Below are 42226 nucleotides of genomic sequence, written 5' to 3'. Positions count from 1 at the left end.
ATTTTTTCACCTCCCATCTAACTATATTATACTATATTTTACTGAATCTATCCTATTTTCAGCAAAATATAGTTAAGGCGATTCATCTCCCACTTACTCCGCTTCGCTTCGTTGAAGTGGGAGTCTTCTCGCCTAATTAAGATAAAATAAGAATATATTCCTATTTTTCTTCCTATGTTGTAGAATAATAGGGAAAACAGGCTAAAAATGAAAGAAAGGGAGAGTGAACCATGTTCAAACGGGTGTTGAAAAACGAGCGCGGCTTGACGCTCATCGAACTGCTCGCCGTCATCGTCATTTTAGGGATTATCGCGGCGATTGCCATTCCGGCGATCGGGGGGTTGATTGACAATTCGAAAAAAGATGCACACGTTTCCAATGCACAACAAATGATCAACGCAGCGAAAATCGCCGTGACGGTGGATAAGGATTTGATACCGGCGAATGGGAAGGCGAAGGCGATTTCACTTAAGTATTTAGAAGATAATGGGTATTTAGAGACTGTAAAAGATCCTGACAAAACTCAAAATGGCTATACAGAGGCCATTCCTGGGACGGATCAAATTACTGCTGATCTTGATGTAAGCGGAAGTCCAATTAAAGATGGCTCTGTGAATGAGCCGGATTCCGGGTCTTATGTCATTATCATAAATGATAATAATAAACTTTATTATCGCGTAAAACTAGTAAATGCGCAACGCGGGGTGCAAGGTCAAGACAAGAAAGCTGTTGAGGAAGATAATTTGAAACGTTCTGAAGTCCGTTCATAAAAGGTGTTTTACGTAGGTTAGTTTAGAAATGGTAGAGTTAAGTATTTTCCTCTACTCCCTCCTCCTCGCCTCGTTCTTTAACGTTGTCGGGCTGCGGGTGCCGGTCGGGGAGTCAATCATCAGGCCGCGGTCGCATTGTCCGGCGTGCGGACGGACGCTATCGGCGGGGGAGCTCATTCCGGTTGTGTCGTATGTCGTGCAGCGCGGGCGGTGCAAAGGATGCGGGGGGCGCATCTCCCCCCTTTACCCGGCGATGGAATTGGCCACCGCTGCCTTGTTTACGGCCGCGCCGATGTGGGTCGGCTGGGGCGGGCGGCTCGTTGTGGCGTGGACGTTGATCAGCTTGTTTGCCATCATTGTCGTCTCCGACCTTCGCTACATGCTCATCCCCGACCGGGTGCTTTTGGTGTTTGCCGGTTTGTTTTTGGTTGAACGGCTTGTGATCCCGTTTTTGCCGTGGGCCGATATGCTCCTTGGGGCGGCGGTCGGATTTTCGCTTTTATGGCTGATCGCCGTTTTGTCCAAAGGCGGGATGGGGGGCGGCGATGTGAAGCTGTTTGCCGTGCTTGGGTTTGTGCTCGGTTGGAAAATGGTGTTGCTCGCGTTTTTCTTGGCGACGTTGTACGGAACGGTGATCGGGCTTGTCGGCATGGCGTTGGGCCGCGTGCGGCGCGGCAAGCCGATGCCGTTTGCGCCGGCGATCGCACTCGGGGCGTTGACCGCGTTTTTCTTCGGAGAAGCGATCGTGCGCGCGTATATTTCACTCATTATGTAAAGACGGCAGAAAGGAAGCGGAATGAAGATGGCGTTATGGCGGCGAAAGGCGAAACAGGCGAATATCATCATCAAAGATCATGTCCTCCGCTATGTGGAAGCAAAGCCGGGACAGCCGCCCGAGGCGAGGCGATGGGGCGAGCGAGCCTTGCCGCCCGGCATCATTCGCGATGGAAAAATCGCCGATCGGGAAACGTTGGCGATGATTTTGGACGAATGTGTTGACGAATGGAAACTTGACGGGCGGCGTGTCCGCTTTGTCGTTCCCGATCCGTTTGTGATGATCCGCCATTTGCCGCTTCCCGCTCATTTGTCGGACGAGGACATCCGCGGCTATTTGTTTATGGAGCTTGGTGAATCGATTCCGCTTCCGTTCGCCGATCCGGTGTTTGACTACGTCGTGGCCGAGAGAACAAACGAGGTGCTGAACGTGCTGTTGTTTGCCGCGCCGGAAGAGGCGGTGGCCGAATATGCGGCGCTCTTGGAAGACGCAGGCCTGCGCCCGGTGGCGGCCGATGTGTCCCCGCTTTGCGCCTATCGCCCGTTTTTTGTTGCCGGACAAGCCGCGGCGGACGACCACATTTTGCTTGTCCAGTTTGACGAATCGGCTGTCAATTTGAGCGTCTTCCACCGCCATTTGCCGCAGTTTATGCGCCATGTGCCGCTTGAGGCGCCCGGGGAGCGAACGATGCCGATCGTTGACCCGTTTGCGGAGGTGTATAAGGAAATCGAGCGGATGATGAGCTTTTATTCGTTTTCCATCCAGCAAGGAAAACAGCAAATTACGCGCCTCTTCCTCACCGGCGACCATCCGCGGCTTGACGATGTGTTTGCCGTTATGTCAGAGCGGCTTGATGTGCCGCCGGAGCGGCTTTCTCGCTCGATTGATCCGTTGCCGGATCGTTATCATCTCGCCTGGGGATTGGCGTTGAAAGAAGGAATGGCTGACCATGATCGTTGACATCAACTTGCTGCCGCGCAAAGAGCCGCGCCGTGCGGCGGGCGCCGTGCTGGCGGCCTTCGCCGTTTTGCTTCTGCTGCTTGGCGCTGGGGGAGGCTACTGGCTGATGGAGCGTGCGAATCAACGGCTCGCGGTGCTTGAAGGGGAGCTTCGGCAAGTGCGCGCTGAGCAGGCGGCGATGGAGGCGAAGGGAAAAACGACGGAGCAGCAGCAAGCTGAGCAAGAGCTTGCTAAAGCGGTCGAATGGGCGAACCGTTATCCGCTCAAAACGGTGCCGCTGTTGCGTGCGTTGGCCAAACAACTGCCGGAGCGCGGCTTTATCATGAACTTTTCGTATGCTGGTCAAAAGACGGTGACGATGACAGTGCAGTTTGATGCGGCGGAAGAAGCGGCCTATTATTTAGATCGGCTTGAGGAAGTTCATTTGGTCAAAGCCGTCAAATTGACCGGCATCTCGGCCAGCGGCGAAAGCGGCGGGGCAGAGGGGGAAACGATCGTGCCGCGGTATATCGCGCAATATGAGCTGGAACTTCAGCCGACAGGAAAAGAGGGGGACAACGAATGATGGGCCGTTTTGGAAAATGGCCGCTCGTGTTTACCGGGGTGTTTCTTCTTGCCGCTCTTTTGTTTGCCGCTTTCTATGTTTTTGTGCTCATGCCGCGCTACGAACAAATGGATCGGCTCGAGGCGGTCGTACAAAGCGAGAAAAACGTGTTGGCTGCAATGAAAAAGCAGGCGGCGGGGAATCGAGAAGAAACGGCAGAGAGCCTGGCGGCTTTGCAGAGGAAAGTGCCGGTGCGCCCGTTCGCCGACCAACTGTTGCTGACGTTTCAAAAAGCGGAATATATTTCTGACAGCCGGCTATTGAGCGTCAGCTTCGCTGAAGGGCAAGGAACCGGAGAATCTCCTTCGCAAGGGAACGCGAATGGAGCGGAAAGCAAGGCGTCCGGAGACAAGGCGTTGATTCCTCCAAGCGGCATCCAGTCTATTACCGCCCAATTGACGGTGGAATCTCCCTCCTATTATCAGCTTGAACGGTTTTTAGAGGTGCTTGAGCACTCCGAGCGCATTTTGGCGGTGGAAGGATTGACGTTTACCGGCCCGCCGGAGTTGACGTCCACCGCTGTCGACGTGCAACCGCTCGCCTATTCCATCAATGTCCGCGCCTTTTACGCGCCGCAGCTTGAGAAATGGAAGCAGCTCATTCCCATCCGCGATGTCCCTCCGCCAAGCGGCAAAGACAATCCGCTCGTGGAAATGGCGCCGTCTTCGGGCCGGTAGCGGGGATGGTGGAAGTCCGATATGCTCATTCGCATGAAGCGGGGGATGACCCTCATTGAGCTTTTGGCTGTGTTGGTGATCATCGGCATTGTGGCGATGATCGTCGGTCTTGCCATGTGGACGGTGATTGATCGGGCGCGCGAGCGGGCGTTTGTTTCGGATGCTTATGGCTTGTATGAAGCGGCGCGGCTGTATGTCGGCGCCGAGAAAGTGGAATTTTTGCCAGCCCGTTCTTCTGCCATATTGTCGTATGGAGAATTGGTGGGCAACGGTTTGCTGGATCCAATCGAAGATCCGTTTACCGGAAATGTATTGCCGCCGGAAACGAATCCATCGTACGTGCTTGCCACGAAGCGGGAAGACGGCGGGATCGATTACGCCGTTTGCTTGAAAGGCGAGACAAAGCAGCTTTGCACCTATGAGGGGCGCGAGCAGCCGATTCCTGTCGAAGCGCTGGGGACCGAGGCGATTCGCAACCGTTGATGTCGGAAAATGAAGAACAGAAGCGGGGACAAGACGACAAATGTCTTGTTCTTTTTTTTTCCGTTTGTGGTAAGATAGGCGAAAGAAATCGAAGCAGGAAGAAGGACGGTGGCCAAATGGACAAGCAGCGCATGCGCATTATGGTGAATATCAACGGCAAGCCCCGCCCATTTACCGTGGAGCGTTCGTCGGAAGGACGGCCGTCCGAGGAGTCGGATGGATATCCGGTGGACAGCCATCTAGGGAAAGGACAGCGAGCAGAAAACGAGGCGGATGACAGCCGCCAAGTGAGCGCGTTTCAAGAAGGCGGGCCATCCGCAGGCAAGCCATCAACAGGCCTGTGGTTTACGGAGGATGGGCAAGTTCGAGAAGATGTTGAAACGACGGGTTGGGAAGAGGCGGCCGCCCTTGAGGCGGATGAACGGGTCATTTCCGTTTCCGAGGCGATGCAACAAAAGAAAAGCGCCAGACGTCGGACATGGCGGCTGCCGGCTCAAGCCAAGTCGCTGCTCGCCGCCGCGTTGGTCGCTGCGTTGGTCGGCATGGCGTTTGGCATGACGGTGCTGCGCATCATTCCGAAGGAAAAATCTGCTTCGTCGCCGGCATCTGAAGCGATGACGGAATTGACAAAGCCTGAAACAGCGGCGGGCGAAGAAGGAAGAGAAAGCGTCGTACGAGCGCCGTTTTCCATTGCGGTCATTCAAGCGGGCGTCTATTCGAATGCGGCGGCGGCCAAGCAGGCGTCCGAATCGATCAAAACAGCAGGCGTGCCGGTCGTCGTCGCGGGGCAAAAACCGGCAGCGCTCTATATCGCCGTCGGCGCGGATAAGGAAACGTTGCGGGCGGTCAACGACCAATACCGCCAAAGGGTGCCAAGCACGTATGTCAAAGAGCTGTCGTTTGCCGCCGAAGCGGCGGCGCGCCGGTCGGAGGCCATCCAAAAAGGGGAGGTTTTGTATGAAAACATGGCAGCGGTCTCCGCGGCTTTGCTTGGCGGTAGGAAAGCAGGAGAAGATGACTGGCAGGCGCTCCAAAAGGCGTATGACGCGTTAGAAAAAAGCAACGCTTCAAGCGACAAAACAGTCGGTCGGTATGTTGAAGCGCTGAAGCAGGCGTATGTCGCCCTTGCCGCATACAAAGAGCGACGGGATGAAGCGCTGTTGGCCAAAGCCCAGCAACAGCTGCTCGAGGCGCTCGCCGCTTATATCGAATTGGTGCCGCTAGGGAGCTAGAAGCCCCGTTTTTTTTTGCCTATTGCATATATAAAGAATTTCCGATTTTTCGTTTCTATATTTATCTCCATACAAGTCGACTATGATATAACGTGGCGAGTGATCGGCTGGATGTAAAACAAAATTTCAACTTATATAGAATAGATGGCAACGAAAACGTTTCACATATCCTTGACGGAAAAGCCGTTTGTCCATTTTTCGACTGTCGAAGGCAAGCCTGTGGCTTGGAAGACCGAACAACCACCCGCTTCACAGACCCATACATGGGTCTGAAAGCGGCGTTGTTCGGTCGCCCGACAGTCGATCAAATGCCTAGTAAAATTTGCAAATGTTCATGCTTCAAATTGCATCTATACAGAAAATTGCCTTTCACCGCAAAATTTGCTACGATACAAGTGAATCTTCCGAACCGAAACGAGCGAAAGGAGAATGAGCGATGCCTCCACGGTTCGTGCTTGCATCCCGCTCCCCTCGACGAAGGCAGATCCTCGAGCTGGCCGGCTGGCCGTTTGATGTGCAGGAAAGCCATGCCGATGAGACGATTCCCCCCGGAACGCCCCCTGATGAAGCGGTTCAACTTCTTGCCCGCCGGAAAGTGGAGGCGGTGATGTCCTCTTTTCCCGACGCGTATGTTCTTGGCGCTGATACGATCGTTGTGTGCGATGGCCGCTTGTTAGGGAAGCCGCGCACGGAAGAAGAAGCATTCGCCATGCTGCGTCAGTTGTCCGGGCGGACGCATGACGTATGGACCGGTGTCGCCATCGCACTCCCTCAAGGGTCCATCACCTCGTTTGCGGAAAAAACAGCGGTGACGTTTTGGGAGCTCGATGACGAGGAAATCGCCGCCTATATTGCGACCGGGGAGCCGATGGACAAGGCGGGGGCGTATGGCATCCAAGGCCGCGCTGCCCTGTTTGTCAAACGGATCGAAGGCGACTATTTGACGGTCGTCGGCCTGCCGCTGTCGCGGACGGTGAGGGAATTGCGCCGGCTCGGGTGGCCGCCGGCATAGATCAAAGCAAAAGCGGCCGCCGTCTGGCGCTTTTTGGCAAAAGAACGCCCCCGCAAACGGATTCTGCTGTCGTACCGAGGGGCGGTTCAAGCCTCTCCATCTTTCGATGAAGCAAAACAAAAAAGGGGGAGTATGATGGCGTGGATGATCCGCGATGTTCCGAAAGACAGTCGGCCGCGTGAACGGCTGCTGTCATCAGGGCCGGAAAGTTTATCCGACCATGAACTGATCGCCATTTTGTTGCGCACGGGCACGAAGGAGGAGTCGGTCGTGCAGCTCGCCCAGCGTCTCCTTCGCCATTTTGAGGGGCTGAGACCGCTCAAAGACGCAACGGTCGAAGAAATGACGAACATCAAAGGGATCGGGCCGACGAAAGCCGTGCAAATTTTGGCGGCGTTGGAGCTCGGCCGACGCATCCACCAGTCCGGCTGCGCCGACCGCTATGTGATTCGCTGCCCGGAAGACGGAGCGAAATACGTCATGGAAGATATGCGCTTTTTATCGCAAGAACATTTTGTCGCCATTTATTTAAATACGAAAAATCAAGTCATCTACCGCAAAACGGTGTTCATCGGCAGTTTAAACGCCTCGATTGTCCATCCGCGCGAAGTGTTTAAAGAGGCGATCAAACGTTCCGCCGCCTCCGTCATTTGTGTGCATAACCACCCTTCTGGCGATCCGACTCCAAGCCGCGAAGACATCGATGTGACGAAACGGCTCGCGGAATGCGGCCGCATCATCGGCATCGAGCTCTTGGATCACCTCATCATCGGCGATCAAAAATTCGTCAGTTTGAAAGAAAAAGGCTACGTCTAGCGGTTCTCATTTTTTGTCGAATCAGTTATAATATCAACTATGGGTTTTTCCGAATCCGTTCGGGCGGTGTTGTACAATTTATAAATGACTTGACATCCGATCCATGTTGTCAATAGAAAATCATATGCATTTCGTTTCGGAAAGGAAGATCGATCATATGTTTGGAATTGGGACGAAAGATCTCGGGATTGATTTAGGAACAGCGAATACGCTCGTTTATGTGAAGGGAAAAGGGATCGTTTTGCGCGAGCCGTCGGTTGTCGCCATTCAGCGCGACACGAAGCAAATCGTCGCCGTCGGCAATGAAGCGAAAAACATGATCGGGCGCACGCCGGGCAACATCGTGGCGCTTCGTCCGATGAAAGACGGCGTCATCGCTGATTATGAAACGACGGCGACGATGATGAAATATTTCATTCGCAAGGCCGTCAAAACGAAAGGGTTGTTTGCCAGCAAGCCGTATGTGATGGTATGCGTGCCGTACGGCATCACGGCCGTAGAGGAGCGCGCGGTCATCGATGCGACGCGCCAGGCTGGAGCACGCGATGCCTATACGATTGAAGAACCATTTGCGGCCGCGATCGGCGCCAATTTGCCGGTGTGGGAGCCGACCGGGAGCATGGTCGTCGACATCGGCGGCGGTACGACTGAAGTGGCCGTGATTTCGCTCGGCGGCATCGTGACGAGCCAGTCGATCCGCATCGCCGGCGATGAAATGGATGAGGCGATCATTCAATACATCCGAAAAACGTACAATTTGATGATCGGAGAACGGACGGCGGAGGCGATTAAAGTCGAGATCGGCTCAGCCGGAAATCCGGAAGGAATCGGAAACATGGAAATTCGCGGCCGCGACTTGCTCACTGGGCTGCCAAAAACGATCGAAATCAGCGCCGAAGAAGTGGCTGAGGCGCTGCACGATACGGTCTATGCGATCGTCGAGTCGGTGAAAAACACGCTCGAAAAAACACCGCCGGAGCTGGCGGCTGACATTATGGACCGCGGCATCGTGCTGACAGGCGGCGGCGCTTTGTTGCGCAACTTGGACAAGGTCATCAGCAAAGAGACGGACATGCCGGTCATCGTCGCGGAAAATCCGCTTGATTGCGTGGCCATTGGCACCGGGAAAGCGCTCGACCACATCGACTTGTTTAAAAACAAGGCGAGAGACCATCGCTGACGGTAAGAAGGTGTGACGCATGCCACAGCTTTTTGGGAATAAGCGTCTCATTTTTTTGCTCGTCAGCATCGTCATCCTTGTCATGTTGATCGGCTTTTCCTTGCGCAGCCGCGAAGAGTTGACGTGGCCGGAGCAGTTTGTAAAAGATACGGTCGGTTTTGTTCAGCTTCTGTTTGGGAAGCCCGCCGAGGAGATCGCGGGCTTCTTTGAAAATGTGAGCGATCTTCGCCGTACATATAAGGAAAACGAACTGCTGAAGGCAAGACTTGAGGAATATGCGGCGCTTGAGACCGAGGTCGAGGCGCTGCGGCAAGAAAACGAACGGCTGCGCGCGTTGCTCGATAAAAAAGAGAGCTTGCGTGATTTTGTTTCGATTCAGGCGACGGTGATCGGGCGGAACCCGGATCGTTGGCGGGAAACGATCATCATCAACAAAGGCGAGCAACACGGCGTGAAAAAAGATATGGCCGTCATCACCCCAGCGGGGCTTGTCGGCAAGGTGCAGCACGCTTCCCAATTTACGTCCACTGTGCAGCTGTTAAGCGCGCTTGACCAAAACAACCGCATTTCCGCTTATATCCAAGGAAAGGAAAACGTGTTTGGGTTGATCGAAGGCTACGATGAGAAGCGGCGCGAGTTGCTGCTCGGAGAAATTCCGATTGACGCCAAAGTGGAAAAAAGGCAAAAAGTGTTGACTTCCGGCCTTGGCGGCGTGTTTCCGAAAGGGCTGCCGATCGGTGAGGTGACTGAAGTCAAGCCGGACCAATACGGATTGACGAAAGTCGTCTATGTCAAGCCGTTTGCCAACTTGTATGATATTGACGACGTCATGATTGTGAAACGAACCATCGATGCAGCACTGCAGGAAAAGGAGGAGGCAAAGTGAACAAGTGGCGTCTCCCTTTCCTTGCGGTGTTATGTTTTGTGAGTGAGAGCCTTTTTGTTGATATATGGCCAAAAGGCGACTTGTATGTCCACTATTTTTTTGTTCCCCGGTTTTTTCTTGTTTTTCTCGTGTTCACAGCGATGCATTTCGGCGGGACGCGGGCGATGGGGTACGGGTTCATCTTCGGGTTTCTGTATGACTGCGTCTACACAGAGCTGCTCGGTGTTTATGCGTTTGCTTATACGCTTATTGCCTACTTGGCGGGCAAAGCGATGAAATGGTTCCACCAAAACTGGTTCGTTGCATCGCTCTTGTCGCTGCTTTCCATTATGCTGCTTGACAGTTATGTCTACGGCATCCAGCTGTTGATCGGGCGGACCGATTGGTCGTTTTCTGTTTTTTGGGACCGCCGTCTATGGCCGACGCTGCTTCTGAACGTCGCGTTTTTGCTCGTCTTTTCGTACCCGCTCGAACGGCGATTGGCAAAAATTCGCCGGTTTGAGCAGGAAGAATAAAAGAGGAAAAACGGCCCGTTTTGTAGAATTATTCGTTGGGGTGAACGTTGTGGCGAAACAAAAGCAGCAGTACGTGACGATTAAAGGGACGAAAGATGGGCTGACGCTGCATCTCGATGACCGCTGCTCGTATGACGATTTATTGAAAGAAATCGAGGAGCGGCTTGTCAAACAAGCTGGCGTCGCGCCAGACAGCCCCCTTGTCTCTGTTCATCTGAAAATTGGGAACCGCTATTTGACGCCTGCCCAAGAGGAAGAGGTGCGTGCGCTCATCCGCCGTTCAAAAAATTTGGTCGTCGATTCGATCGAAAGCAATGTCATGTCGAAAGCAGAAGCGATAGAATGGATGAGAAAAACGGAAATTGTGCCCGTTTCGCGCATTGTCCGTTCGGGACAAGTGCTTCATGTCGAAGGGGATTTGCTGCTGATCGGCGACGTGAACCCTGGCGGAACGGTCATTGCCGGAGGCAACATTTTCATTCTCGGCGCCCTGCGCGGCATCGCCCATGCCGGGTATGCCGGCAATAAACAGGCGATCATCGCTGCATCGGTCATGAAACCGATGCAGCTGCGCATCGGCGACATCATGAGCCGAGCGCCCGATTCGAAAACGGATGAAGGAAATGAAATGGAATGCGCCTATATTGATGAGCATAACCAAATTGTTGTCGACCGCCTTCAGCTGCTTATGCATTTGCGGCCGAATTTGACGCGCTTAGAAAGGAGAATGTGACCGTGGGAGAAGCGATCGTCATCACTTCCGGAAAAGGCGGCGTCGGCAAAACGACGACGACCGCGAACCTTGGGACGGCCCTCGCCATTCTAGGGAAGCGGGTGTGCCTTGTCGACACCGACATCGGGCTGCGCAACCTCGATGTCGTGCTTGGGCTTGAGAACCGAATTATTTATGATTTGGTCGATGTCGTGGAGGGGCGTTGCACGGTGCAGAAGGCGCTTGTGAAAGACAAGCGGTTCGATAACCATTTGTATTTGTTGCCGGCCGCGCAAACGAGCGATAAGTCGGCGGTCAACCCCGCGCAAATGAAACAGCTCATTGAGGAGCTGAAACAGGAATACGATTATGTGCTCATCGACTGTCCGGCTGGAATCGAACAAGGCTATCGCAACGCTGTCGCCGGCGCGGACGAAGCGATCGTCGTCACGACGCCGGAAGTGTCGGCGGTCCGCGACGCCGACCGCATCATCGGCTTGCTTGAAGCGGAGGAGCACGTCAAACCGCCGCGCCTCATCATCAACCGCATTCGCAGCCATATGGTGAAAAACGGCGATATGTTGGATGTCGACGAAATCATCTCGCATTTATCGATCGAGTTGCTCGGCATTATCGCCGACGATGAAAACGTGATCAAAGCGTCGAACCGCGGCGAGCCGATTGTGCTGGACCCAAACAGCAAAGCGTCGATCGCCTTCCGCAACATTGCCCGCCGCATCCTCGGCGAGTCGGTGCCGCTGCCGCCGCTTGAGGAAGAGGAGAAGGGGCTGTTTTCAAAGATTCGGAAAATATTTAGTTTGAAATAATGGAGTTGGCGCAAGAAGGCCGTTGAATGGGCCTTCTTTTTTTATTCATAATTGTTGTGCTGTTTGGAATTCCTGATCTGTAACAACGGAAGCAGATGGTATCGATCGGTTGCGGCGCTCAGCCGAAACGTTGGTGTGAAACCGTTTGAGGGATTTGTTCGCGGACGTGTTCGGCGAGGCGCGGCGAAAAACGCTCGTTCATATTCCATGAGGTTGTCTCATAAATTAGTACAAACGTTGTTGGAAAGGTGGAGGGGGGACGTATGGATCGACGCGTCCGTGAGATGAAAAAACGCATTGAAAAACGAAGAAGGGAACGTCAATATAAGGGGCAGGATCCAAAAGAATCTAGATGGAGCGCCGCTGATGAGGAGCGGTACGGGCTGCCGGTCGTCACGTATGACCGCTATTCGTTTGAATCCGCTCCCCATCCGTTGTTCCGCAAAGAATGGTTTTTATTCAAAACACTCATCGCTGCCTGTCTCGTGCTCGTGACGGCCATTTTGTTCCGGCATCCGTCCGCTTCCCTCGAGCCGGCGCGGCAGTTTATTGCCCGGACGATGGAAACCGAGTTTCAGTTTGCGGCCGTCTCAGCCTGGTATGAAAAAACGTTCGGTGAGCCGCTCGCTTTTTTTGCCCCGAAAAAGGAAGAAAAGGTGAAAACGGCTTCATCCTATGCAGTGCCGGCTTCTGGACGGATTCTCGAAAGTTTTGAAAAAAACGGGGAGGGTGTGACGATCGAAACTGAGAATGGAGCCAAAGTGGAAGCGATGAAAGAAGGGATTGTCACCTTTGCCGGTACGAAAGACCGTCTCGGCAAAACGGTCATCATCCAACATGCGGACGGCACGGAGACGTGGTATGGACGTTTGGGGGCCATTTCGGTGAAATTGTATGATTTTGTAGAAATGGGGCAGGAAGTTGGCACGGCCGGGGCGAGCGAGGCAAATAAACAGAAAGGGCTGTTTTATTTTGCTATTAAACAAGGAGATGAATTTATCGATCCGATTCAGGTGATTTCCTTTGAATAAGTATATGGCGCTGCTCGGGAAGCTGCACGTCCACCCACTGTTATGGTTGATCGGCGGCATCGCGGTGCTTACCGCCCATTTCAAGCAGCTTTGCCTGTTGTTTTTCATCGTCCTCGTTCATGAGCTTGGCCATGCGGCGGCAGCCGCGTTTTTCTCTTGGCGGGTGAAGCGGATTTTGTTGCTGCCGTTCGGCGGAGTGGCGGAAGTCGAAGAGCACGGCAACCGGCCGTTCCGCGAGGAGTGGATCGTGACGCTCGCCGGGCCGGCCCAGCATCTGTGGCTCGTAGCGGCGGCGTTTTTTTTGTGGAAGGCCGGCATGATGGATGGCGGGAGCTGGGAGCTCTTTTTTCGCTACAATGCGGCCATTTTCGCTTTGAACTTGCTGCCGATCTGGCCGCTGGATGGAGGCAAGTTATTGTTTTTGCTGCTGTCCTACCGCCGCCCGTTCAGCGAAGCGCACCGGAACACGGTCGCCATATCGGCCGCCGTGCTTGCTGTCGGCGTCGTTCTTTTGTTTGTGTTGGCGCCGCGCCAGCTTGATTTATGGGCGATCGCCGCCTTTTTGGCGCATGCTCTTTGGCAGGAGCAAAAGCAGCATCCGTATGTCGTCATGCGCTTTTTGCTTGAGCGGTATTATGGAAACAAAGGCGGCTATACAAAGCTGCGGACGATTACGGCGCCGGCGGACGAACGCATCTCGGCCGTGCTGCAGCGATTTTACCGCGGACAAAAGCATGCGATCATCGTCGTTCGCGACGGGCGCGAACGGGCGACGCTCGATGAAAACGAGCTGCTGCATGCGTTTTTTGCCGAAAAACAAGCCGATGCGCCGCTTGGCGCTCTCATCTATTGATCGTGGCTATATATAAAAGTTTCACATATCCTTGATGGAAAAGTCGCTTATCTATTTTTCGACTGACGAAGGCAAGCCACAGGCTTGCCCTCGTCACACCTTGGCGTGACGGGAGGCCGAACAGCCGCTCGCTTCACAGACTCATACATGGGTCTGAAAGCGGCGTTGTTCGGTCGATCAACAGTCGATCAAATACTCGGTAAAGTTGCAAATGGCAAAGCTTCAAATGGCCTCTCTATATAGTCGTTTGCACCGTTTCATCATCGCCCGCCGGGGGACGAAGATGACGGTTGACGGCCGGCCGTTTCTATGTTACGATAGATGACGTTGTAGACTTTTTGTCCTGCCAACAAGGGCAAAAGAGGGCGGCTGTCGCAAAAAGACGCACCCGCACTACAACCGCTCAGCGCGGGCGATGAAGCGCTCCGTCTTGGGCCGCCTTGGCGCTGGCGAGTCTGAGTCCATGAAGGAGGTGCGATGCATGTACGCAATTATCGAAACTGGCGGCAAACAATTGAAAGTCGAAGAAGGCCAAGAAATTTACATCGAAAAATTGGATGCGAATGAAGGCGATACGGTCACGTTTGACAAAGTGCTGTTCGTCGGCGGGGAAACGGTGAAAATCGGCAACCCGACAGTCGAAGGCGCAACCGTGACGGCGAGAGTGCAAAAACACGGCCGACAAAAGAAAATCATCGTCTTCAAATATAAAGCGAAAAAGAACTATCGCCGCAAACAAGGCCACCGTCAGCCGTACACGAAAGTCGTCATCGAAAAAATCAACGCGTAAAGATGATCCGCGTCACGATTGAACGGGAAGCGGACGGCCGCATCCGCGCGTTTACGATGGAAGGGCACGCCCATTTTGCGAAACGCGGGCAGGACATTGTATGCGCCGGCGCTTCGGCGGTCTCGTTCGGCACGATCAACGCCATCGAGACACTTATTGGCGTAAGCCCGCATGTTTCGCTCGGCAAAGACGGCGGCTACCTCCGCTGCGAGCTTCCGGAGCTGGAAGAAGCGGCGGCAGAGAAAGTACAGTTGTTGTTGGAAGCGATGGTCGTTTCGCTAAAGACGATCGAACGCGATTACGGAACATTTATCCGCGTGACATCCATCTAGCGGGAGGTGACTGCCATGCTGAGACTTGACCTGCAATTTTTTGCTTCGAAAAAAGGGGTCGGTTCGACGAAAAACGGCCGCGACTCGATCGCGAAACGTCTTGGCGCAAAACGGGCTGACGGTCAATTCGTCACCAGCGGTTCGATTTTGTACCGTCAACGCGGAACGAAAGTCCATCCGGGCTTGAACGTCGGCCGCGGCGGCGACGATACGCTGTATGCGAAAATCGACGGCATCGTACGCTTCGAGCGGCTCGGCCGCGACCGCAAACGCGTCAGCGTCTACCCGGTCAGCCAAGAAGCGTAATCGATGTGGAAAAAACTCTAACCGTTCGGTTAGAGTTTTTTCTTTTTGGCGTAGAAAAATCGTTCCTGTTCAATGTCAAAAAATGTTATAGTAAAAGTACATGCCTCCCCCATGGAGGCGGAAGTCCAAGCGAGGCAGGGAGCCTACGCTTAGTGGATAGGGGAGCGTCGGATGGAGAAGCGATGGACTGTCGTTGAGGTGATGCGCCATGCCCGCCATGACTGGCTGAACAAAATTCAGCTCATCAAAGGGCATTTGGCGCTTAATAAAATCGAACGGGTGCAGGAAATCATTGAAGACATGATCGGCGAGATGCATCAGGAAACACGGTTGACGAATTTGAAGGCCGAGCGGTTCGCCGAGCTTATCATGACCTATAACTGGGAGCCGCGTCCGCTCGTTCTTGAGTATGAAATCATGGACGGCAAAGCGGATTGGTCGCAGTACGATGAACAGCTGGCTGAATGGTGCCGCAAATTTTTTCGCCTGCTCGAAGCGCAATCCGATGAGCGGACAGAAAACCATTTATGTTTGTCCATTGAGCTGTCCGACCGACGGGCGGCGCTGTTTTTGGATTACCGCGGCACGTTTAGGGACGGCGAAACCATTCGCGCTTGGCTTGAGCGCTGCGAACCATCACCGCCGCTTCGGCTCGCGTCGTTTGCCGTTGGCGAGGGCGAATTGACGGTGGAGCTTGAGCTTTTGTCGGCGGAATCTTGATCGTTGATTGGATGAAGGAGCACGGAAGAGTTCATGGAGTGCGGACGGATCGATCCAATCGGACCGGAAAGCGGCGGATGGGCTTGAACCGCCCGCCAGCCCGCAGACGGCCGATGCTTGCGTACATATTGACATCATGGAATCGACTCTGTATACAATAATAAGTATTAGTCATACTCATTTCGCCATGATACCATGATGGAAGCGAATCGGAGGAACAGCCATGTTTGTTGATCAGGTGAAAATTTATGTGAAAGGCGGGGACGGCGGCAACGGCATGGTCGCGTTCCGCCGGGAAAAATACGTCCCAAAAGGCGGGCCGGCCGGCGGAGACGGCGGCAAAGGCGGCGATGTCGTCTTTGTCGTTGATGAAGGGCTGCGGACGTTGATGGATTTCCGCTACCAGCGCCATTTTAAAGCGCCGCGCGGCGAAAACGGCATGTCGAAAAACCAGCATGGCAAAAATGCGGAAGACTTGATTGTCAAAGTGCCGCCAGGCACCGTTGTCATCGATGCGGATACGAACGAAGTGCTCGCCGATTTGACCGAGGCGGGGCAGCGGTTTGTCGTCGCCAAAGGCGGGCGCGGCGGGCGCGGCAACACCCGATTTGCGACGGCGTCCAACCCAGCGCCGGAAATTGCGGAAAACGGCGAACCGGGCGAAGAGCGCAACATCATTTTAGAGCTGAAGCTTCTCGCTGACGTCGGGCTGGTCGGGTTTCCAAGCGTCGGCAAATCGACGCTGCTGTCGGTTGTCTCCGCAGCCCGTCCGAAAATCGCCGAGTACCATTTTACGACGCTCGTTCCGAACTTGGGCGTTGTCGAAACGGAAGACGGGCGCAGTTTTGTGATGGCCGACTTGCCGGGATTGATTGAAGGGGCCCATCAAGGGGTCGGGCTCGGGCATCAGTTTTTGCGCCATATTGAACGGACGCGTGTCATCGTCCATGTCATCGACATGGCGGCGGTCGAAGGGCGCGATCCGTACAACGATTATCTCGTCATCAACGAAGAGCTGAAACAGTACAATTTGCGCTTGACCGAGCGGCCGCAAATTGTTGCCGCCAATAAAATGGACATGCCGAACGCCGAAGAAAATTTGCGCCGCTTCAAAGAGAAAGTCGGCGATGCGGTGCCGGTCTTTCCGATTTCTGCAGCGACAAGACAAGGAGTGCGCGAGCTGTTGTTTGCCATCGCCGACCTGTTGGAAACGACGCCGGAATTCCCGCTTCATGAACGGGAAGATCCGGCCGTGCAGCGCGTCGTGTACAAATATGAAAAAGAGGAGCCGCCGTTTACGATCACCCGCGCCAGCGACGGAGCATTCATTTTGGCGGGCGACAAAATTGAAAAGTTGTTTAAGATGACGGATTTCTCGCGCGAAGAATCGGTGCGCCGCTTCGCCCGCCAGCTTAAGGCGATGGGGGTGGATGATGCGCTGCGCGAGCGCGGCGCGAAAGACGGAGACACGATCCGGTTGCTTGATTACGAGTTCGAGTTTGTCGACGACTGGGATGAATAGAGCGGGGGAAGGTGCGGTGGAGAAAAAATTTTATTTGGTGCGCGAAGACGTCCTGCCGGAAGCGATGAAGAAAGTCGTGCTCGCTAAACAGCTGCTTGAGCGGAAAAAAGCCGCCTCGGTCGCCGAGGCGGCGCAGCTCGCCAACATCAGCCGCGGTGTGTTTTACAAATACCGCGATGCCATTTTTCCGTTCCAAGCGGTGACGAAAGAAAACATCGTCACGCTCTTTTTCCATTTAGAAGACCGCTCCGGAACGTTGTCACAGCTGCTTGGCGTTGTGGCGGCGGCCGGCTGCAACGTGCTGACCATCCATCAAACGATTCCGCTTCAAGGGAGGGCGAACGTGACGCTGTCGGTCAGCACAAACGATATGAACGAGGAGATTGATGAGCTCCTCGCTAAGCTCAAACAGCTCGAATTTGTCGAAAAAGTGGAAATTGTCGGTTCGGGAGTGTATTAAAGCAAGGGAGAGGCAAACGAGATGAAAATCGGTTATTTAGGACCGAAGGCGACGTTCACCGAAGCGGCGGCTGCTCTTCTTTTTCCGTCGCAGCCGCGGGAGCCGTATGACACGATTCCCGATTGCATTGACGCCGCGGCGGCCGGAGAGATTGAAGCGGCCGTGGTGCCGCTCGAGAACGCCTTGGAAGGATCGGTCAATTTGACACTCGACTATTTAATTCACGAACAGCCGTTGCCGATCATCGGCGAAATCGTTGTGCCGATCGAGCAACATTTGATGGTGCACCCATATTTCACCCCTCATTGGCGCGAAGTGAAAGAAGTGTATTCCCACTCGCACGCCATTGCCCAATGCCGGAAGTTTTTGCATACGGTGCTGAAAGGGGCGAAGCAAGTGCCGATGACGTCAACGAGCGCCGCCGCGAAATTTGTGAGCGAGCATCCGCACTTGCCGGCGGCGGCGATCGCCAACCGGCTGGCGGCGGAAAAATACGGGCTAGTGATCGTGCAGGAAAACGTCCACGATTACGATTACAACCATACGCGCTTTATTGTCGTCAGCCGGCGCAAAGAGCCGCTTTCGCCTGCTTCGCCTCTTTATGCTGGCGACAAGACGACCGTGGTCGTCATGCTGCCGCAAGACCGTCCGGGCGCACTCCATCAAGTGTTATCAGCGTTTGCCTGGCGGCGGCTCAACTTGACGAAAATCGAATCGCGCCCAGCGAAAACGGGCCTTGGAAATTATTTCTTTATTATTGACATCGACGCGCCGATGGATGACGTCCTCATCCCGGGGGCGATCGCGGAAATTGAGGCGCTCGGCTGCACAGTGCAGCTGTTGGGCAGCTATCCATATTATTTTGCTTGACGAAGACGAAAAAATGCGGATGGGTCATAGCCGTCCGCATTTTCTCTTTATCCAGCGTCCTGACGTACGGCATTTGCGAAGAGGGAATGACGGACGAGCGCAAGGCGATCCGTTCACGCTTCGATCAGAAATCCAGCCTGTTTCAAGGCGCGGCAGGCGGCGTCAAGCTTCACTGGTGAATCGGCTTCCAGCGTATGCAAATGGGTTCCGTCCGTCAGCTGCAACAAATACGACGATTTTGTCGCCTCGATTTTGGCGATGAATTGGTCGACTTCCAGGCGGTTGCTCACCATGATCGAGGCGGTTAAATCGCCGTAGACCGGATGCTCGATTTTGACGTCCTTGACCGTCACGCCGCAATCCACGAGCAAATACAACTCTTCTTTCGTCTGTTCTGGCGTATGGAAGCAGGCGATCGTCCTCGTGTACGTTTTGGCCGGTTCAGCCGGCTTTAAATACAAATAGCCTTGGCTTGTGGCGATGATTGGTTCGTTGCGCGCCTTTAACAGTGAAATGTCTTGGACGATCACTTGGCGGCTGACGTTCGTTTTCGCTGCCAGCTCAGCCCCCGTGAGCGGCGTTTCGCTTTCTTTCAACCATTGCAAAATGAGCTGGCGCCGCCTTTCCCCTAAAATTTTCTTTTCCTCTTTCACCTGCCATTCCTCCTTTCATGCCGATGTAAGTCGCTCCAATGTGGAAACGAACTGGTCGATCTCCGCTTCGGTCGTGGCCGCGCCCAATGAGATGCGGATGAATTGCTTCGCTTCTTCAGGCGTTTTCCCGACGGCGAGCATCGTCCGCGACGGCGCTTGCAGCCCGACTTGGCAGGCGCTGCCGGTGGAAATGGCGATGCCGGCGCGGTTGCATTCAAGCATCACAAGCTGCCCTTCGTACCCAGCGACGGACAAACCGATAATATGGGCAAGACGGAAATCGGGATGGCCTTCCACCGTCACCGGCAGCTGTTTGGCGGCGATGGCGTGAAGCAACCGATTCCGCAGTCGTTCCAAACGCGACTGTTCGTCCGCCATTCGTCGATGGAGCTGCTGCGCGGCCGTAATGAAGGCGGCAATACCCGGTACGTTGACCGTTCCCGGCCGAAAGCCTGATTCGTGCGTCGCTCCCGGGAATACCGGCTTCCAATGCCGGCGCGGGTTGATGTACACAGCGCCGACCCCTTTGGGACCGTACACTTTATGGGCGGAAACGGATAGGCTGTCTAGTCCTATCTCTTGAACATCTAGCTGTATTTTAGCAAAAGTTTGCACGCAGTCGCTATGAAAAAGGACGCCGTGCGCCCGCAGGAGGCGGCCGATGTCGGCAAGCGGCTGAATCGTGCCGATTTCCGAGTTGGCGTGCTGGATGGAAGCAAGGATCGTCTTCGGCGTGATCGCCCGCTCCAAATCGGCAAGTCGAATGCGCCCGAATCGGTCGACGGGCAAATACGTGACCGTATATCCTTCTGTTTCCAGCTGTTTGAACAGGTGATGGAGCGAGGCATGCTCGATTTCGGTCGTGATCAGGTGGTTTCCCTTATGCCGGTAGGCGGCAGCTAGCGAACGGATCGCGAGCACGTTCGCTTCCGTTCCGCCGCTTGTGAAATAGATCCCTTCCGCTTCTCCGTTAATCATGGCGGCGAGTTCGCGCCGGCATAAGGCAAGCAGTTGTTTCGCTTTCGTTCCGATGTCATGCAAGCTGCTTTCGTTGCCAAAGTAAACGGACGCCGCTTCAGCGTAAGCGGCGATCGCCTCTTGGCACATTGGCGTCGTTGCCGCGTAATCCAAATAAATCATATTCCCCCGCCTTTGCATCATTTTTTTCGCCAAACCTCTTGCCATTAGTTTAAATATGTGTAAATATAGATGTCAAGACAGGTGAAAAGAAAGGGGCGTCCGAGAGTGAAGGAAGGTGGCGTGATTATCGTCGGAAGCGGGCTGGCGGCGTTAACGGTCGCGTATCATTTATCTGAGCTCGACCATGTGATGATATTCACGAAAAAACGTTGCACCGACAGCAATTCATGGCGGGCGCAAGGAGGGGTGGCCGCGGCGCTGGCAGAGAGCGACGATTGGCGCGCTCATTTCCGCGATACGATGGTCGCCGGCTGCTTTCATAACGATGAACGAATGGTCGAACGGCTCGTCCGCGAAGGGCCGAGGCGGCTGCAAGAATGGATCAACGCCGGCATGGCGTTTGATCGGGACGAACGCGGCCGGTTTTGTTTCGGCCTTGAAGGCGGGCATAGCCACCGCCGGATTTTGCACGCCGGCGGCGATCAAACGGGCAAAGCACTCGTTTCGTTTTTGCTTGAGCGGCTCGAGGGACGCGTATGGATGGAAGAAGGCGAGCAGGTGATTGATTTGCTTGTGGAAGAGGGGCGTTGCGTCGGGGTGAAAACGAAGCGGGAAGACGGTTCGGTGTCCATTTGGCCGGCGTCGGCCGTCGTGTTGGCGACCGGTGGATGCGCCGGATTGTATACGTTCACTTCCAATGCGCCGACGGCGACTGGCGACGGCATTGCCATGGCGTACCGCGCCGGTGCGGCGGTGGCGGATATGGAGTTTATCCAATTTCATCCGACGATGCTCGTTGCCGGCGGAAAAGCGGTCGGGCTCGTCTCGGAAGCGGTGCGCGGCGAAGGGGCGGTGCTTGAGGCGGAAGATGGAAGACCGCTGATGGACGGCGTCCATCCGCTTCGCGATCTCGCTCCGCGCGACATCGTCGCCCGAGCGATCGCGGCGGAACTCGATCGCGGCGGCCGCGTCTATTTGAATATTTCCCGCGTGTCCCACTTCCGCCGCCGCTTTCCGACGATCGCTGCGCTATGTGAGGCCTATGGCGTCGACCTTGAAGCCGGCCGCCTTCCTGTCGCGCCGGGCGCCCATTTTTTAATGGGCGGCGTTGTCGTCAACGAGTGGGGACAGACGACGGTTCCGGGCTTGTACGCCGTCGGGGAAGCGGCGTGCACCGGTGTGCACGGCGCCAACCGGCTCGCGAGCAACTCGTTGCTTGAAGCGATCGTCTTTGGATTCCGTGCGGCCTGCGCCATCCGCCGTCAAGCGGCGTGGCCGGAAACGGTGCACCGAGCGGATTCATCCAGCCCGCGTCGTTTGATTGTACCACGGCTGCCAGAGCGGGCGTTGCTCCGCGAACAGCTGTCAACGTTTGTCGGCATCGTCCGCAACGGCGATCGGCTTCGCGAAGCGGTCGACTGGTTGGAACAGTTTTCGTTGCCGGATTGGCTGGATGGCGACCTTGAACGATTGTCGGCAGAGGAGATTGAAACAGGATATATGTTGCTAGTGGGCTGGCTTGTCGCTTCATCAGCGCTTGGGCGCACGGAAAGCCGCGGCGGCCATTACCGGAGCGATTTTCCGCGTGAACGCCCGGAGTGGCGGGGGCGGCGCCTCGTGCGGACGAAAGAAGAGTGGGCCCGCCTTGGGGCTGGGAGGTAAAGCGGCAAAGAAAACGGAGGGATGAAAGATGAACCGGTTGAAGCTCGAACAACTGTTGCGACAGTTTTTTCTTGAAGATATTGGCGACGGCGATGTGACGAGCGAGACGATTTTTCCGGCTCATGAACGGGCATCAGGCATGTTTATGGCCAAAGCGGACGGGGTGGTGGCCGGCGTCGGCATTATTGCGGCGGGCTATCAGCTGCTGGATCCGCGCGTCGAAGTAACCATCATGAAACAGGACGGCGAACGGGTCCAAGCCGGCGAAACGATCGCCGTCGCATCCGGACCGGTCGGGCCGCTGTTGTCCGGTGAGCGCGTCATTTTAAACTTGCTGCAGCGGTTAAGCGGCATTGCCACCGTGACGCGACAGGCCGTTGACTTGCTTGGCAATAGCTCCACACGCATTTGCGACACGCGGAAAACGACGCCGGGGCTGCGCATGCTTGAAAAATATGCCGTCACATGCGGCGGCGGCTACAATCACCGCTTTGGCTTGTACGACGGTGTCATGATTAAAGACAACCATATCGCCTTTTGCGGATCGATCGCCCGCGCCGTCAAAACGGTGCGGGAGCGGCTTGGGCATATGGTGAAAATCGAAGTAGAGACCGAAACGGAAGACGAAGTGCTCGAGGCGGTCGAGGCCGGGGTGGATGTCATTATGTTTGACAACCGGACGCCGGATGAGGTGCGGGCGTTCGTCCGGCTTGTGCCAAAGCCGATCATCACGGAAGCGTCGGGGGGAATTACGCTCGCCAATGTGGCGGCGTACGGCGCGACCGGAGTCGACTACATTTCGCTCGGATGTTTAACCCATTCCGCCCCGGCGCTCGATATGAGTTTCAATTTGCGATAATGGAGGGGAGAACCGTGAACGTCCTTGAACAGTTGAAACGGCTGGATGAGATGCCCAAACGGTATAAAACGATGGAACGAAGCGAGCTCGAAGCACGCGCCCGCGCGGTGAAAGAACGGTTCGGCCGGCGCCTTTTCATCCCGGGTCATCACTACCAAAAGGATGAGGTCATTCAGTTCGCCGATGCGACCGGCGATTCGCTTCAGCTTGCCCAGCTCGCGGCAAAGAACAGCGAAGCCGAATATATTGTGTTTTGCGGCGTCCATTTTATGGCGGAAACCGCCGATATTTTAACGAGCGACGACCAAACGGTCATTTTGCCGGACTTGCGCGCCGGCTGTTCAATGGCCGATATGGCCGATATTTTTCAAGTCGAGCGGGCATGGGCGGCGCTTATTGAGCGGTTTGGCGAGACGATCGTGCCGCTTGTGTACGTCAATTCGACCGCGGCGATTAAAGCGTTTGTCGGCCGCCATGGCGGAGCGACCGTCACCTCGTCGAACGCGAAAAAGATGATGGCTTGGGCGTTTTCACGGAATGAACGGATTTTCTTTTTGCCGGATCAGCATTTAGGGAGAAATACGGCCTATGCGCTCGGCATCCGTCTTGACGAGATGGCGGTGTGGGATCCGCATGAGGAGACGCTCCAAGGGGCGGACGATCTCGACAAGGTGAAAGTCATTCTTTGGAAAGGACATTGCTCCGTGCATGAAAACTTCACCGTGCGACAAATCGAGCATATTCGACGGATGAAGCCGGGAATCCATGTCATCGTCCATCCGGAATGCAGCTGGGAGGTCGTCCAGCAAGCAGACTACGCCGGTTCGACAAAATACATTATTGAAACGATCCGCAATGCTCCACCCGGCACCCAGTGGGCGATTGGAACGGAAATGAATTTGGTGAACCGGCTGAAGCATGAACATCCAGACAAAGAAATTGTTTCTCTCAATCCATATATGTGCCCGTGTTTAACGATGAATCGAATTGATTTGCCGCATTTCGTCTGGGCGCTCGAATCGCTTGAGCAAGGAGCGATCGTCAATCGCATCACCGTTCCGAAAGACATCGCCGCAGAGGCAAAAGAGGCGCTCGACCGCATGCTTTCGCTTGTCTAGCTTTTTCCCTGGCTTGACGAGGAGGGATCCTCGTTCGGTCAGGGATTTTTTTATCATAAATCAACGATCATCGTCATACATTGTGTTGAAAGACGATAACGGGAAACAAGCATCGGTTCGATCGAGCGTAAACAGTCTCGGTTTAGGAGGGGAATGGAGTGAAAATCCATATTGTCCAAAAGGGCGACACCCTTTGGAAAATCGCCCAAAAATATGGAGTGGATTTTGAACAATTGAAAAAAATAAATGGGCATTTGAGCGACCCGAATATGATTATGCCTGGAATGAAAATCAAAGTGCCGACAGCAGGGGTGCCGGTCAAAAAAGAGACGAAGGCGCTTGTGTCACCCAAAAAAATGCACGTAAAAGAGCACCCGTACGCGGAGGCGAAACCGTTCGTCTCATTCCACATTGATACCGAGCTTGACACTGCTGTCGCCCCTGCTCCGGAAGGCGAGGCAGCGGTAAACGAACCGGCGGGTGAGGCGCCGAAAGCAGTGGTAAAGAAAACGCCCAAAGCAGTCGTAAAGGAAACACCGAAAGCGCCGGAGAAGAAGGCGGAGAATGTGCCAGTGAATGAAGCGCCAAACGTGCCGGTGAACGAAATGCCAAATGTATCAGTGAATGAAACGCCAAATGTGCCCATCAATGAAGCGCCAAAGGCCGTCGAGAAGGAAGCGCCAAAAGCGGCACCAAAAGCAGTGGTGAATGAAGCGCCGAACGTACCGGTGAACGAAACGCCGAATGCGCCCATCAATGAAGCGCCAAAGGCACCGGCGGGTGAGGCGCCGAAAGCGGCGATGAACGAAACGCCAAAGGCTGTCGAGAAAAAAGCGCCAAAAGCAACGGCACAAGAAGCACCAAAAACGCCGAAAGCGGAGGCAAAAGAAGGGGCAAAAGCGAAAGGCGCCTCTGTGCCGCCGCTTGTGCATACGATTCCGCCGGTGGCCCCGCCTCCTCAACTTTCGTTCGCTCAATCGCTGGCCAACGTGCCGCCGATTCCGCCGAAGCCGAGCAATATTTTGCCCAACATGATGAAAGAGGAGGACAATGAAAGCCCAGCTGAATGGAAAGGGGAACCGGCGGCTGAGAGCGAAGACGCGCCGCCGCTGCCGAACATTCCATACGTTCCTGTCGCCCCGCCGACGATCCCAATATTTGGCACTGACCAAGGATGTACGCCAGTGCCGCCAGTTTGGCCGGGGAGCGGTTTTTACGCGCCGCCGCTGCCGATCATGCCGACGTCCTATCCGCCATCGTCTGCGCCGTCGGCCGTTGGGAAAAGCGGTGAAAGTCCGGAAAACGGTTCGGCGCCGTTTCCCGGCATTCACGAAAGCAGCAGTGAATCATTAGAGCCGCCGTTTTCTGGGCCTGGGGTTGCCGCCCCGTTTGTCCCGTCCGCAGGGGGCGTTCTCCCGCCGCCCGGCGCTGCAACGCCAGTTTATGCGCCGCCTGCGGCGCACCCCTCGCCTGTCGGCTATCCGCCTTTTGGGTATGCACCGGCCTATGCGCCGCCCCCGTACTATTATGGAGGGTACGCCCTGCCGGCTCCATACGGATATGCGCCGCAGTCAGCGCCGCCGCTTCCGTGGCCAGGCGTCGTTTATCCGACAAGTCCAGCGGGATACTCGCCGCCATCCTACCCGCCATCATCCGCCCCGCCGGTCGCCGGCCCCCGTTTGTTTAGCGAACCGCCGGATGAGGAGAGCGGGCATGGCGAGGAACAATAACCAAGTGAAAAGAGACGCCGCCGGCCGTCTCTTTTTTCTTCTTGACCGCCAATATCGGCTTGTTATTCAACAAGTTGTGGCATTGAAACCGCATGTCTTAGCCATTGCCGCCCGGCAAGGAATGTTTGTCGCCAAAGCGTATCGCTTTCCTGTTGCGGCCGCGCGGCACGCCTGGCTTCTTGCCGTATTAAGGAAGACCGGTTTTTCCGCCGCGCCGGCCCCTATGCCGATCGGGCGCGGAGGAGTGGTTGAAGCCGGCGGATGCTATTGGCTGCTGACGGAATATGTAGCCGGAGCGCGTCCAATCTCGTTTGCCGCTTGGGCTGACGCCGCTGACGGACTTCATTTGCTCGAACGTTACCATACCATAACGGCAAACATCGCCAGCAGCAAGCAGGAGGCGATGGGGCTGCCGCGTGCGCAGCTGTATGACAAATGGCGGCGCCGCTATGAGGAGTTTTGCCGACATTTGCCTGTTGTTGAAACGATCATGGACAAAGAAGACATTTTATTTACGCTGCGCTGGGCGGATTACTGTCTATCAACGTGTCGCGAGCATGCTCCAGAGTTGACGGCGGATTCTGCTGCCATCATTCATGGTGATGTCGCCTCCCATAATTTTTTGCGCACCACAACCGGCCAGATGTACCTCATCGACTATGACGCGGCCGCTCTTGCCTCGCCCGGGCTTGACTATTGCCAATACGCCAATCGCCTCTTGCCGTATATCGGTTGGTCATATTCAACACTCGCCCGTTTCGCTCCGCTTCGCCGTTGGTTGGAAAAACGCTGGTTTTTGCATGCGCTCTTATTTCCGGCTGATGTGTTTCGCGAATGGCGGTCAGCCGCCGCGCGCCGCCGCCCTCTTGTGTTTGACCGCAAGCGGAGAGAACGGTTTGTCCGCCGCCTTTATGCTATGCTACAATGAGAAATGGAATCTTTGGAAAAGGAGTCGAGGGCGGATGCAAGAAAAAATTGACAAACTCGTGCAATGGTTGCGTGACCAAGTCTCATCAGCCGGTTTAAACGGGGCGGTCGTCGGCATCAGCGGCGGCATCGACTCGGCGGTTGTCGCCCATTTGATTAAGCGTGCCTTTCCGGACGATTCGCTGGGGCTGATTATGCCTTGCAAAAGCAATCCGAAAGATATGGAAGATGCGCTGAAAGTGGTGAAAAGCTGCGGCATCCGGCATTTGGTCATCGATTTGACCGAGGCGCACCGGACGTTGTTTGGCGCGGTCGAGGCCGAGCTGAAAGCCATCGGGGAATGGAGCGAAGAGCGCGCGCGCCTCGGCGATGCGAATACAAGGGCGCGTTTGCGCATGACGACGTTGTATGCGGTCGCCAACAATTACGGCTATCTCGTCGTCGGTACCGACAACGCTGCCGAATGGCATACGGGCTACTTTACGAAATACGGTGACGGTGGAGTCGATTTAGTGCCGCTCATTCACTTTACAAAAGGCGAAGTGCGCGAAATGGGCCGTCTGCTCGGCGTCCCGGAAGAAATTATCAAGAAAGCTCCAAGCGCCGGACTGTGGGAAGGGCAGACGGATGAAAGCGAAATGGGCACGACGTATGAAATGATCGATAAATATTTAAAAGGGGAAGATATTCCAGAACGCGATCGAAAAATTATTGAACGGCTTCATGAACGTTCGCATCATAAACGGCAGTTGGCGATTGCGCCGCCGAAGTTTTAGCTGTCATCTCGTTGGGTTGAACTGACAGCGATAAACCCCCCGCATTTGCCGCAAGCTAAACGTAAGGCTGGCTTCATGCCAGCCTTGGGCGAAGGAAACCAAGGGGGGTTTTCCATTGAGATACGCGGTCAGATGGATCGGCGCGTTGTCGGTCGCCGGATTGCTCGCCTCATGCACCAACTACCGGGCGAATGAGGAAGGGGCGCAGCGTTATCATGATGCGGCGAGACCGATCGGTTTTTACTCGACGGAGCGAGGCGACGATTTCCGCTATGGCCGATACGGGACGAATGCGCTCAATTATGACAACCGTTATATATGGGCGCGCCGCGGTCCGGTCACCGATTATTTGACGGACGGCGGCCGCCTCGGAGGACCAGCAGCGACCCGGTTTGACACGGACGTTCCGGCTCTTCCGCCCGACGTCGATTTCGGTGACAGTGATTACAACTACCATGGGCATTTGCACTCGCTAAACGTCGATCCGCACCCGTCGTACTACCGAAGCTATGCCGGCGGTTTGGCTGAGAAGCTCTCCCGCCGCGCCGCAGCGGTGAACGGAGTCGACGATGCCCGCGCGGTTGTGTATGGCGATCAGGCGCTCATCGCGATTGCCACAGACGCCCGCCATCCCAAGCGGCTTGAGAAGCGTGTCGAGCAAGCGGTCGCTCCGTACGCGGACGGCAAGCGGGTGCGCGTCACCTCGAATCCGAGCATGTACCACCGCATTCGCACGATTGACAACGCGCTTCGACGCGGGACTCCAATCAATATGGAAGAAATCCGCCGTGATTTGCGCACCATTTTTATCGATGGCACGATTCAAGAACGGCCGGAAAACACTCGGTGACAAACGAAAAAGGCGTCCCCAAAAAGCGGGGCGCCTTTTTTCATGGCTGCTCCTTCGCTGGAGCTTGGCTGACAATTTCCGCGTTTTTTGCTATAGTAATAGTCGGAACATTCCGTTGCGATGAGAGGAGAACTGTCGATGGCTGGACATTCGAAGTGGAAAAATATCCAACGGCGGAAAAATGCTCAAGATGCCAAACGCGGCAAACTGTTCATGAAACTGGCGAAGGAAATTTATGTGGCCGCCAAAAGCGGCGGAGGCGATCCAGCGTCCAATCCGAGCCTGCGCCTTGTCATTGAGAAGGCGAAAGCGGCCAACATGCCGAGCGAAAACATTGAACGGGCGATTAAAAAAGCAACTGGAACCCAAGAACATACCAACTATGAGGAAATTCGCTACGAAGGATATGGACCAGGCGGCGTTGCCGTCATGGTCGTTTGCCTGACGGATAATAAAAACCGCACCGCCGCCAACGTGCGTGCGGCGTTTTCGAAAAACGGCGGCAATTTAGGGGAAACGGGCTGCGTCTCCTATTTGTTCGAGCGCAAAGGGCTGCTCGTGATTGACCGCGAACAGCACAACGTTGATGAGGATGAATTGCTGCTGTTGGCCATTGAAGCGGGCGCCGAGGAGATGGAAACAACGGACGAATCGTTCGAAATTTATACAGCGCCCGAATCGTTTGAAACGGTGAAAGACGAGCTGGAACAGCAAGGATTCACGTTTGCCAGCGCGGAAATTACGATGATTCCGCAAACGTATACGACGCTTGAGGGCGACGATTTGAAAAAAATGCTGAAGTTGATCGATACGCTTGAAGATGATGATGACGTCCAAGAAGTGTACCATAATTTGGACGAATCGGTGCTTGAGGAGTAGCGACGTCCGTCGGCGAAGCCGGCGGATTTTTTTTGTACATACGTTCGAAGGTCGTGGAACATAATGGAATATGATGATCGAGCGCCGTTGGCTCGAATCCCCGCCCCACTTTTTGGATCGGCGGCAGCTTGCTTGGCAAAAAAGCTGATGGATCAAGGAATAAAATGGCGTCCGCTGGTGAAACTAGTGGCGTAAAGGAACCATCATCCGAGAAGAGAGGAACAAACGATGCGAATTCTTTCCCTCATACTGTGGATCGCCGCCATCGTGTTGCCGGTTCATTCGGCCTCCGCCGCACCGGTTAAGATGACGATTGTGCTCGAGCGGCAATACTTGGACGGAGAGATGAGCGAAGAGAAAGTCACCGAAACCGTCGATTCGATGACAGAAATATGGAAAAAATATCGCGGTTGGCAACTCGTGACGCTCGATGATCAGACGATCGTGTTTCGCAAAACAATCAACGACATTTCGCCGTTGTTAAAAACAAACGGCTACTTCGGAATTACGGACGATGGCACGTTGTCTATCTTCAACGGCAAACCGGGCCGGTCGAGCGAAATCATCCAGTCGTTTTTCCAAATCGACGTGCAAAAGCTCGAAAGCCGTCAGCAAGAAAAGCTGAAGAAAGGAATTCGCGTCCTCTCGAAAGAGCGGTATGAACAAGTGATCGAAATGTACCGCCATTTTGCGGTCGTCCAATAAACCAAGCGAAAGCCCGTGGTGCAAAGCGCATCGCGGGATTTCTTTTTGCTATAATGAAATCATATGATACAATGAAAGGACGAAAAAAGGAGAGGAGCATCCATTGATCGAGTTTATCCGTGGGTATGTCGATTACGTCTGCCCGGAATATATCGTCATCGACCATAACGGCATCGGCTACGAGATCTTTACGCCGAACCCGTTTGCGTTTCAGGAAAGCCGCGAGGCGGCGGTGACCGTCTATACATACGAATATGTACGCGAAGGTGTGCACGCCTTGTACGGGTTCCCAACGCGCGAGGAGCGCAACTTGTTCGCCAAGCTGCTGCAAGTGTCGGGCATCGGGCCGAAAGGCGGCCTCGCCATTTTGGCGGCCGGGCGTCCGGATGAACTGGCGCGGGCCATCGAGGAAGAAAACGAGGCGTTTTTATGCAAGTTTCCAGGCGTGGGCAAAAAGACGGCCCGGCAAATGATTTTGGATTTAAAAGGGAAGCTCGGGGCGCTTGCGGCGCCGGCGGCTGCACGTTCGGCCGCACCGCTTTCCGGTGCGCTCGCCGAGGCGGTGGCGGCGCTCAAGGCGCTCGGCTACGCTGAACGGGAGATCGAGAAAATCATTCCGGCGCTCCGCGAAGAAGCGATGTCGACGGAACAGTATGTGAAGCGGGCGCTGGCGCTGCTTTTGGGATAAACAGCGGCCAAAGGGAGGAATGACGGTGGAGGAACGGCTTGTATCCGGGGAGGTCTTAGGGGAAGAAACTGCGCTTGAACCGAGTTTGCGCCCGCAATATTTGCATGAATATATCGGGCAAGATAAGATCAAAGAAAACTTAAAAGTGTTCATTGAAGCGGCCAAGCTCCGCGAAGAGACGCTCGACCATGTGCTGCTGTACGGACCGCCGGGGCTTGGGAAAACGACGCTCGCCGTGATCATCGCCAATGAAATGGGCGTCAAGCTGCGAGCGACATCTGGACCGGCGCTCGAGCGGCCGGGAGATTTGGCGGCGCTTCTCACTTCGCTTGAGCCGGGGGATGTGCTCTTTATTGATGAGATCCACCGGCTGCCGCGGGCGGTGGAAGAGGTGCTCTATCCGGCGATGGAAGATTATTGCTTAGATATCACGATTGGCAAAGGGCCGGATGCGCGCACGCTTCGCCTCGACTTGCCGCCATTTACGCTCGTCGGGGCGACGACGAGAGCCGGGGCGCTGTCGGCGCCGCTTCGCGACCGGTTTGGTGTCATCAGCCGGCTCGAATACTATCACGTCGACCAACTCGCCCAAATCATTGAGCGGGCGGCGGCCATCTTGCAAATCGGCATCGAGCGCGAAGCGGCGCTTGAGCTTGCCCGTCGGGCGCGCGGCACGCCGCGCATCGCCAACCGTTTGCTGCGGCGCGTCCGCGATTTTGCGCAAGTGCGCGGAGAGGGGGGAATTACGCTGCCGCTTGCTGTCGAGGCGCTCGAGCGGCTGCAAGTCGACCGGCTCGGGCTCGACCAAATCGACCATAAGCTGCTTTCAGCGATGATTGAAAAATTCGCCGGCGGCCCGGTCGGGCTCGAAACGCTGGCGGCCGTCATCGGCGAAGAAGCACAAACGATTGAAGAAGTGTATGAGCCGTACTTGATGCAGATCGGTCTCTTGCAGCGTACGCCGCGCGGGCGCGTCGTCACGCCGGCTGCGTACACCCATTTAGGAATGGAGGTTCCGAAGCGGTGAACAGCTTGCCAAAGTTGATCATGACGATCGGCGTTGTGCTCATCATTGTCGGGTTTGTCATGCAGTTTGTCAAACTCGGCCGCTTGCCGGGGGATATCGTCATCCGCAAAGGGAATATGACGTTTTATTTTCCCGTTGTGACATCCATCTTGCTGAGCGTTGTGTTATCGTTGATTTTTTACGTGCTCGGACGATTTCGCTGAAGGAAGGAGAACTGCATGAAAGTCGATTTGTTTGATTTTCATTTGCCGGAAGAGTTGATTGCGCAAACGCCGCTTCCAGACCGGGCGGCATCAAGGCTCATGGTGCTCGATAAACGAACGGGCGCCATTCGCCATGAAACGTTTCGCAACATTATTTCGTACTTGAATCCGGGCGACTGCCTCGTTTTAAACGATACGCGCGTCATGCCGGCGCGGCTTTACGGCGAAAAAGAGGAAACGGGCGGAACGGTCGAAGTGCTGCTGTTAAAGCAATTGGACGGCGACCGTTGGGAGACGCTCGTCAAGCCGGGAAAACGAGTCAAGCCAGGAACGAAACTCACCTTTGGCGAGGGGAAGCTTGAAGCCGTCTGCCTCGATACGCTGGAACACGGCGGGCGAGTGCTTGAGTTTTCGTATGACGGCCTGTTTTATGAAGTATTGGCCGAACTTGGGGAGATGCCGCTGCCCCCGTACATTAAAGAAAAGCTTGACGACCCGGAACGGTATCAGACGGTGTACGCCCGTGAAATTGGTTCGGCAGCGGCGCCAACCGCCGGTTTGCATTTCACCGAAGAGCTGCTTGACGCCATTCGCGAAAAAGGGGTGCATATCGTCTTCATCACCCTTCATGTCGGGCTTGGCACGTTTCGGCCAGTGCAAGTGGACGAAGTCGAGAAGCACGATATGCACGCCGAATTTTATCAAATGAGCGAGGAAACGGCTGAAACGTTAAACCGCGTCCGGGAGCAGGGCGGCCGCATCATCGCCGTCGGCACGACGTCGACACGGACGCTCGAGACGATCGCCGGCAAACATAACGGCCGATTTGTTGCAGAAAGCGGCTGGACCGACATTTTCATCTATCCGGGCTATGAGTTCAAAGGGATTGATGGGCTGGTGACGAACTTCCACCTGCCGAAATCGACGCTCATCATGCTCGTGAGTGCGCTCGCCGGGCGCGAAAATATTTTGCACGCGTATCAAGTAGCGGTCAAAGAGCGATACCGCTTTTTCAGCTTCGGTGATGCGATGCTCATCATTTGAGAAAGGAGACGAGCACGTTGACGACACCGATTCGCTTTGAACTGATCAAAACGTGCCGGCAGACGGGCGCGCGCCTTGGCATCCTCCATACGCCGCACGGCTCGTTTGAAACGCCGATGTTTATGCCGGTTGGGACGCTCGCCACGGTCAAGACGCTGTCGCCGGAAGAGCTGAAGACAATGGGGGCCGGCGTCATTTTAAGCAACACCTATCATCTTTGGCTGCGCCCGGGGCATGACATTGTCGCGGAAGCGGGCGGGTTGCATGCGTTTATGAATTGGGATCGCGGCATTTTGACGGATTCCGGCGGCTTCCAAGTGTTCAGCCTCAGTGAATTCCGCCGCATCGAGGAAGAAGGCGTCTATTTCCGCAACCATTTAAACGGCGATAAGCTGTTTTTATCGCCGGAAAAAGCAGTCGAGATTCAAAATGCGCTTGGCGCCGACATCATCATGGCGTTTGATGAGTGCCCGCCGTATCCAGCGACGTATAAATACATGAAACAGTCCATCGAGCGGACGAGCCGTTGGGCGGAGCGCTGCTTGAAGGCGCACCGCCGCCCGAATGAGCAAGGGCTGTTTGGCATCGTCCAAGGCGGTGAATATGAAGATTTGCGCCGGCAAAGCGCCCGCGATTTAGTGTCGCTCGATTTCCCGGGCTATGCGGTCGGCGGGTTGTCGGTCGGCGAGCCGAAGGAGGTCATGAATCGGGTGCTTGAGTTTACGACGCCGCTTCTGCCGGCGGACAAGCCCCGCTATTTAATGGGCGTCGGTTCGCCGGATTCGCTCATCGACGGAGCGATCCGCGGCATCGACATGTTCGACTGCGTATTGCCGACGCGCATCGGCCGCAACGGGACGGTGATGACGAGCGAAGGACGGGTGGTGATCAAAAATGCCCAGTACGCTCGCGACTTCTCGCCGCTCGATCCGAACTGCGACTGCTACACGTGCCGGAACTATACGCGCGCGTACATCCGCCATCTCATCAAATGTGATGAAACATTTGGCATCCGCCTCACGTCTTACCATAACGTCTATTTTTTGATAAAATTGATGGAGCAGGTGAGACAAGCGATCCGCGAAGATCGACTCGCCGATTTCCGTGAGGAATTTTTCGAACGCTACGGCTTCAACAAGCCGAATGCAAAAAACTTTTGACGACCGGAAAGGAGGGGGATTGCATGAACGCAGCGATCGCCAATTTGTTGCCGATTGTGCTGTTTTTTGTGATTTTCTACTTTTTGCTCATTCGCCCGCAACAAAAACGGCAACGCGCCATCCAGCAAATGCAGGCGAATTTGAAAAAAGGCGATAAAATCATCACGATCGGTGGATTGCACGGCATCATCGACTCGGTCGATGAGGACAAAATCATCGTTCGCGCCGGCGACGGCACGCGACTGACGTTCGACCGCTCCGCGGTGAGAGAAGTGGTGGCGGAAAGCAAGGCGTAGCGAAAGCGCGGCCATCGGCGTCTAAGCTTGAGCGCCGATTTGAACGGTGGTGTGAAAAGCGCGAGCGAGACGCAATCTCGTTTCTTACCATCGTGCTCTCCATCACAAAAGGTGTCCCGTTTGCTTTGAGGACACCTTTTGCTTTTGCGCTGGTTTGTCGCTTTTACGTCCGTTCATGGCGCGACGATGACAAATTGACCCCGACGATGCCGCCTAAGGAAGCAGCGGCGAAAAAGGCAAGGTGGTACAGCCATTGTTCGACGGTAAACGATTTTTCCATGCCAAGAAATTGAAACAAAAAGATGATCGCCGTAAATAAGAGGCCGGTCAGCCCGCCGGCGAGCCATCCTTTTTCTTGGCTTTTTCCGCCGGCGACAACGCCGCCGATAAACAGCGAGACAACCGAGGCGGCAAACACGATCCAGGTGAGCGACGATTCGTGAATGTCCGTCCATTTGAGCAACAACGAAAAAATGAAGCTGACGAGCGCCGCCAACACAAAAACTGTGGCGATTCCATACACCAGTGCGCTGCCAAGCCGTGACACCGCGATCCCTCCTTGGCCCAAACGCTTTTTACCACAATATATTCACCGCCGGACAGGTTTAGACGTTTATTTTCGCTTGTTTTTGCCGGCCAGCCAGTGCAGCCCCGGAAGGTAGACGAGCTCTTCGCGCCGGATGAGCCGGAACAGAACGAGGCAGGCGGCATATAGGGCGGCTGTCGCGGCCATGGCAAGTAGCGTCCAAAGCGGTGCGGGCACCGCCAAAAGCGGATGGCGGGAGAGCGCATAGCCGATTGCGCCCGCAGCGATGATGGCGCCAAGCGCTTTGATGTACTCGCGCGCATCGATGGAAAAAGACACCACCTTGACGACCGTGGCAAAGTGAAGCAACGTCACAAGAACGGTGCTGACTGCAGTCGCCAGCGCCGCGCCCATAATGCCCAAACTTGGACGGGAAGCAAGGACGAAGATGCACACGAGCTTCACCACTGCTCCGATCAAGCTGTTCGTCATGGCGGCGTTCGCCAAGTCCAGTCCTTGCAAGACCGCCTGCAGCGGGCCTTGGAAATAATACAATAAGAAAAACGGCGCCATCACTTGAATAAAGATCGCGGCTTCACTTGTGCNTCGCCTTGATCGAAAACGTTGCCGAAAAGAGCTTCACCACTGCTCCGATCAAGCTGTTCGTCATGGCGGCGTTCGCCAAGTCCAGTCCTTGCAAGACCGCCTGCAGCGGGCCTTGGAAATAATACAATAAGAAAAACGGCGCCATCACTTGAATAAAGATCGCGGCTTCACTTGTGCCGTACATCCAGCGCATGAGCGGCTCGGCGAACAAGTAAAGAACGACGGTGGAAAGGCCGCCGGTGACAAGCGACAAGCGCATCGCCTGGGCGATCCGGTATTCGACCAAAAGCAGCTTGCGTTGCGCCATGGCTTCGCTGATGGCCGGCACCAGGGCGGTCGAAAGCGCGTACGTAATAAACGACGGCAACGTCAACAACGGCAGCGCGTAGCCGACAAGCTGTCCGTATTGCCTTGTGGCAGTGGAGGCGGCGATGCCGGCCAATGCCAAGCTGTTGGCGACGACGATTGGCTCAAAAAACCAAGAAAGCGAGCCGATCAAACGGCCGCCGGTCGTCGGCAAGGCAATGCGCATGAGGCGGACGAACGTCTCTTTGCCGGCTTGGACGTAGTGAAAAAACTTTGTCCGCAGGCGAATCGATTTTTTAACCTTAAATAAAAACAGCAAATACAATAATGCTGCCAGCTCGCCGAGAACGGAAGACGCCATGGCGCCGGCGGCGGCATACTCGACGCCGTACGGCAAAAGCGGCTGTGTGCATAAGGCGATCAAGCTGATGCGGACGATTTGTTCCATCAAGAGCGAGTAGGCGTACGGTTTCATTTGCTGGCGTCCTTGAAAGTAGCCGCGCAGCACCGAAGAGATGGCGACGATCGGCACAATTGGAGCGATGGCAAGAAGCGGATAGTACGTGCGCGGGTCGGTGAACATCGTCCGGGAGAGCCATGGCGCAGCAGCGATCAACGCCGGCAGAAGCACGATGCTTAGCGCGCCGGTGGTGGCCAGCGACACGACGAGAATTTGTTTCACCCGCTGCCGGTCGCCGGCCGCCTCTGCTTCGGCGACGAGTTTGGAAATGGCGACCGGCAGCCCGATCTGCGTCGCGGTAATCGCTAAAACGAGCGTCGGCACGGCCATCATGTACAGCCCGACTCCTTCATCGCCGATCATGCGGGCGACGACAATTCGGTTGATGAAGCCGAGAATTTTTGTAATAAAGCCAGCGGCGATTAAAATGACCGTACCTTGTAAAAATTTAGACATTTTCTCCCCCTGCCTTCTCAAATGCCTCCGTCTTTTATACAATATATGCAAGGCCCATGGCCAAGCATGACAAGATTGGCAGGCGGCAATGGATACAAGGGGGTATGGGGGATGGATGAAAACCGGAAGCTGCGCGAACAGCTCATGCCGGCGCTCGAGTCGAAGTGCGATGAGTTTCGTCTTCTCGGCTATACGCAAGTGACGATGGACGGGCTGTGGGAATGTTTATGTTCCCGCAAGTGGAAGCATCGGCCGGCGGAAAAAAAACTGCATGAGTTGGTCAGCGACATTTTCTCTCTTTCGCCGAGCGAGTATATGATGTTTTTGACGATGCGTTCGTATAAGCAGCAGGCGGCCGGCGATGATGAGTTGGAGCGGGTTTTAAAGGAATTGTTATAGTGGAAAATTGACACTTGCCGGCTGCTGTTTCATAATGGAAGGCGAGGCCAATGTTTTGCTTGGCGCTGCGGCGGACGGCGCCGAGGCAAGTTGAAGGAGGATCTTAAGGAGAATGGTAAAACGAAGCCGCATCGTCGCCTTTTTTCTGCTCCTGCTTTTGTTCGCCGGAGTGATGGGGCCGACGATTCAAGGAATTGTACATAACATCAAACTGGGCCTTGACTTGCAAGGCGGTTTTGAAGTGCTGTATGAAGTGAAGCCGGCCAAAAAAGGCGATAAGATTGACCAAGAGACGCTGCAAAGCACCGTCAGCGCGCTGAATAAACGGATCAACGTCCTTGGCGTCAGCGAGCCGCGCGTTGACATCGAGGGAGGAAACCGCATCCGCGTCCAGCTCGCCGGGGTGAAAGACCAAAATGAGGCGCGCGAAATTTTGTCCACGCAGGCGAAATTGACGTTCCGCGATGTCAATGACAACGTGCTTATGGACGGAAGCGACCTCGTCCAAGGCGGAGCGAAGCTGTCGTTTGATGAAAACGGCCGGCCGAGCGTCGCTCTGAAATTGAAAGACGCCGACAAGTTCCGCCAGGTGACGGAAAAAGTATATAAAATGGGGCCGCCAAACAACATTTTAGTCATTTGGCTCGATTTTAAAGAAGGGGTGGACTCCTACCGGAAAGAAGCGGGCAAAGCTGATCCGAAATTTATTTCCGCCGCTTCAGTCAACCAAGTGTTCAATCAGACGGATGTGTCGATCGTCGGCAATTTTACGGTCAAAGAAGCGCAACAGCTGGCCGATTTGCTCAATGCCGGCGCGCTGCCGGTCGAGCTGCATGAAATTTACTCCACGTCCGTCGGCGCTCAGTTTGGGAAAAACGCCCTGCAAAAAACGGTGTTGGCCGGCATCATCGGTGTGGCGGCGATCTTCTTGTTCATGATTTGGTTTTACCGGCTTCCCGGGATCATCGCCGTCATTACGCTGTCGGTATACATTTATTTGATTTTGCTTTTGTTTGATTGGATGAACGTCGTTATGACGCTGCCGGGCATTGCCGCCCTGATTTTGGGGGTTGGGATGGCGGTCGATGCCAACATTATTACGTACGAACGGATCAAAGAGGAGCTGAAGCTCGGCAAGTCGATGCTGTCGGCGTTCCGTGCTGGCAACCGCGGGTCGTTTGCGACGATTTTTGACGCCAACCTTACGACGATCATCGCCGGCGCTGTTCTTTTTATTTACGGGACAAGCTCGGTGAAAGGGTTTGCGACGACGCTCATCATCAGCATCGTCGTCAGCTTTCTCACCGCCGTTTACGGCACGCGGCTGTTGCTCGGACTGCTTGTGTCAAGCCGCTGGCTCGATAAAAAGCCGGAGTGGTTTGGCGTCAAAAAGTCGGAAATCTTAAACATTGCCGAAACGACCGAGGAAACGGAAGTGCCGACGAAGTTTGACCGCTGGGATTTTGTCAAACATAGCAAAAAGTTTTTCATTTTCTCTGGCGCATTGACGATCGCCGGCGTCATCTCGTTGTTTGCCCTGGGGCTGAATCTTGGCATTGACTTCACGAGCGGAACGCGCGTTGAGGTGACGAGCAGCCAGCCGATCGATGCTAAAGAGTTGAGCGGCTATTTCGAGCGGCTCGGCTACAAGCCGGAAGATGTCGTCCTGTCCGGCACGGATGGGAAAACAGGCGTCGTCCGCTTGATTGGCGTGCTCGATAAGCAAGAAATTGCCAAGCTGAAAAATGAATTGAAGCAAGCGTATGGCAACGAACCAAACATCAGCACCGTCTCTCCGGTCGTCGGCAAGCAGCTGGCTCGCAACGCGCTCATTGCTGTGTTTATTTCATCCATCGGCATCATTCTTTACGTGACGATTCGCTTTGAGTGGCGAATGGCGCTCGCAGCCATTGTCGCCTTATTGCACGATGCGTTTTTTATCATTACCGTGTTCAGCTTGACGCGTCTTGAAGTCGATTTGACATTCATCGCCGCGGTGCTGACGATCATCGGGTACTCGATCAACGATACGATCGTCACGTTTGACCGCATCCGGGATTTGATGAAAAAGCGGAAAGTGAAAACGGTCGACGACTTGAAGCATATCGTCAACCGGGCGTTGCAGCAAACATTTACGCGCTCGGTCAATACCGTCTTGACCGTCTTGTTTACGGTCATCGCGTTGCTCATCTTTGGCAGCGAAGCGATCCGCAATTTCAACCTCGCCTTGCTCGTTGGACTTGTGTGCGGCGTCTATTCGTCGCTTTGCATCGCTTCTCAGCTTTGGGTCGTTTGGAAAGGACAGGAGCTCAAAAAAGGGAAAGGAGCCAAAAAAGCGGCGGCCGAGGCCGAACCGCAAGTGTAACAGCGCGCCGGAAAAGCGAATGTGCTTTTCCGGCGCCTTTTTGTTCGGTGCAATGCTTAGGGCGGAAAATGGATACACTAACCGTCAGATGCAACATAGGCAGCGCGTGAGGCTGCTGAATGCAAAGGTGGGGGAGATGGCCATGGAACACGAACAGCGGTTCAGGCAGGCGAAAACGGCAGCGATCGTCGGGATCGCTGGAAATATGGCGCTTGCTGCTGTCAAGGCGGCGGTCGGCGTGTGGAGCCAAAGCCAAGCGTTGATCGCTGATGCCGCCCATTCAGCGTCCGATGTTGCCGGCTCGTTCGCCGTTTGGGTCGGACTGCGGGCCGCTGCGCGCCCGCCGGATGAGGATCATCCGTACGGGCATGGGAAAGCGGAATCAATCGCCGCCATTATTGTGGCGGTTCTTCTATTTCTCGTTGGGATCGAGATCGGGCGCTCGGCGTTTCTGTCATTTTTCGCCCCACTGTCGCCGCCCGGGGCGGCCGCCATTTACGTCTTGTTGTTGTCGATTGCTGTCAAAGAAGCGATGTTTCGCTATAAATACCGGCTCGGGAAAAAGCTAAACAGCGATGCGCTGATCATCAACGCCTATGAGCACCGATCGGATGTGTTTTCGTCGTTTGCTGCGCTCATCGGCGTCGGCGCCGCCATTGTCGGTGGAAAATGGGAGATTGACTGGTTTGTATACGCCGACCCGCTCGCCGGATTGTTCGTCTCGCTGCTTGTTCTGAAAATGGCATGGGACCTTGGCCGACAGTCGGTCCATACGGCGATCGACCATGTGCTTCACGAGGAAGAGGCCGGCTATTTGCGCGAGGCGGTCTTGTCCATTCCCGATGTGCGGCAAATCAATGAGCTGCATGCGCGCGAGCACGGCCATTACGTCATCGTCGATTTGAAAATCGCCGTCGATCCGCAATTGACGGTCGAAGAGGGGCACCGGATCGGAAAGAAAGTGAAAGAAAAACTGCTGACGCTGCCGCGCGTCCGCAATGTCATGGTTCACATCAACCCGTACAACCCGGAAAAAAAACCGTAATGTCGTTGCCTGCCCTTTTCTCCTTTTTGTATAATAAGGAGAGTTGAGGTGGGAGACATGTTGAAAGCGAAAACGCGTTGGGAGGTGGAGCGCCTCGATGAGCAGGCGGTGAGGCGGCTGGCTGAGGAAGCCGGCGTCACGCCCTTATTGGCGAGGCTTCTCGTCCGCCGCGGGGTGCGGACGGCCTCGGAGGCGGCGGCGTTTCTCAATCCGCTTGAGCAACCGTTTCATGATCCGTTTTTGCTTGATGGGATGGAGCGAGCGATTCAGCGTCTAAAGCGGGCGATCGACGCGGGTGAACGCGTGTTGGTATACGGCGATTACGATGCCGATGGCGTTTGCAGCACGTCGGTGATGGTGAGTGCTCTCAAGGAGGCGGGGGCGTCGGTCGAGTTCTACATTCCGAACCGATTTACGGAAGGATACGGGCCGAACATGGCGGCGTTTCGCTCCGCAAAAGAGCGCGGCGTTTCCGTCATTGTGACCGTCGACAATGGGATTGCGGCGGTCAAGGAAATTGCGGCCGCCAACGAGTGGGGGATGGATGTCATCGTAACGGATCACCACGAGCCAGGTCCGGTGTTGCCGGAGGCGCATGCGATCATTCATCCGATTTTCGGCTTGTTTTTCCTGAACTGTTANAAAAAATGTTCCAAAATGGGGCCGAAAAATCGGCACGATCGCTGATTTGGTTCCGCTTGTTGGGGAAAACCGCCTCTTTGTTGCACACGGGCTTGAAGCGTTGCGAGCGACGGAGCGCATCGGGCTGCGCGCTCTTTTTCGGCAATGCCGCATTGATGCGGCGGCCATCAACGAACAGACGGTCGGATTTGTCATCGCTCCGCGCTTGAACGCGGCGGGGCGCCTCGGCGGCGCCGATCCGGCAGTGGCGCTCTTAATGACGGACGATGAGAACGAAGCGGTGCAGCTGGCGGCGGAGATGGACGAGTTAAACCGCGAACGTCAGCAGCTTGTGGCACAAATCGCTGAAGAAGCGGCGGACATGGTGCGCCGCCAATTTCCTCCTGAGGAACATCGCGTCTTGGTTGTGGCAGGCGAAGGATGGAATGCCGGAGTGGTGGGCATTGTCGCTTCTAAGCTTGTCGAGCAGTTTTACCGCCCGGCGGTCGTGCTTTCAATCGACCGGGAAAAAGGGATCGCCAAAGGGTCAGCCCGCAGCATTCATGGGTTTGACTTATTCGCCAGCCTGTCGCAATGCCGCGACCTGTTGCCGCACTTTGGCGGCCACCCGATGGCGGCGGGGATGACATTGTCGCTTGATGATGTCGAAGAATTACGGCAACGGCTGAACGACATCGCCGCCGAAACGTTGTCTGAGGACGATTTTACGCCGCCGACGTTCATTGATGCTTCCTGTTCGATTGCTGAGTTGACGCTGTCGGCCGCCCGCAGCCTTGAGCGGTTCGCTCCGTTTGGCGTCGGCAATCCGCGGCCGCTTGTTCTCATTGAAGGGGCGTCCGTTGAAACCATGCGGCGCGTCGGGGCGAACGGAGCCCATATGAAAGCCGTCTTTTCCCAAGACGGGGCCGCGATCGATGCCATCGGCTTCGGCCTTGGGCCGTTATGCGAAGAAATCGCTCCGGATGCGCGCATTTCGGCGGTCGGGGAGCTGTCGGTGAACGAATGGAACGGGTTCGCCAAGCCGCAGCTGTCGTTGTGTGATCTGGCGGTCAGCGACTGCCAGCTGTTTGACGTCCGCGGCTGCCGCGACGTCCGTCCACTTCTTGAGCGGCTGCCAAAAGAGAAGCGGCTAGTCGTCTCCTTTCGCTGTGAAACTGGGCAGCGCCCGGACGTGGCGCCATTTCGCGGGGAGCTTCATTGCGTGCTTTTCGGCGCCATTTTGGGAAACTAATGAATCAAAAGCGGGGGCTCCGACAATGGAGTTCCCGTTTTTGATTTGTCGCCCCGCTTTAGAGAGTTAGAGAAAAACCGCATTTTCTTTAAAATGGTTGATTCATGAACGCGTGGAAGATCGGAAGAGCGTCGTGTAGG

Annotated in this window: 44 protein-coding genes, 4 pseudogenes and 1 other annotated feature; of the genes and pseudogenes, 43 read left to right on the top strand and 5 right to left on the bottom strand. The window is 55.2% G+C overall.

Translation table 11 applies throughout. The features are described 5' to 3' along the window. The first annotated feature begins 230 nt into the window (after window positions 1-230). The 23 genes from T260_RS132115 (at window position 231) to pheA (ending at window position 18333) form a co-directional block, all read left to right on the top strand. Window positions 231-770, top strand: coding sequence for a prepilin-type N-terminal cleavage/methylation domain-containing protein (locus tag T260_RS132115; protein WP_023633737.1), 540 nt, complete (start codon window positions 231-233; stop codon window positions 768-770). A gap of 28 nt (window positions 771-798) precedes the next feature. Further along, window positions 799-1545, top strand: a complete 747-nt coding sequence (locus T260_RS132120) for a prepilin peptidase (RefSeq protein ID WP_014196432.1) — start codon at window positions 799-801, stop codon at window positions 1543-1545. Between the two features lie 21 nt (window positions 1546-1566). Beyond that, window positions 1567-2505 carry a type IV pilus biogenesis protein PilM gene (gene pilM, locus T260_RS132125; protein ID WP_014196431.1) on the top strand — a complete coding sequence of 313 codons (939 nt, stop codon included), beginning with the start codon at window positions 1567-1569 and terminating at the stop codon, window positions 2503-2505. Next, window positions 2495-3070 (top strand): PilN family protein, encoded by a 576-nt coding sequence (locus tag T260_RS132130; protein WP_023633736.1) that lies wholly within the window; start codon window positions 2495-2497, stop codon window positions 3068-3070. Before pilM ends, T260_RS132130 begins: the two co-directional genes overlap by 11 nt. After that, window positions 3067-3786, top strand: a complete 720-nt coding sequence (locus T260_RS132135; RefSeq protein WP_014196429.1) for a hypothetical protein — start codon at window positions 3067-3069, stop codon at window positions 3784-3786. The genes T260_RS132130 and T260_RS132135 overlap by 4 nt, the downstream gene beginning before the upstream one ends. Window positions 3787-3807: 21 nt before the next feature. Next, the gene (locus tag T260_RS132140; protein WP_011232097.1) at window positions 3808-4269 is read left to right on the top strand and encodes a type II secretion system protein; all 462 of its coding nucleotides are present in this window, start codon (window positions 3808-3810) and stop codon (window positions 4267-4269) included. A gap of 116 nt (window positions 4270-4385) precedes the next feature. Next, window positions 4386-5501 carry a hypothetical protein gene (locus tag T260_RS132145; protein WP_015375503.1) on the top strand — a complete coding sequence of 372 codons (1116 nt, stop codon included), beginning with the start codon at window positions 4386-4388 and terminating at the stop codon, window positions 5499-5501. Between the two features lie 436 nt (window positions 5502-5937). Beyond that, window positions 5938-6513, top strand: coding sequence for a Maf family protein (locus T260_RS132150; protein WP_015375502.1), 576 nt, complete (start codon window positions 5938-5940; stop codon window positions 6511-6513). A gap of 135 nt (window positions 6514-6648) precedes the next feature. Continuing rightward, a complete protein-coding gene (radC, locus tag T260_RS132155) occupies window positions 6649-7329 on the top strand; it encodes a RadC family protein (RefSeq protein ID WP_015375501.1) in 681 nt (226 codons plus the stop codon). A gap of 157 nt (window positions 7330-7486) precedes the next feature. Then, window positions 7487-8509 carry a rod shape-determining protein gene (locus T260_RS132160; RefSeq protein ID WP_011232093.1) on the top strand — a complete coding sequence of 341 codons (1023 nt, stop codon included), beginning with the start codon at window positions 7487-7489 and terminating at the stop codon, window positions 8507-8509. A 19-nt stretch (window positions 8510-8528) separates the two neighbouring features. Then, on the top strand, window positions 8529-9395 hold the full coding sequence (mreC, locus tag T260_RS132165) for a rod shape-determining protein MreC (protein ID WP_011232092.1): 867 nt from the start codon (window positions 8529-8531) through the stop codon (window positions 9393-9395). Continuing rightward, complete coding sequence (mreD, locus tag T260_RS132170; protein WP_011232091.1) at window positions 9392-9910, top strand: rod shape-determining protein MreD; 519 nt, start codon at window positions 9392-9394, stop codon at window positions 9908-9910. The genes mreC and mreD overlap by 4 nt, the downstream gene beginning before the upstream one ends. Window positions 9911-9959: 49 nt before the next feature. Further along, the gene (gene minC / locus T260_RS132175) at window positions 9960-10643 is read left to right on the top strand and encodes a septum site-determining protein MinC (RefSeq protein ID WP_020278403.1); all 684 of its coding nucleotides are present in this window, start codon (window positions 9960-9962) and stop codon (window positions 10641-10643) included. Between the two features lie 2 nt (window positions 10644-10645). Further along, complete coding sequence (minD, locus tag T260_RS132180) at window positions 10646-11449, top strand: septum site-determining protein MinD (RefSeq protein ID WP_011232089.1); 804 nt, start codon at window positions 10646-10648, stop codon at window positions 11447-11449. 263 nt (window positions 11450-11712) lie between these two features. Beyond that, complete coding sequence (locus T260_RS132185; protein ID WP_011232088.1) at window positions 11713-12480, top strand: M23 family metallopeptidase; 768 nt, start codon at window positions 11713-11715, stop codon at window positions 12478-12480. Next, window positions 12473-13333 carry a site-2 protease family protein gene (locus T260_RS132190; protein ID WP_023633735.1) on the top strand — a complete coding sequence of 287 codons (861 nt, stop codon included), beginning with the start codon at window positions 12473-12475 and terminating at the stop codon, window positions 13331-13333. The genes T260_RS132185 and T260_RS132190 overlap by 8 nt, the downstream gene beginning before the upstream one ends. Window positions 13334-13720: 387 nt before the next feature. After that, window positions 13721-13800 (top strand) — a sequence feature (ribosomal protein L21 leader region). A 14-nt stretch (window positions 13801-13814) separates the two neighbouring features. After that, complete coding sequence (rplU, locus tag T260_RS132195) at window positions 13815-14123, top strand: 50S ribosomal protein L21 (protein ID WP_011232086.1); 309 nt, start codon at window positions 13815-13817, stop codon at window positions 14121-14123. Between the two features lie 2 nt (window positions 14124-14125). Continuing rightward, window positions 14126-14455 (top strand): ribosomal-processing cysteine protease Prp, encoded by a 330-nt coding sequence (locus T260_RS132200; protein ID WP_011232085.1) that lies wholly within the window; start codon window positions 14126-14128, stop codon window positions 14453-14455. Between the two features lie 15 nt (window positions 14456-14470). After that, a complete protein-coding gene (gene rpmA / locus T260_RS132205) occupies window positions 14471-14761 on the top strand; it encodes a 50S ribosomal protein L27 (RefSeq protein WP_011232084.1) in 291 nt (96 codons plus the stop codon). 171 nt (window positions 14762-14932) lie between these two features. Beyond that, window positions 14933-15481: a sporulation initiation phosphotransferase B gene (locus tag T260_RS132210; RefSeq protein ID WP_011232083.1), complete on the top strand. Its 549-nt coding sequence runs from the start codon at window positions 14933-14935 to the stop codon at window positions 15479-15481. Between the two features lie 223 nt (window positions 15482-15704). After that, complete coding sequence (gene obgE / locus T260_RS132215) at window positions 15705-17003, top strand: GTPase ObgE (protein ID WP_011232082.1); 1299 nt, start codon at window positions 15705-15707, stop codon at window positions 17001-17003. A 16-nt stretch (window positions 17004-17019) separates the two neighbouring features. Next, window positions 17020-17463, top strand: coding sequence for a transcriptional regulator ThrR (gene thrR / locus T260_RS132220; protein WP_011232081.1), 444 nt, complete (start codon window positions 17020-17022; stop codon window positions 17461-17463). Window positions 17464-17484: 21 nt separating this feature from the next. Then, window positions 17485-18333 carry a prephenate dehydratase gene (gene pheA / locus T260_RS132225; RefSeq protein WP_011232080.1) on the top strand — a complete coding sequence of 283 codons (849 nt, stop codon included), beginning with the start codon at window positions 17485-17487 and terminating at the stop codon, window positions 18331-18333. A 113-nt stretch (window positions 18334-18446) separates the two neighbouring features. Here the strand turns inward: pheA and T260_RS132230 are convergent, their stop codons facing one another. After that, window positions 18447-18986 carry a transcription repressor NadR gene (locus T260_RS132230; protein WP_011232079.1) on the bottom strand — a complete coding sequence of 180 codons (540 nt, stop codon included), beginning with the start codon at window positions 18984-18986 and terminating at the stop codon, window positions 18447-18449. Between the two features lie 15 nt (window positions 18987-19001). Beyond that, on the bottom strand, window positions 19002-20126 hold the full coding sequence (locus tag T260_RS132235) for an IscS subfamily cysteine desulfurase (protein ID WP_023633734.1): 1125 nt from the start codon (window positions 20124-20126) through the stop codon (window positions 19002-19004). Window positions 20127-20195: 69 nt separating this feature from the next. On the opposite strand from T260_RS132235, the gene nadB reads away from it, so the two are divergent. The 15 genes from nadB to yajC all read left to right on the top strand — a co-directional run bounded on the left by nadB (window position 20196) and on the right by yajC (window position 34050). Beyond that, window positions 20196-21788, top strand: coding sequence for an L-aspartate oxidase (gene nadB / locus T260_RS132240; protein ID WP_173400011.1), 1593 nt, complete (start codon window positions 20196-20198; stop codon window positions 21786-21788). 28 nt (window positions 21789-21816) lie between these two features. Next, window positions 21817-22647 carry a carboxylating nicotinate-nucleotide diphosphorylase gene (gene nadC, locus T260_RS132245; protein WP_011232076.1) on the top strand — a complete coding sequence of 277 codons (831 nt, stop codon included), beginning with the start codon at window positions 21817-21819 and terminating at the stop codon, window positions 22645-22647. Between the two features lie 14 nt (window positions 22648-22661). Further along, window positions 22662-23765, top strand: coding sequence for a quinolinate synthase NadA (gene nadA / locus T260_RS132250; RefSeq protein ID WP_023633733.1), 1104 nt, complete (start codon window positions 22662-22664; stop codon window positions 23763-23765). A 158-nt stretch (window positions 23766-23923) separates the two neighbouring features. Continuing rightward, window positions 23924-25495: a SafA/ExsA family spore coat assembly protein gene (safA, locus tag T260_RS132255; protein WP_023633732.1), complete on the top strand. Its 1572-nt coding sequence runs from the start codon at window positions 23924-23926 to the stop codon at window positions 25493-25495. Next, a complete protein-coding gene (locus tag T260_RS132260) occupies window positions 25479-26423 on the top strand; it encodes a phosphotransferase (protein WP_023633731.1) in 945 nt (314 codons plus the stop codon). Before safA ends, T260_RS132260 begins: the two co-directional genes overlap by 17 nt. Before the next feature lie 34 nt (window positions 26424-26457). Continuing rightward, the gene (gene nadE / locus T260_RS132265) at window positions 26458-27198 is read left to right on the top strand and encodes an NAD(+) synthase (protein WP_011232072.1); all 741 of its coding nucleotides are present in this window, start codon (window positions 26458-26460) and stop codon (window positions 27196-27198) included. Window positions 27199-27313: 115 nt separating this feature from the next. Continuing rightward, window positions 27314-28048, top strand: a complete 735-nt coding sequence (locus T260_RS132270; RefSeq protein ID WP_011232071.1) for a YhcN/YlaJ family sporulation lipoprotein — start codon at window positions 27314-27316, stop codon at window positions 28046-28048. 138 nt (window positions 28049-28186) lie between these two features. Next, window positions 28187-28927, top strand: coding sequence for a YebC/PmpR family DNA-binding transcriptional regulator (locus T260_RS132275; RefSeq protein WP_014196414.1), 741 nt, complete (start codon window positions 28187-28189; stop codon window positions 28925-28927). Window positions 28928-29155: 228 nt separating this feature from the next. Continuing rightward, window positions 29156-29632, top strand: coding sequence for an intercompartmental signaling factor BofC (locus tag T260_RS132280; RefSeq protein ID WP_011232069.1), 477 nt, complete (start codon window positions 29156-29158; stop codon window positions 29630-29632). Window positions 29633-29735: 103 nt separating this feature from the next. Next, window positions 29736-30320, top strand: coding sequence for a Holliday junction branch migration protein RuvA (gene ruvA, locus T260_RS132285; protein ID WP_011232068.1), 585 nt, complete (start codon window positions 29736-29738; stop codon window positions 30318-30320). Between the two features lie 25 nt (window positions 30321-30345). Continuing rightward, entirely contained in the window at window positions 30346-31347 is a 1002-nt protein-coding gene (gene ruvB, locus T260_RS132290; protein ID WP_011232067.1) for a Holliday junction branch migration DNA helicase RuvB, read from the top strand. Further along, window positions 31344-31550: a DUF2905 domain-containing protein gene (locus T260_RS132295; protein WP_013524224.1), complete on the top strand. Its 207-nt coding sequence runs from the start codon at window positions 31344-31346 to the stop codon at window positions 31548-31550. Before ruvB ends, T260_RS132295 begins: the two co-directional genes overlap by 4 nt. A gap of 15 nt (window positions 31551-31565) precedes the next feature. Beyond that, entirely contained in the window at window positions 31566-32594 is a 1029-nt protein-coding gene (gene queA / locus T260_RS132300) for a tRNA preQ1(34) S-adenosylmethionine ribosyltransferase-isomerase QueA (protein ID WP_023633730.1), read from the top strand. Window positions 32595-32611: 17 nt separating this feature from the next. Beyond that, window positions 32612-33754, top strand: coding sequence for a tRNA guanosine(34) transglycosylase Tgt (gene tgt, locus T260_RS132305; RefSeq protein ID WP_023633729.1), 1143 nt, complete (start codon window positions 32612-32614; stop codon window positions 33752-33754). Window positions 33755-33777: 23 nt separating this feature from the next. Next, entirely contained in the window at window positions 33778-34050 is a 273-nt protein-coding gene (gene yajC / locus T260_RS132310; protein ID WP_023633728.1) for a preprotein translocase subunit YajC, read from the top strand. Between the two features lie 163 nt (window positions 34051-34213). Here the strand turns inward: yajC and T260_RS132315 are convergent, their stop codons facing one another. The 3 genes and pseudogenes from T260_RS132315 to spoVB form a co-directional block, all read right to left on the bottom strand. Then, on the bottom strand, window positions 34214-34597 hold the full coding sequence (locus T260_RS132315; RefSeq protein ID WP_023633727.1) for a TIGR04086 family membrane protein: 384 nt from the start codon (window positions 34595-34597) through the stop codon (window positions 34214-34216). A 66-nt stretch (window positions 34598-34663) separates the two neighbouring features. Next, window positions 34664-35179, bottom strand: a pseudogene (locus tag T260_RS0120000) (stage V sporulation protein B); the annotation flags it as partial. Window positions 35180-35213: 34 nt separating this feature from the next. Beyond that, window positions 35214-36404: pseudogene (gene spoVB, locus T260_RS0119995) on the bottom strand (stage V sporulation protein B); the annotation flags it as partial. Window positions 36405-36515: 111 nt separating this feature from the next. Between spoVB and T260_RS132320 the strand changes: the two are divergent. From T260_RS132320 to T260_RS1000000140625, 5 genes and pseudogenes are all read left to right on the top strand, one after another. Continuing rightward, the gene (locus tag T260_RS132320) at window positions 36516-36803 is read left to right on the top strand and encodes a post-transcriptional regulator (RefSeq protein ID WP_013524218.1); all 288 of its coding nucleotides are present in this window, start codon (window positions 36516-36518) and stop codon (window positions 36801-36803) included. 112 nt (window positions 36804-36915) lie between these two features. Further along, a complete protein-coding gene (gene secDF, locus T260_RS132325) occupies window positions 36916-39168 on the top strand; it encodes a protein translocase subunit SecDF (RefSeq protein ID WP_023633726.1) in 2253 nt (750 codons plus the stop codon). A gap of 136 nt (window positions 39169-39304) precedes the next feature. Beyond that, entirely contained in the window at window positions 39305-40213 is a 909-nt protein-coding gene (locus tag T260_RS132330; protein ID WP_081712596.1) for a cation diffusion facilitator family transporter, read from the top strand. Window positions 40214-40270: 57 nt separating this feature from the next. Further along, window positions 40271-40822: pseudogene (locus T260_RS1000000140760) on the top strand (DHH family phosphoesterase); the annotation flags it as partial. 58 nt (window positions 40823-40880) lie between these two features. Next, window positions 40881-42059 (top strand): annotated as a pseudogene (locus T260_RS1000000140625) (single-stranded-DNA-specific exonuclease RecJ); the annotation flags it as partial. Window positions 42060-42226: the final 167 nt, after the last annotated feature.

Source organism: Geobacillus thermopakistaniensis, assembly GCF_000498995.1.
GTDB lineage: Bacteria > Bacillota > Bacilli > Bacillales > Anoxybacillaceae > Geobacillus > Geobacillus thermoleovorans.
Note: the sequence above shows the minus strand (reverse complement) of the source record. Positions and strands in the feature narration are given on the sequence as shown.

Bases quoted from the DNA above. Each gene is read 5' to 3' on its own strand.
- T260_RS132200 (WP_011232085.1), top strand. From the start codon at position 14,126: ATGATCCGCGTCACGATTGAACGGGAAGCGGACGGCCGCATCCGCGCG.
- radC (WP_015375501.1), top strand. From the start codon at position 6,649: ATGGCGTGGATGATCCGCGATGTTCCGAAAGACAGTCGGCCGCGTGAA.
- yajC (WP_023633728.1), top strand. From the start codon at position 33,778: ATGAACGCAGCGATCGCCAATTTGTTGCCGATTGTGCTGTTTTTTGTG.
- T260_RS132275 (WP_014196414.1), top strand. From the start codon at position 28,187: ATGGCTGGACATTCGAAGTGGAAAAATATCCAACGGCGGAAAAATGCT.
- T260_RS132120 (WP_014196432.1), top strand. From the start codon at position 799: ATGGTAGAGTTAAGTATTTTCCTCTACTCCCTCCTCCTCGCCTCGTTC.
- T260_RS132135 (WP_014196429.1), top strand. From the start codon at position 3,067: ATGATGGGCCGTTTTGGAAAATGGCCGCTCGTGTTTACCGGGGTGTTT.
- mreC (WP_011232092.1), top strand. From the start codon at position 8,529: ATGCCACAGCTTTTTGGGAATAAGCGTCTCATTTTTTTGCTCGTCAGC.
- nadB (WP_173400011.1), top strand. From the start codon at position 20,196: ATGTCAAGACAGGTGAAAAGAAAGGGGCGTCCGAGAGTGAAGGAAGGT.
- T260_RS132210 (WP_011232083.1), top strand. From the start codon at position 14,933: ATGGAGAAGCGATGGACTGTCGTTGAGGTGATGCGCCATGCCCGCCAT.
- T260_RS132260 (WP_023633731.1), top strand. From the start codon at position 25,479: ATGGCGAGGAACAATAACCAAGTGAAAAGAGACGCCGCCGGCCGTCTC.
- T260_RS132130 (WP_023633736.1), top strand. From the start codon at position 2,495: ATGATCGTTGACATCAACTTGCTGCCGCGCAAAGAGCCGCGCCGTGCG.
- T260_RS132320 (WP_013524218.1), top strand. From the start codon at position 36,516: ATGGATGAAAACCGGAAGCTGCGCGAACAGCTCATGCCGGCGCTCGAG.
- rpmA (WP_011232084.1), top strand. From the start codon at position 14,471: ATGCTGAGACTTGACCTGCAATTTTTTGCTTCGAAAAAAGGGGTCGGT.
- T260_RS132330 (WP_081712596.1), top strand. From the start codon at position 39,305: ATGGCCATGGAACACGAACAGCGGTTCAGGCAGGCGAAAACGGCAGCG.
- T260_RS132280 (WP_011232069.1), top strand. From the start codon at position 29,156: ATGCGAATTCTTTCCCTCATACTGTGGATCGCCGCCATCGTGTTGCCG.
- T260_RS132150 (WP_015375502.1), top strand. From the start codon at position 5,938: ATGCCTCCACGGTTCGTGCTTGCATCCCGCTCCCCTCGACGAAGGCAG.
- T260_RS132235 (WP_023633734.1), bottom strand. From the start codon at position 20,126: ATGATTTATTTGGATTACGCGGCAACGACGCCAATGTGCCAAGAGGCG.
- secDF (WP_023633726.1), top strand. From the start codon at position 36,916: ATGGTAAAACGAAGCCGCATCGTCGCCTTTTTTCTGCTCCTGCTTTTG.
- nadC (WP_011232076.1), top strand. From the start codon at position 21,817: ATGAACCGGTTGAAGCTCGAACAACTGTTGCGACAGTTTTTTCTTGAA.
- obgE (WP_011232082.1), top strand. From the start codon at position 15,705: ATGTTTGTTGATCAGGTGAAAATTTATGTGAAAGGCGGGGACGGCGGC.
- nadE (WP_011232072.1), top strand. From the start codon at position 26,458: ATGCAAGAAAAAATTGACAAACTCGTGCAATGGTTGCGTGACCAAGTC.
- T260_RS132160 (WP_011232093.1), top strand. From the start codon at position 7,487: ATGTTTGGAATTGGGACGAAAGATCTCGGGATTGATTTAGGAACAGCG.
- T260_RS132185 (WP_011232088.1), top strand. From the start codon at position 11,713: ATGGATCGACGCGTCCGTGAGATGAAAAAACGCATTGAAAAACGAAGA.
- rplU (WP_011232086.1), top strand. From the start codon at position 13,815: ATGTACGCAATTATCGAAACTGGCGGCAAACAATTGAAAGTCGAAGAA.
- T260_RS132115 (WP_023633737.1), top strand. From the start codon at position 231: ATGTTCAAACGGGTGTTGAAAAACGAGCGCGGCTTGACGCTCATCGAA.
- pilM (WP_014196431.1), top strand. From the start codon at position 1,567: ATGAAGATGGCGTTATGGCGGCGAAAGGCGAAACAGGCGAATATCATC.
- pheA (WP_011232080.1), top strand. From the start codon at position 17,485: ATGAAAATCGGTTATTTAGGACCGAAGGCGACGTTCACCGAAGCGGCG.
- queA (WP_023633730.1), top strand. From the start codon at position 31,566: ATGAAAGTCGATTTGTTTGATTTTCATTTGCCGGAAGAGTTGATTGCG.
- T260_RS132140 (WP_011232097.1), top strand. From the start codon at position 3,808: ATGCTCATTCGCATGAAGCGGGGGATGACCCTCATTGAGCTTTTGGCT.
- T260_RS132145 (WP_015375503.1), top strand. From the start codon at position 4,386: ATGGACAAGCAGCGCATGCGCATTATGGTGAATATCAACGGCAAGCCC.